This is a genomic window from Streptomyces sp. NPDC002055 (assembly GCF_040296705.1).
In the GTDB taxonomy this organism is placed as follows: domain Bacteria; phylum Actinomycetota; class Actinomycetes; order Streptomycetales; family Streptomycetaceae; genus Streptomyces.
In genome coordinates this window covers 56,133-97,806 of the sequence record NZ_JBEOXS010000028.1, presented here as the reverse complement: position 1 = coordinate 97,806, position 41,674 = coordinate 56,133, and the positions used below count along the sequence as shown (strand labels likewise).

Here is a 41,674-nt window from a genome sequence, read left to right as displayed (position 1 = left end):
GTCAAGGTCGCCGTCGAGGACGGCCAGGAGGTCCAGGAAGGCGACCTGGTCGTCGTCCTGGAGGCGATGAAGATGGAACAGCCCCTCAACGCCCACCGCACGGGCACCGTCAAGGGACTGACCGCCGAAGTCGGCGCCTCCATCTCCGCCGGCGCCGTCATCTGCGACATCAAGGACTGACGACCCGCACGCAGCACGTCAGCGGACCCCCGGCACCCGGTGCCGGGGGTCCGCTGCTGTCCGGGGGCGCACCGCGTTCCGGCCCCGCCCGGGGCGCACCGGAACGCGCCGGGCGCCGGGTGGCATGCTGGACTCCCCCGGACCGCGGCCGGGCGGCACCGAGGAGCACGGAGGACGGGCGATGGCGACCGAAGCGGCGCAGGACCCGGTGCGGCCGATGCGCGCCGACGCCCGGCGCAACTACGACCGGCTGCTGGCCGAGGCGCGCTCGGCCTTCACCGAACACGGCACGGACGCCTCGCTGGAGGACATCGCCCGGCGCGCGGGCGTGGGCATCGGCACCCTCTACCGCCACTTCCCCAACCGCTTCGCCCTGATGGGTGCCGTCTTTCAGGGTGAACTCGACGCACTGCTGGCCCGGTCACGGGAGTTGCTGGACGCGGACCAGCCCTGTGCGGCGCTGATCGACTGGCTGCGGGCCGTCATCGACCACGCGGGCACCTACCGGGGGCTGGCCCGGGCGCTGATGGGCGCCGCCCAGGACAAGGCCTCGGCGCTGGCGCGGTGCCGGGTGCCGATGCGCGAGGCGGGCAGCGCGCTGCTGGCCCGGGCCCAGCGAGCGGGCTCGGTGCGGGACGACGTCGACATCGCCGATCTGTTGCAGCTGACGAACGCGATCGCCCTGGCCGTCGAGGCGACCCCCGACGACCCGGACCTGGCGGACCGGCTGCTCGGCCTGACCTTCACCGGGCTGCGGCCGGCGCAGGATTGAGCCGTCGGCTCGCCTGCGGCCGGTCCGGCGGCCAGGCCCGGGCCCGGCCGCCGGCGCGGCGTCCTCGCCGGACCGGCGTCAGCGGCAACGCGGCATCAGCTTCGGACCGGTGTCAGCGTCGGACCGGCGTCAGCGGCGGCGCGGCGACAGGTCGGCGATGCGGCCGTTCGCCACCGCGGTCTGCTGGTCCGACAGGGCGCCGCCACCGCGCAGCTGGGGCCCGCCCGGCCCCGGCGGGTGGTTGCGCCGCTGGCCCGGCAGCGGCAGTTCCTCCTTCGGAGCGGAGGGCGCCATCCGGCGGGGCCTGCGGCCCGGCGGGCCGTTTCCCTCGGCCCCCGCTCCGGACGGCCCCGGCCCCGTACCGGCCACCGCGACCTGCACGCCCTGGTCGGCGAGGGCCTGCAGTTCGGTGGCGGCGCGGTCGTCGTGCAGCGGGGGCTCGTCCGTCACCAGCCGGGTGATGACATCCGTCGGCACCGTCTGGAACATGGTGTCGGTGCCCAGCTTGGTGTGGTCCGCGAGGACCACGACCTCGGCCGCGGCCTGGACGAGCGCCCGGTCGACGCTGGCCGACAGCATGTTGGAGGTGGACAGGCCGCGCTCGGCGGTCAGCCCGCTGCCGGAGAGGAAGGCCCGGGAGACCCGCAGCCCCTGGAGGGACTGCTCCGCCCCGCTGCCGACCAGCGCGTAGTTGGAGCCGCGGAGGGTGCCGCCGGTCATCACCACTTCGACCCGGTTGGCATGGGCCAACGCCTGCGCGACGAGCAGCGAGTTGGTGACGACGGTCAGCCCCGGGACGCGGGCGAGCCGGCGGGCCAGCTCCTGTGTCGTCGTACCGGCTCCGACGACGATCGCCTCGCCCTCCTCGACGAGACCGGCCGCGAGATCGGCGATGGCCGTCTTCTCCGCGGTCGCTAGATGGGATTTCTGCGGGAAGCCGGACTCCCTGGTGAGCCCTCCCGGCAGCACCGCACCGCCGTGCCGGCGGTCGAGGAGTCCTTCGGCCTCCAGCGCCCGTACGTCCCGCCGTACGGTCACTTCGGAGGTCTGGACGACGCGGGCGAGTTCCCGGAGCGACACCGCTCCGTTCGCTCGCACCATTTCGAGGATCAATTGGCGACGTTCTGCAGCGAACACGAAACTGACAGTAACCCCAGCGACCGTCTGCTTTCAGCAGTATGCGCCGAATTACCGAAGTTGTTCGCACAGGGGTGCCGCAAGTGGTATACGGGGCAACGCCCGCCGCAGACGGCACCCGTACGGCCTACACCTCGCGCGGAGCCTTCCGGGTGTGCAGCTGCCGTGCCACCTCGGCGATCGAGCCCGACAGGGACGGGTACACGGTGAAGGCCTTGGCGATCTGTTCGACGGTCAGGTTGTTGTCGACCGCGATCGAAATCGGATGGATGAGTTCGCTCGCCTTCGGGGCGACCACGACACCGCCGACCACGATGCCCGTGCCGGGGCGGCAGAAGATCTTCACGAAGCCGTCCCGGATGCCCTGCATCTTCGCCCGCGGGTTGCGCAGCAGCGGCAGCTTGACGACCCGGGCGTCGATCAGCCCGTTGTCCAGGTCCGCCTGGCTGTAGCCCACGGTGGCGATCTCGGGGTCGGTGAAGACGTTCGCCGAGACGGTCTTCAGGTCCAGCGGCGCGACCGCGTCGCCCAGGAAGTGGTACATCGCGATCCGGCCCTGCATCGCGGCGACCGAGGCCAGCGCGAACACACCCGTGCAGTCACCGGCCGCGTAGACGGCCGGAGCGGTCGTCCGCGACACCCGGTCGGTCCAGATGTGACCGGAGTCCTTCAGCCGGACCCCGGCCTCCTCCAGGCCCATGTCCGCGGTGTTGGGGATCGCGCCGACCGCCATCAGGCAGTGCGAGCCGGTGATGACCCGGCCGTCGGCGAGGGTGACCTCGACCCGGTCCCCCACCCGCTTGGCGGACTGGGCGCGGGAGCGGGCCATGACGTTCATCCCGCGGCGCCGGAAGACGTCCTCCAGCACGGCCGCGGCGTCCGGGTCCTCGCCCGGCAGCACCCGGTCGCGCGAGGAGACCAGCGTCACCTCGGAGCCCAGCGCCTGGTAGGCGCCCGCGAACTCGGCACCGGTGACACCGGAGCCGACCACGATCAGCTCCTCGGGGAGCTCGGTGAGGTCGTAGACCTGGGTCCAATTGAGGATGCGCTCGCCGTCGGGCTGCGCGTCCGGGATCTCCCGGGGGTGCCCGCCGGTCGCCACCAGGACCGCGTCCGCGACGAGTTCCTCGCTGGAGCCGTCCGCGGCGGTCACGGTGACCCGGCGCGAGCCGTCGGGGGCCTGGTGGGGCTGGAGCCGGCCGCGGCCGCGCATGACCCGGCCGCCGGCCCGGGTGACCGAGGCGGTGATGTCGTGGGACTGGGCGAGCGCGAGGCGCTTCACCCGGCGGTTGACCTTGCCCAGGTCGACGCCGACCACCCGGGCCGCCTGCTCGATGTGGGGCGTGTCGTCGGCGACGATGATCCCCAGCTCCTCGTAGGAGGAGTCGAAGGTCGTCATGACCTCGGCGGTGGCGATCAACGTCTTCGACGGCACGCAGTCGGTGAGCACCGACGCCCCGCCCAGACCGTCGGAGTCGACGACGGTCACCTCCGCGCCGAGCTGGGCGGCCACGAGCGCCGCCTCATAGCCGCCGGGTCCGCCACCGATGATCACGATCCGAGTCACGTGCTCCATTGTCCCGCACCGCCGCCCGCGCCTCTCTCCCGGGGGCCCGGGTGACTCCGAGGGGCCCTTGCACGGTGAGCGCCCGATGAGGTCGCGTGGTCCGGTGGCGTGCAACGCGGCGGGGTGCGGTGCCGGGCCGCGCGCCCCGGGCGGGCAGCGCAAGGGCCCCTGAAGCACTCCCGGGGATCTCCGGCACGTCTCCCGTACCCTCGACTCATGTCGCTCTACGCCGCGTACGCCGGCAACCTCGACGCGCGGCTGATGTCCCGCCGCGCTCCGCACTCGCCGCTGCGCGGTACGGGCTGGATCTCCGACTGGCGGCTCACCTTCGGAGGCGAGCAGATGGGCTGGGAGGGCGCGCTGGCCACGATCGTCGAGGCCCCGCGGTCCCAGGTCTTCGTCGCGCTGTACGACATCGCCCCCATGGACGAGGACTCCATGGACCGCTGGGAGGGCGTCGGGCTCGACATCTACCGGCGGATGCGGGTGCGGGTCCACACCCTCGACGGGGACGAGGCCGCCTGGGTCTACGTCCTCAACGGCTACGAGGGCGGACTGCCCTCGGCCCGCTACCTCGGCGAGATCGCCGACGCCGCCGAGTCGGCGGGCGCCCCGCACGACTATGTGATGGAGCTCCGCAAGCGCCCCTGCTGACCGCCGCGCGCCCCCCGTTCACCCCGATCGGGAGCGGCCGTCGCCCCCGTCGGGAGCAACGGTCCTCCCCCACCTGAGCAGCGGCGACGCGGCGGTGCCCGACCCGGCACACGACCGGTATCCGGACGGTATCCGGACGGCGTCTACGCGCGTAGGCGAAGACAGGCTACGCTCGTGCCGTGAACGCTTCTCTTCCTTCGGACCACCGCGGCGCGCCCGACGCCGACGCCGCCGCCGCCCGCCTGCGCGAGCTGACCGGTGCCGAGAGCCACGACGTCGCACTCGTCATGGGCTCCGGCTGGGTCCCCGCCGCCGACGCCCTCGGAGCGCCCGAGTTCGAGTTCCCGGTCACCGAGCTGCCCGGCTTCCCGCCGCCGGCCGTCGCGGGGCACGCCGGCACCGTCCGCTCGTACGCCATCGGCGACAAGCGCGCGCTGGTCTTCCTCGGCCGCACCCACTACTACGAGGGCCGCGGGGTCGCCGCCGTGGCGCACGGCGTGCGCACCGCCGTCGCCGCCGGCTGCAAGACCGTCGTGCTGACCAACGGCTGCGGCGGCCTGCGCCCCGGCATGCGCCCGGGCCAGCCGGTCCTCATCAGCGACCACATCAACCTCACGGCCACCTCCCCGATCGCCGGCGCCAACTTCGTCGACCTCACCGACCTGTACTCGCCGCGGCTGCGCGCGCTGTGCAAGGAGATCGACGACACCCTCGAAGAGGGCGTGTACGTCCAGCTCCCCGGCCCGCACTACGAGACCCCGGCCGAGATCAACATGATCCGGGTGATCGGCGGCGACCTGGTGGGCATGTCCACCGTCCTGGAGGCCATCGCCGCCCGCGAGGCCGGCGCCGAGGTCCTGGGCATCTCCCTGGTCACCAACCTCGCCGCGGGCATGACCGGCGAGCCGCTCAACCACGAAGAGGTGCTGCAGGCGGGCCGCGACTCGGCGGCGCGCATGGGCAGCCTGCTGGCCCAGGTCCTCGGCCGGATCTGAGAGATCCCGGCCCCGGCCGGGTACCCGTGACCGGGCACGACGAGGCGCTCACCCGGCGGGCCGCCCCACGGCGGCCCGCCGGCGCGCCCCGGACGGCCCGGCGGAGAAGGACCCCTCAACTCCCGAGCCCGGTCCGCCCGGGCCCGCCCCGGCACGCAAGCGGCCCGGTGACACCGCCGCCGCGCCGGGTATCCCTTCCGTGCCCGTGATCCACCGGTGCCGCCGCCTCCCGCGCAGCGGCGCCGCGGCGACCGGGCCCCGTACCGGACACAGGAGCATCACGTGGCACGCGACACAGCGGAACTCCTCCGCCAGGCCCGTACCTGGCTGGCCGAGGACCCCGACCCGGAGACCCGCACGGAGCTGAGCGCACTGCTCGACGCCATGGACCCGGCGGACGTCGAGAACGGCGCCGAGAGCCCGCAGCTCGCGGAGATCACCGAACGCTTCGCCGGGATGCTCCAGTTCGGCACCGCCGGACTGCGCGGCGAGCTCGGCGCGGGCCCGATGCGGATGAACCGCGCGGTCGTCATCCGGGCCGCAGCCGGCCTGGCGGCCCACCTGAAGAAGCAGGGGCAGACCGGCGGACCGGTCGTCATCGGCTACGACGCCCGCTACAAGAGCATCGACTTCGCCCGCGACACCGCCGCCGTGATGACCGGTGCCGGACTGCGCGCCGTGCTCCTGCCGGAGCCGCTGCCCACGCCCGTCCTCGCCTTCGCGGTCCGGCACCTCGGCGCGGTCGCCGGCGTCACCGTCACCGCCAGCCACAACCCGCCGCGGGACAACGGCTACAAGGTCTACCTGGGCGACGGCTCGCAGATCGTGCCGCCCGCCGACGCGGAGATCGCCGCCGAGATCGCCGCCCTCGGCGGCCTGGACGCGATCCCCCGCCCGGACTCCGGCTGGGAGACCCTCGGCGACGAGATCGTCCAGGCCTACCTCGCCCGGACCGACGCCGTCCTCTCCCCCGGCGGCCCGCGGGACGTCCGGGTCGTCTACACGCCGCTGCACGGGGTCGGCCGGTCCACCTTCGCCGCCGCCTTCGCCCGGGCCGGCTTCCCGGACCCGACCGTCGTCGCCGAACAGGCCGAGCCGGACCCGGCGTTCCCGACGGTCGCGTTCCCCAACCCGGAGGAGCCGGGGGCGATGGACCTCGCCTTCGCCACCGCCCGCGCCGCCCGGCCGGACATCGTCATCGCCAACGACCCGGACGCCGACCGCTGCGCCGTCGCCGTCCCCGACCCGGCGGCCGAGTCCGGCTGGCGGATGCTGCGCGGCGACGAGGTCGGCGCCCTGCTGGCCCGGCACCTCGCCGACACCGGCGCCCGGGGCACCTTCGCGACCACGATCGTGTCGTCCTCGCTGCTGGCCCGGATCGCCGACCGGGCCGGGGCCGAGGTCTCCTACGACGAGACGCTCACCGGCTTCAAGTGGCTGGCCCGGGCCGACGGCCTGCGCTACGCCTACGAGGAGGCGCTGGGCTACTGCGTCGACCCGGCCGGCGTCCGGGACAAGGACGGCATCACCGCCGCCCTGCTCGTCGCCGAGCTGGCGGCCGGCCTGGGGCAGCAGGGGCGGACGCTCACCGGCCTGCTGGACGACCTCGCCGTCGAGTACGGGCTGCACGCCACCGACCAGCTCTCGGTGCGGGTCGAGGACCTGACGCTGATCGCCGCGGCGATGACCCGGCTGCGCGAACAGCCGCCGGCCGCGCTCGCCGGGCTCACGGTGGACTCCGCCGAGGACCTGACCCGGGGCACCGACCGGCTGCCGCCGACCGACGGCCTGCGCTACCGGCTCGCCGGGGACGACGCGCGCGGTGTGGAGGCCGCGCGGGTCGTGGTCCGCCCGAGCGGCACCGAGCCCAAGCTCAAGTGCTACCTGGAGGTCGTGGTGCCGGTCGCCTCCGCCGCGGACCTCGACCGCGGCCGGGCGACGGCCTCGGCGGTGCTGGACGCGCTGAAGGCGGATCTGGCGGCCGCAGCGGGCATCTGACGCCCGCGCGCACCGCGCATCGACGTACGGGCCGCCGGGCCCGCGCGAGGGCCCTCGGGTGGGATCACCCGGGGGCCCTCCGCGTTTCCCCTCCGCTCCGCGACAACGGCTCGACGCCCGTCGGCGGATGACGGCCCGGCACCGGGGAGCGAGGAACGGACCGGCGCGAGCGTCAATGGAGGGACGGACCGGCGCCGGGGAGCGGGAAACGGACCGGCGCGAGCGTCAGTGGGTGACGGCGCGGCGTCAAGGAGCGAGCAACGGACCGGCACGGGCGTCCGTGGGTGACGGCGCGAGCACCGGCGGACGACAGCGCGGGCCTCAGCCGATGACGAACAGACCCGCCGTCAGGACCGCCCCGACCAGGCTCGGGACGATGACCTCTAGGGCCCAGCGCACCTGGGGCTCGCCCTGTGCCGACTCGTTGGCCGCGTTGCGCTCCGCCAACTCCCGCAGGTCGTCCACCGCCTGGTCGGACGGGGCGCGGCGGGCCGCGGTGTCGGAGACGTCGGCGGTGCCGGAGGTCCGGCCGTACGGGTCCTCGGAGGCGGCGCGGGCGGCCCGGCGCGCCGCGGTCTTGCGGGCCCGCAGCGACACGGGGATCGCCCACAGCTGGTAGGTACGGCCGCCCGCGAAGACCTCGCTGGAGTAGCCGGCCCGCACCCCCTCGACCGAGGCCCAGGGCAGCGTGATGGTCCGGAAGGGGTTGCGCACCCGGAGCCGGTCGGCGCCGGCGAACACCGCCGGGCGCAGGGTGAAGGCCACCACCAGCGGTACGACGAGCAGCAGCCCGGCCAGCGCCAGCCAGGGGGTGCGCCCCTCCCCGCGGATCACCGCGTCCCCGCCGAACCACAGGGCGAGCACGAGCAGCAGCACGCCGCCGACCAGCGCGGACGGCGAACGGTAGACGCGGTCGGCGAATCCCTGCTGCGACGCGGGCCGGGGTGCGGAGGAGTTGTCGGGGCTCGTCATGGGCCCGATTCTGCCCGATCGTCCGGATGCCGGACATTGCGTTCCGGCATCGAATACCGGCGTTCCCGGCGCCGTCACCCGCGCTCCGGGCCCGTTCCCGGGCCCCGGCGGCACGCACATCCACCGGGGTCCGCGGGGCCGTCCGGGGGAGCCCGTCCCGGCGGAAGAAGAGTTCGGGGGGTGACAGTTGCTACGCGCGTAGATATGCTCGGGTGGTGACCATGCCCACCACTGTTCCCGCATACGGCAGTGAAGCCGCGGAGCGCCTGGCGTCGATGGCGGACGTGACCGCCTCGGACGCCGCACTGCGCCGCTTCCTGCACGGCCTCCCGGGTGTCGACGCGGTCGGTCTGCAGGCCCGCGCCGCGATGCTCGGCACCCGCTCGATCAAGACCACGGCGAAGGCGTACGCCATCGACCTGGCGATCTCGATGATCGACCTGACGACGCTGGAAGGCGCGGACACCCCGGGCAAGGTCCGGGCGCTCTGCGCGAAGGGCGTCCACCCCGACCCGACGGACCGCTCCGTCCCGAAGGTCGCCGCCATCTGCGTCTACCCCGACATGGTGGCCACCGCCAAGGACGCGCTGGCCGGGTCCGGCATCCATGTCGCCTCCGTGGCCACGGCGTTCCCGGCGGGCCGGGCCGCGCTGCCGGTCAAGCTCGCCGACACCCGGGACGCGGTCGCCGCCGGTGCCGACGAGATCGACATGGTGATCGACCGGGGAGCCTTCCTCTCCGGCCGGTACCTGGACGTCTTCCAGGAGATCCAGCAGGTCAAGGAGGCCTGCGCGCGGCCGGACGGCACCGCCGCCCACCTCAAGGTGATCTTCGAGACCGGCGAGCTCCAGACGTACGACAACGTGCGGCGCGCCTCCTGGCTGGCGATGCTCGCCGGCGCGGACTTCATCAAGACCTCCACCGGCAAGGTCGCGGTGAACGCCACTCCCCCGGTCACCCTCCTCATGCTGGAGGCCGTCCGCGACTTCCGCGACGCCGTGGGTGTACAAGTGGGAGTGAAGCCCGCCGGCGGCATCCGCACGACCAAGGACGCGATCAAGTACCTGGTCATGGTCAACGAGACGCTGGGCGAGGAGTGGCTGACGGCGGACTGGTTCCGCTTCGGCGCCTCCAGCCTCCTCAACGACCTGCTGATGCAGCGCCAGAAGCTGAGCACCGGGCGTTACTCCGGTCCCGACTACGTGACGGTGGACTGATCCGACATGAGTTCAGCATTCGACTACGCACCCGCCCCCGAGTCCCGGGCGGTCGTGGACATCGCCCCCTCGTACGGGCTGTTCATCGACGGTGAGTTCACCGAGGCCTCGGACGGCAAGGTCTTCAAGACCGTCTCCCCGTCCTCCGAGGAGGTCCTCTCCGAGGTCGCCCAGGCGAGCGGCGAGGACGTCGACCGCGCCGTCCGGGCCGCCCGCACGGCGTTCGCGTCCTGGTCCGCCCTGCCGGGCGCCGAGCGCGCCAAGTACCTCTTCCGCATCGCCCGCATCGTCCAGGAGCGCTCGCGCGAGCTGGCGGTGCTGGAGTCGCTCGACAACGGCAAGCCGATTCGCGAGTCGCGGGACGCCGATCTGCCGCTGGTCGCCGCGCACTTCTTCTACTACGCGGGCTGGGCGGACAAGCTCTCGTACGCCGGCTACGGCGCCGACCCCAGGCCGCTGGGCGTGGCCGGGCAGGTCATCCCGTGGAACTTCCCGCTGCTCATGCTGGCGTGGAAGATCGCCCCCGCGCTGGCGGCGGGCAACACCGTCGTCCTCAAGCCGGCCGAGACCACCCCGCTGTCGGCCCTGTTCTTCGCGGACATCTGCCGCCAGGCCGGGCTGCCCAAGGGTGTCGTCAACATCGTCACCGGTGACGGCTCCACCGGCGCCGAGCTCGTCGCCCACGACGGCATCGACAAGGTCGCCTTCACCGGCTCCACCGAGGTCGGCAAGGCCATCGCCCGCACCGTGGCCGGCACCCGCAAGAAGGTCACCCTCGAACTGGGCGGCAAGGCGGCCAACATCGTCTTCGACGACGCCCCGATCGACCAGGCCGTCGAGGGCATCGTCAACGGCATCTTCTTCAACCAGGGCCACGTCTGCTGCGCGGGCTCCCGCCTCCTGGTCCAGGAGTCGGTCGCCGACGAGCTGCTGGACGCCCTCCGGCGCCGGATGAGCACCCTCCGGGTCGGCGACCCGCTGGACAAGAACACCGACATCGGCGCGATCAACTCGGCCGAGCAACTGGCCCGCATCCGCAGCCTCGCCGACGCGGGCGAGGCCGAGGGCGCCGAGCGCTGGGCCCCGGCCTGCGAACTGCCCTCCTCCGGCTACTGGTTCGCGCCGACCCTCTTCACCGGCGTGACCCAGGCGCACCGCATCGCCCGCGAGGAGATCTTCGGCCCGGTGCTGTCGGTGCTGACCTTCCGCACCCCGGCGGAGGCCGTGGAGAAGGCCAACAACACGCCGTACGGGCTGTCGGCGGGCATCTGGACGGAGAAGGGCTCGCGCATCCTGTGGATGGCCGACCAGCTCCGGGCCGGCATCGTCTGGGCCAACACGTTCAACAAGTTCGACCCGGCCTCCCCCTTCGGCGGCTACAAGGAGTCGGGCTACGGCCGCGAGGGCGGCCGCCACGGTCTGGAGGCCTACCTCAATGTCTGATCGCCTGGGTGTCCTGAAGACCTACAAGCTGTTCGTCGGGGGCAAGTTCCCCCGTTCCGAGAGCGGGCGGGTGTACGAGGTGACCGCAGCAACATCCTCCGGTGACGCGGCGGGCCGGGGCGCCTGGCTGGCGAACGCCCCGCTCTCCTCCCGCAAGGACGCCCGGGACGCGGTGGTGGCCGCCCGCAAGGCGTTCGGCGGCTGGTCGGGCGCGACCGCGTACAACCGCGGCCAGATCCTCTACCGGATCGCGGAGATGCTGGAGGGCCGGCGCGGCCAGTTCGCCGCCGAGGTCGCCGACGCGGAGGGCCTGAGCGCCGCCGAGGCCGCCGCGCAGGTGGACGCCGCGATCGACCGCTGGGTCTGGTACGCGGGCTGGTCCGACAAGGTCGCCCAGATCGCCGGTTCGGCGAACCCGGTGGCGGGGCCGTTCTTCAACCTCTCCACCCCGGAGCCGACCGGTGTGGTGGCCGTCCTGGCCCCGCAGGAGTCCTCGTTCCTCGGTCTGGTGTCGATGATCGCCCCGGCGATCGTCACCGGCAACACCGTGGTGGTGGCCGCCGCCGAGCGGGCCCCGCTGCCCGCGCTGTCCCTGGGCGAGGTGCTGGCCACCTCCGACCTGCCGGGCGGTGTGGTCAACGTGCTGTCCGGGCGGACCGCGGAGATCGCGGCCCCGCTCGCGGCGCACCAGGACGTCAACGCGATCGACCTCGCGGGCGCCGACGCCGCTCTGGCGAAGGACCTGGAGACGGCCGCGGCCGACAACCTCAAGCGGGTGCTGCGCCCGTCCGCCACGGACTGGACCGCCGACCCGGGCACGGACCGGCTCCTGGCCTTCCTGGAGACCAAGACGGTCTGGCACCCCATCGGAATCTGACCACCGCTCCACCCGCACGAGCCCCCACCGGCCCCGGCCGGTGGGGGCTCGTCGGGGTGCGGGGGCGGTCTCCTACCCGGTTGGGGGCACCGGCGCGGACGGGGCGGGGTTGGCGCCATTTGGACAGCTCAGGGCAGATAGGTCTTCTGCCACTCGATCGAGGTCATCGTCAGCGCGGCCTCGGCGAGCGCCTGGGCCGACGGCGTCTTCAGCTTCGAGAGGCTGCTGTCGATCCACGGCTGGACGTTGGAACACCCCTGCTCGCGGTACTCGACGGCCTGAATGAGGCATTCGAGCTTGTCGGCGTCGTGCGCGCAGATCACTTCGGGAGAGTCGCCGTTCTCGTACTCCTCCACGATGCGCTGCGCCCCGGCCTTCACCGCCGGGTGCGCGGCTGACACCTGGTCCGCGGTGACCTTCTCGTTGCCGGCGGCTTCGAGGTAGCGACGGCCGATGTGCGGAATGTCGCTGACGCGGGTCTCCTGAGTGTCGTGCCAGAGCCCGAGGAGGGCCGTCTTCGCCGGATCGGCACCCTCCATCATGGCGAGCACGGATCCGATGAGGGCGACCCTGAAGCTGTGCTCGGCGATCGTCTCGGGGTCCTTGACCCCGGCGATCCACCACCCGGACCGCTTGGCGCGCTTCAGCATCCCCATCTCCAGCAGGAAGCCCGCCGTGCCCTTCGCCTGCTCCTGCTCTGTGTCCGCCATGAGATGCGTCCTCCGGTGCGCTATGGGTGATTCTCGCGTAGAACGTAATGCACTGAACTGAGCTCCCGCCTTGATCGCGGTGAGATTCGGCGATCGCCGAGTAGCTGCTCGGTCCGCCCATTGAGCTGCTTCGTCAGGTCAGGGGCCGCGAGAGGCAGCCATCGGTGGGCAGTCAGCAAGGCCCAGAGGGAATGGACGTAGAGGTCCGCGTAGCCGGGTGCCTGGTGCAGGCCACTCACGAGGCCGTACAGCAGGCGAACGGGCTCCCAGTCCCGGGGCCGGTCCCGCATGAAGCCGTCGTTCGCCTGAGGCCCCCGGATCGCTCCCAACCAGTAGGCCCAGTAGTTCAGGTTCGCAGTCTCCGCCGCGTCGTCATCGACAATGGCACGGTCGATGAAGTCGAGAAGTGGCTGATTGTCTCCCAAGCGGACAAGGGCAGTTGCTGTCGAGCGCGCCGCCGCCCAGTGCGGCGTCCAGCCTCGGGTAGCGGCGAGGTCTCGGCGCGCGTGCAAGGCGTGCGCCATCCACGATGCGACCTCCGGGCTCTTGTCATAGGAGCAGAGGTAGAGAGCCTGACGGCGAAGGAGAGTCCCGTCGCCACCCACTCGAACGGCCTCTTCGGAGGCCTCTCTGAGCGTTGCGAAAAACCGGCCCCGTTCGGACGGCGGAAGTAGAGGAGCGCCAGCAACTGGACCGCGTATCGGCTTCGTTGGCCGGTCCGCGAGAGCCGGTGGTGTTGTGCCGTTGAGCGCCCAGTTGATCATGTGCGCCGTATCGCGCGTGTGCACCCAATCCGCGAGGGGATGCCGCCTCTCGGGGTCGGGCGCAAGGGTGGCACCGATGATCCTGTCCGCGTCCATTGCCGCATCGAGCAGGTTGAGAACGCTGGGGTCGGCTCCGTAAGCCAGCAGGCTTCGCCGCAAGTGGAGTAGGGCGCCGGCCTTGATGTTGGCGAGTGGCCTGCGGCCGGACTCCCATCCCTGCCACGTGGCAAGATCAACATTCATGGCTTCAGCCATGCTGACCTGCGTGCTCTGCGCATGCAGCACGCTTTCTCGGGCCATGCGCAGCACGAACCCAGCAATGGCGCCCGTTGCCGCACGCCCCTGCGAGGCACCTCTCCAGGCCATGCCGCCCCCTGTGACCTTCTGCTACCCAACTCGTACTCACGGTCAGTCCTACTCCATCCCGAACGACCGTAGGTTCAAGTTGCGTCATCGACCACTACCCGTTGTGACGGGCGAGGTTGACGTCGTAGCTGCCGACGGCCGTACTCGAGCTTTTGCCGTCAGCGGCTTGCCTGGAGGAGAGCTGCTGCCCTGAATCGCCGCCGGGGCAGCAGCTCAGCTCAACGCTCTTGGAGAGGTATCCCCGTGATCGTCACAGTCGCCAGAGCCACCGGGACAGGTGCACCGGGCTACAGCGAAACCTTCCCGTGTAAGCCGGAGTCGGCACAGCGTGCCCGCCTGCTCGTCTCCGTCGCCCTCAGCGCTTGGGGCATAAGGGAGCTGGACGGCGCCGGGACGCAGATCGTCGCGGAGCTTGTGAACAACTCGATCAGCCACACAGGCTCCCGTGCCATCCGCGTGGTGGTCTCCCGCAAGGACGCAACGGTGCGTATCGGTGTAGTCGACAGGAGCCGGGATGTGCCTGTGTTGGGCAAACCTGACGGCGAATCGGAGAACGGTCGTGGCCTGCTCCTGGTCGATGCCCTCAGCACGAACTGGGGCTACGACAGGAAGCGCTGGGGCAAGGTCGTCTGGGCAGAGCTGCTGAACCCCGAGGACCTCTCCGCGGAAGTGTGACCGCAAGCGTTCGGTGCGGCAGGCAATGCGACGCAACGTCTCCCTCATGCGCTTGGTTTCCCCCACTCGCGGTGCGGGCGCCGAGCCGAATGAGCTTCGCCCGAACGGCGCCTGGGATCACCCGGCACCGGACCGAGACTCGATCTCCGGTGCCGCGTCCGACGGCGCCACGCCATCAAACGTCAGGACATCACAGGAGGAGGAACACATGCCCACACACCGATTAGCCGTACGGAACTATCTCGGCGGTTCGGCACTGACACCGGACGACCTGACCATGGTCGCCCTCATGCGCGAGGACGACGATGCCGTGCCCCACCCAATGCCGACCCTGACCGTGCGGGAGTTGCCGGGCACCGTGGCAGCCCTGAAGACCCTCGGCGTGCGATCAGTAAAGATCTTTGCCGGCTCCCGGATCCGGGACGCCCGCGCCTCGCAAAACGCCTCACCCACGGGCCTGATGGCCCGGGCGATCAAGGCCGCGAAGACCGCTTGGCCCGACATTGCTGTGATCACGGAGACATGCGTGTGTTCACACAACGATTCCGGCGAATGCTGGCTGGCCGATGAGCGCGGCGTCATGGACCTGAAGGAGACCACAGAGGTCATGGCGACGCAGGCGGTGATGCAAGCCGAGGCCGGCGCCGACATCGTGGGACCGGCTGCCATGCTTCCTGGATCGGTGCGCGCTGTGCGCGAGGCCCTGGATGCCGCAGGGCACACGGACGTCGCCATCATGCCGCACCTGATCTTCGAATCATCCCTCTATGAGGGTTACCGCTCCACCATGGCAGCAGCACCCCGTTCCGGAGCACGGGCCTTCCAGATCAGCCCGCGACGACCGGGCCAGGCCGTACACGCTGCGCAAGCGATGGTCGACGAGGGCGCGGACATGATCCTCACCGAGCCCGCCCTCCACACGGTCGACACCCTCGTGCACCTCAAGGACAAGATCCCGGTACCGGTAATGCCCTTCTCCGTGAGCGGTGAGTACCTTCGCCTCACCGACTGCCGCGACGACGGACGGCGAGACGTGGGGGGCCTGATGGAGGCGTACACGGTCCTCAAGCGTGCGGGTGCCGACCGGGTGATCACCTACGGCGCTCTGGAGATCGCCCGCGCGCTCAGGGCTTCCTGATCCCGGCCAGGATGTTGTCCGCTCCCTGGGCCAAAAGGTCTGCAGCAACACAGGAGCCAAGCTTCTCGGGGGTGTCGAACGGGCCCTCCCCGGCCGCCGTGACCTGCTGCGCACCGTCGAGAGACGTCACGGCAGCGGAGAGCCGGAGAAGGCCATCCGGGCCAATCCGACCCCAGGCGCCGACAGGGACGGAGCAGCCTCCATGGAGCTCGGCCAGGAGGGCGCGCTCGGCACGCACGCAGGCGTCAACGCGTAGGTCTCCAGTCTGTGCAAGGAGCTCGGCGGCCGGGGAGTCGACGCGGACTTGAATGCCGAGCGCGCCTTGCCCGGGGGACGGAGGGAAGACGGCGGGGTCCAGTACCTCATGCACCTCGGGCGTCAGGCCGAGGCGGTTCAGTCCCGCCGCCGCGAGCACCACTGCATCAAGGGCGCCCTTGGTCGTCCGCGCGAGCCGCCCGGGAACGTTTCCTCGGATCGGCACAATGTCCAGGTCCGGACGCAGGGCGAGGAGCTGAGCGACGCGACGCGGGGCGCCGGTTCCAACCCGAGCCCCCCTCGGCAGGCCCCGCAGCGTCGATCCGCACAGCACGTCGCGCAGGTCTTCGCGCGGTCCGGGAGTCGTCAGCAGGAGCGTGCCTTCGTGCACGGAGGTGGGAAGGTCTTTGAGCGAGTGCACGATCACGTCGACCCGCCCGGTGACGAGCGCTGCCTCCTGGTTCGTGGAGAAGGCACTCCCACCGGCCGCCTTGGCGACCTCGGCGAGAGTCGGAGTCACGCGGTCCTGGTCGCCGCCCTCGAGCACGATCTCCCGCTTGAACGTCACCCCGGGGAACTGCTCGGCGATCGGCGCAAGCCATTCCGTGACCTGTGTCCGCGCCAATTTGCTGGCTCGGGAACCGATGCGCACCACATCGCCCATTCGGGTCAACTCCTCGCCTCAAACGGCTCGTTGACACCCGACCATACTTGCACCAGAAGCATGCACTTTCCGACAATTTGTCACTAAAGAGGGCCGCGGTGGAACCTCGACATATGGAGGACCACTCCTCAGTCGTACCCCTGGCGCCGCGCGAGCCGCCAATCACCGGCCCCGCCCCGGCTCCCCGAACGTGCGGTGTCTCCGCAGACACCCCTCGCAGCCACCCACGACCGGCCTGGGACCGCTCCGCAACCACGGGTTCCGGAGCCGCGCCCCGATGCGCGACAATGGTGACCCGTGACCTCCCCTCATCGTTCCGCCCGCGTCGTGCTGCTGACGGGGCCGTCGGGCTCCGGCAAGTCCTCCCTCGCGTCCCGCACGGGCTTCCCCGTGCTGCAACTGGACGACTTCTACCGGGAGGCCCACGAGGAAGCATTCCCCGGCGGCACGCGCGGTCCGATGCCGTTGCTTCCGGACGGCGCCATCGACTGGGACTCGCCGCAGTCCTGGGACGCCGACGCCGCGGTGGCCGCCATCACGGCGCTGAGCTGCGACGCTGCGACCGACATCCCGGTGTACGACATCGCCACCAGCTCCCGGGCGGGCACGGCCCGGCTCGACATCGGCGGGGCACCGGTGTTCATCGCGGAGGGTGTCTTCGCCGCCGACATCGCCGAACGGTGCCGGGAGCTGGGCGTCCTGGCGGACGCGCTGTGTCTGCGCGGCCGGCCGTTCACCACCTTCCGGCGGCGGCTGGTGCGGGATCTGCGGGAGGGCCGCAAATCGGCCGCGGTGCTGGTCCGACGGGGCTGGCGGCTGATGCGCGCGGAGCGGGAGATCGTCGCCCGGCAGACGGCGCTCGGCGCGCACCCCTGCGGCAAGGAGGAGGCGTTCGCCCGGATCGCCTCGGCCGCGGAACGCCGCACTCCCGCCCGCTCCGGCCACGGCCCCGCCCGTACGGTCAGCGCCTGACAGCCGCGCCCGACATCAGCGTCCGACCCGGAACGGTGCCCGGGCAGCCCCGCTCGGCGGGACGGACCGGCGGGACGGCCCGGAAGGTGGAACGGGACCGGCGGGACGGCCGGAAACGCGAAACGGGACGGGGAGGGCGGCGCCCGGAAAACGGAACGGGACCGAGCAGACCCCCCGGCCACTCGGTCCCGCCTTGTCGCACCGCCGCTCCCCCGAGCGGCGGCCCCCGTGATCCCCCCGTGTTTCCCCCGTACGGCCCGTCCGTCCCCCGATGGACGGGCCTCTGCCGCTCCCCCCGGGGCGGCAGCCCCCGTTTCCCCCCTGCCTTCAGGCGACCAGCTCGCCGAAGGACTCCTCCGCGTCACGGCCGAAGCTCAGGACTTCGTCCTCGCGCAGCCGGCGCAGGGAGCGCCAGATGCTGCTCTTGACCGTGCCGACGCTGATGTTCAGAATGTCCGCGATCTCCGGATCGGTGCGGCCCTCGTAGTAGCGGAGCACGAGCATCGTCCGCTGAGGCTCGGGCAGCCGGGCCAGGGCCTGCCACAGGACGGCCCGCAGCTCGGTGCCGCGCATCGCGTCCTGGTCGCCCGCGGTCTCCGGCAGTTCCTCGGTCGGGTACTCGTTGAGCTTGCGCCGGCGCCAGGCGCTGATGTGCAGGTTCGTCATCGTGCGGCGCAGGTAGCCGCCGACCGCGGCCTTGTCGCTGATCCGGTCCCAGGCCCGGTAGGTCGAGAACAGCGCGCTCTGCAGCAGGTCCTCGGCCTCGTAGCGGTCCCCGGTCAGGTGGTATGCCGTCGCGTACAGGGAGGCGCGGCGCTCCTGGACGTAGGCGGTGAACGCCGCTTCGGCCTTCACCGACTCCGCCCGGTCGCTCCGCTTCCCCGTTTCCTCCCTGTACGACGGCTTCGCGGCGGCGCCGCCGGCGACCGTGAACGCGTCGATCGCCACACGGTACGGCGGCCTGCCGCGTCCGGCGCCGCGAGCGCACCCCCGCCCGCTCACGGCACCGGACTTCTCGGGGCTCCGGGCGGCCGGAAGGTGGCCGACGCGGAGCGCGTCCCTGGACGTGTGGTGGTGGCCGACGGGCGTGGCCGTGCGAATCACTGCGCTGGTGGTCCCGGTGTGCAGTGTGTTCATCTCGCGCCCCCCGTCGGTGAAGCCTTGAGTCGGTCGGTTGTCCCCGGGCCGTTGTCCTGCCCGGTGCACAACAGACTGCCGGGCCAGTTTCATCGGGCTGTCCGTCGACTGTCACAGGCCTGTCACAGGCCCCGGACCGGCGCGGGGAGGGCGGATCCGGCCCGGCGGGGACCGGCGAGGTCGAACTACCGGTGCTCCTTGGGCCAGAATGACCGACGTGCCTTTCCTGTTGCTGATCGAGGACGACGACGCCATCCGCACGGCTCTCGAGCTGTCCCTGTCCCGCCAGGGCCACCGCGTGGTGGCCGCGGCCACGGGTGAGGACGGCCTGAAACTGCTGCGTGAGCAGCGGCCGGACCTGATCGTGCTGGACGTGATGCTGCCGGGGATCGACGGTTTCGAGGTGTGCCGGAGGATCCGGCGCACCGACCAACTGCCGATCATTCTGCTGACCGCGCGCAGCGACGACATCGACGTCGTGGTGGGCCTGGAGTCGGGCGCCGACGACTATGTGCTCAAACCGGTGCAGCCGCGGGTGCTCGACGCCCGGATCCGTGCCGTGCTGCGGCGCGGCGAGCGGGAGTCCAACGACGCGGCGACCTTCGGCTCCCTGGTGATCGACCGGTCGGCGATGACCGTGACGAAGGACGGGGAGGACCTCCAGCTGACCCCGACCGAGCTGCGGCTGCTGCTGGAGCTGAGCCGGCGGCCGGGGCAGGCGCTGTCGCGGCAGCAGCTGCTGCGGCTGGTGTGGGAGCACGACTACCTCGGTGACTCCCGCCTGGTGGACGCCTGTGTGCAGCGGCTGCGGGCGAAGGTGGAGGACGTGCCGTCCTCGCCGACGCTGATCCGTACGGTCCGGGGTGTCGGCTACCGACTGGACAGTCCGCAGTGACGGACCGTCCTCAGCCGCCCGGCCGGGTGCGCGGCTGGGCGGCGGGCAAGCTGCGCCTGACCAGTCTGCGGCTGCGGCTGGTCGTCGTGTTCGCCCTGGTCGCGCTGACCGCCGCGGTGTCCGCGTCCGGTATCGCCTACTGGCTGAACCGGGACGCGGTGCTCACCCGTACCCAGAACGCCGCGCTCAACGACTTCCGCAAGTCGCTGGAGGACAACGCCGGTTCGCTCCCGCTGCGCCCGCCGTGCGACCAGCTCCAGGACGCCGCGAACCGGATGGCGAGCACCACCCAGCACTACGAGGTGGTGCTGATCGACAAGGAGCGGGACGGCAGCGACTGCGCCGCGCCCTCGGACTCCGGCATATTCACCCTGGACGCGGTGCCCGCCGCGCTGCGCAAGGCGGTCAACAAGGAGCGTCCGGCGGACGAGGGGGACGGGCTGCCGTACCACCTGTACTGGCAGCGGCGGACGATCGGCGGGGACCCGTTCCTGGTCGGTGGCGCCAAGGTGATCGGTGACGGCCCGACCGGTTACATGCTGAAGTCGCTCGCCTCCGAGCGCGACGACCTGAACTCCCTGGCCTGGTCGCTGGGGATCGCCACGGCGCTGGCGCTGGTCGGCTCGGCGCTGCTGGCGCAGGCGGCCGCGACGACGGTGCTGCGGCCCGTGCAGCGGCTCGGCAAGGCGGCGCAGCAGTTGGGGGAGGGCAAGCTCGACACCCGGCTGCGGGTGTCCGGCACCGACGAACTCGCCGATCTCTCCCGGACGTTCAACCGGACCGCCGAGTCCCTGGAGGCCCGGGTCGCGGAGCTGAGCGCCCGGGAGGCGTCCAGCCGCCGGTTCGTCGCCGACATGTCGCACGAGCTGCGCACCCCGCTCACCGCGATCACGGCGATGACGGAGGTGCTGGAGGACGAGGCGGACAGCCTCGACCCGATGATCGAACCGGCCGTCCGCATGGTGGTGACCGAGACCCGCCGGCTGAGCGACCTGGTGGAGAACCTCATGGAGGTCACCCGGTTCGACGCGGGCACGGCGCGGCTGGTGCTGGACGACGTGGACGTGGCGGACATGGTCACCGCGTGCATCGACGCCCGCGCCTGGCTGGACGCGGTGGAACTGGACGCCGAGCGCGGCCTCGTGGCCCGGCTCGATCCGCGGCGGCTCGACGTGATCCTGGCGAACCTCATCGGGAACGCGCTGAAGCACGGCGGTTCGCCGGTGCGGGTCTCGGTCCGCACGGTCGCCGCCGGTACGCCGGAGGCGGAGCTGGTCGTCGAGGTCAGGGACCACGGTCCGGGCATCCCGGAGGACGTCCTGCCGCATGTCTTCGACCGCTTCTACAAGGCGAGCGCCTCCCGGCCGCGTTCCGAGGGCAGTGGACTGGGGCTGTCCATCGCGCTGGAGAACGCCCATGTCCACGGCGGTGAGATCGCCGCGGCCAACTCGGCCGACGGCGGTGCGGTGTTCACCCTGCGGCTGCCCATGGACACGTCCCGGCTGGGGCCGGACGAGGACGAACAGGACGAGCGTTGATGCGCCAGCACCCGCGGACCGGACTCGGCCGCCTTCTCCGCCTGCCCGGCCCCCTGCGCGCCGCGGCGCCCGGAGGGACGGAATCCGGGGGCGCACCGGGGCCGTTCGGGCTCCCGGGCCTCCGGGCGGGGCAGGTCCGTCCGGAGGGTCAGGGCCGTCGGGCGGGTCAGGGCCGCCGTTCGCCGCAGATCCGCCGGGCGGGGAGCGTGGCCGCGGCCGCGCTGATGCTGGGCACGGCGGGCTGCGGCATCCGCGGGACGTCCGTGCCGGTGGACGCCGGGGCGGCCCCCTCGCGGGCCTCCTGCCAGGTGGCCGGCGGCGACCGGACCGAACCCGCGGACTCGCCGTCGTCCGTACCGGTCAAGGCCTATCTGGTCTGCAGCATGCAGATCATGCCGGTGGACCGGACGGTGCAGCTCCCCGAGGGCCGGCTGGTGGCGGACCGGCTGCGGGTCGCCCGCGCCCTCGTCGACGAGCTCCAGGCCCAGCCCGACGCGGCCGAGGAGGAGGCCGGGTTCTCCACGGAGGTGCCGGGCGCCCTGGAGGTCACCGGCCCGCGCAAGGACGACCCGAAGGACGCGCTGCGGCTGAGCCGGCTCCCCGACGAGCTGCCGCCGTACGCGCTGGCCCAGTTGGTGTGCACGTTCGCCGAAACGCTGCGCAGCGGCGGTGTGGTGGCCGAGAAGGAGCCCTCGGTGATGCTCGGCGGCCCGTCGGACGACTCCCTGGAGCGCTACGCGTGCACCGAGGGCCTGCGGACCAGGCCGGAGGCCGCGCCCACCGACGGCACGCCGGTGGAGTGACCGCCGGCGGGTGCGGACTCTGCGCAACCGTCGGCGGGTGCGGACTCTCCGCGCAGGCCGGGCGTCCGGGGGCCGGAGTCGATGCCGGTGCCGGGGCGGGCCGGGGCCGGAGCTGGCCAGGGCCGGTGAGGGAGTGCGGGCGCGATGCCGGTGCCGGAGCGCGGCCGGCGGGACCGAGCGGTCGATGCGCACGGCGGTCGGCATCACCCGGCCGGGCGGCGCCGCCAGGTCCGGGGGCAGGCCAGGGCCGGGACTGACCAGGGCCGGTGAGGGAGCCCGGTCGCCGCGCCGGTGCCGGGGCGTGCCCGAGCCCGGTGGCGGGCCGGCCGCCGGAGTTCAACCGGCCGGTAACCAGCGAGTAACAGCTGGAAGACAGCCGGACGCGCCGGAACCGGCTTCCCCGGAAGCGGCGTCCTCCTGGGCGTGCAGCGTCATGGCTCCGGCGAGCGCCCTCCCTCCCCCTCCCGCGCGACAGGATTCGTCCTCCTGGCCGTGCATCTGTCGATGGTCGGCTGGTTCACCCTGCGTCCGCTGACGGTGCCGTGGGTGGCCGCGACCAATCTGCGGCCGCTGGCCACCATCCGGGCCCAACTGGCCCAGGGGCCCTGGGACGCGGCCCACTTCCTCGGCCCGTGGCTGCTGTTGCTGGCGCCGCTGGGCGTGCTGCTGCCGGTGGTCACCGGGCGGCTGGACGGTTCGCTGGTGGGCTCGTTGGCGCACACCGTGTTCACCGGCGCGATGGTGTCGCTGGGCATCGAGCTGCTGCAGACCGACGTCCCGGGGCGCACCCTCGATGTGGATTCCCTGCTGCTCAACACCGCTGGGGTCGCGATCACCCACCTGCTGCTGGTCCCACCGCTGCGGGCGTGGGCGCGACGGCAGAAGAGTGCCGTGCCGGAGAACGGTGCCGCGCCGGCCGTGCCCCGCCCCCGCGAGGAGGCGGCGCCGGCGGAATCGGCACGACGGCTGACCGAGGTCGGCAGCGCCCTGTGAGCGGGGCGCCGGGCCGACCGCCGGGAGGCGAGAGCCGACCGGTGACGAGGGCCGACACGTGACGATGGTCGCCGAGTGACGAAGACGGCGCCCCGCCCGTACGCGCTGTACGGGCGGGGCGCCGTCGTGCCGGGGTGGGCCCGGGAACCGCGGTCAGCCGATCGGCAGGCCGGCGCCGGAACCGGAGGAGTTGATGTTGCCGACGGGCAGGCCGCCGAGCAGACCGGTCTGCGACCCCTTGCCCGCCTTCTTCTTGCCCTGAACACCCTGGACGTCCCGGGTGTTCTGCTGCTTCCGGGCGAGGTTGCCGTCGAGCGGGAGCCGGGACAGGGTCTGGTTCATGCTCTGGTCGAGGGCGCCCTCACTGGCACGGACGGCCTGCTGGCCTCCCGGCACGTCCTTGACCGCGTTCTCCACGGGCAGCTGGGTCTGCACACCGTCGGCGGCGGCGGTCCCGGCCGCGGCGACGGCGAAAGCGGCACCGAGCACGGCGGCACCGAGGGTCTTGGCGGTTCCCTGCTTCATGGAATTACGTCCTCGTGGTGGGGAGTCGTGAGCGGCACCGGGACTCGGGCAGACCGAAGAACGCGAGCCGTGACCGCGGGACTCCGCAACGTAGCCACTCCGCAGGGCACCCGCAAACATGCGAGGGGACCGGCCGGGTCGCGTGTCCCGGCCGGTCCCCTCGCTTCCGCTCCGCCCTACCGGTCGGAGCCGGAGGTGCTGGTGGCAGCCGGTTCGATGGCGGTCTGCCGGAACAGCCACTCGGACTTCAGCTCCGCGTACCCGGGCTTGATCACGTCATTGATCATGGCGAGCCGTTCATCGAAAGGAATGAACGCCGACTTCATCGCATTGACGGTGAACCACTGCATGTCGTCGAGGGTGTAGTGGAAGGTCTCCACCAGCCGCTCGAACTCGATGCTCATGCTGGTGCCGCTCATCAGCCGGTTGTCCGTGTTGACGGTGGCGCGGAAGTGGAGCTTCCGGAGCAGCCCGATCGGGTGCTCGGCGTACGAGGAGGCGGCGCCCGTCTGGAGGTTGGAGGTCGGGCACAGCTCCAGCGGGATGCGCTTGTCCCGAACGTACGAGGCCAGGCGGCCGAGCTTGACCGTGCCGCCCTCGGTGACCTCGATGTCGTCGATGATCCGGACGCCGTGGCCGAGCCGGTCGGCGCCGCACCACTGGAGCGCCTGCCAGATGGACGGCAGACCGAACGCCTCACCCGCGTGGATGGTGAAGTGGTTGTTCTCGCGCTTCAGGTACTCGAAGGCGTCGAGGTGGCGGGTGGGCGGGTAGCCGGCCTCCGCACCCGCGATGTCGAAGCCGACGACGCCCTGGTCGCGGTAGGCGTTGGCGAGTTCGGCGATCTCCAGGGCGCGGGCGGCGTGGCGCATCGCGGTGAGCAGGGCGCCCACCCGGATGCGGTTGCCGTCCTCGCGCGCCCGGCGCTCGCCCTCGCGGAAGCCCTCGTTCACGGCCTCGACGACCTCTTCGAGGCTGAGCCCGCCTTCGAGGTGCTGCTCGGGCGCGTAGCGGATCTCGGCGTACACGACGCCGTCCGCGGCGAGGTCCTCGGCGCACTCGGCGGCCACCCGGACCAGCGCCTCGCGCGTCTGCATGACGGCGCAGGTGTGCGCGAAGGTCTCCAGGTAGCGCTCCAGGGAGCCGGAGTCCGCGGCTTCCCGGAACCAGACGCCGAGCTTGTCGGGCTCGGTCTCCGGCAGCCCGTCGTAGCCCGTCTCGCGGGCCAGCTCGATGATCGTGCCGGGACGCAGACCACCGTCGAGGTGATCGTGCAGCAGCACCTTGGGGGCCCGGCGGATCTGGTCCGGACTGGGGGTGTTGGTGGTCTCGCTCGTCATTTCCGCACTCTAACGCCTACGCGCGTAGAGCACCCCGAACGATACGGAACGGTGACCCGCGCGCAGGGTGGTGTGCACCGGCGCGTCTGCCATCGTTCTGCCATGGCTCAGCAAGCAGTGCCGGTGCGGGGTGCCCGGCTGGGGCGGGCGGCGGGAGCGACCGGGGCGGACGCGACGGTCCACGGGGTGGTGCTGCTGCTTCCGGGCGGGCAGCCGGTGAGCACCCGGCGGCAGTCGCCGGTGACCGCCGCGGCGGCCCGGCCGCTGGCCCGGCGGCTGGCCCGGGCGGGGCGCGCCGACGGGCTGGTCACCCATGTGGTGCGGTACCGCTACCGCGGGTGGAACGGCGCCGCGTCCCACCCGGTGGAGGACGCCCGCTGGGCGGTGGACGAGGCGGTGCGGCGGTACGGCGATGTGCCCGTCTGTCTGGCCGGCACCGACATGGGCGCCCGCGCCGCCCTGCACGCCGCGGACCACACGGCCGTCAACTCCGTGCTGGCCCTGGCCCCTTGGCTGCCGCAGCAGGCGCGGGAGAGCCCGGCGGCCTCCGAGCCGGTGCGGCAGCTCGCGGGCCGGCACGTCCTGCTGGTCCACGGCACCGACGACGCACGGACCGATCCGGAGCTGTCCTACCGGCTGGCGGAGCGGGCGAAGAAGGTCAACCGTGACGTGTGCCGGTTCGAGGTCCACACCGACGGCCACGGCCTGACCCAGTACCGCGCCGAAGTGCTGGCCCTGGCCACGGACTTCGTGCTGGGCGCGGTCCTCGCCCGCGGTTTCTCCCGCCCGGTCGCCGACGCGCTGGCCGCTCCCCCGCCGCTGGGGCTGCGCATGCCGCTGGCGGCAGGCTTCCGGGCGTCGCTGCGGCGGTGACAGCGCGTGGCGACGGCCTTCGGTGTCGCTGCGGCGGTGAACGGCGTGTGGCGGCGGTTCGGGGCGTCGCCGCGACGGTGGAGCCGCGGGGCGGCATCCGGGGCACAGGGGCCCGTTCTCCGGCGCCGGGAGCGGGTCCGCTCCCGCCCACCGGCCGCTCCCGGTGGGCGGCGGGCCGTGCCGCGCTCCCCCGGGCCCGGCCCCCCTAAAGGGCGGGCAGCGCTTCGGACCACGCCCCCGGACCGGTCACCGTGCTAGTCTCGGGCCGAGTTGCAGTTGTGGTTCCCATCGAATCCAGGTGTTCTGGTCGGGTCTTTCGTCGGCGGGTTCATTTTGTGTACCGGCTCCCGAGCCGGGCGAGGCAATCATCTCGGCGACACGGGAGCCGCACGGTGCGGTTCCCGAGACAACCCCCGGAAAGGGACTGGCTATGGCAACCGGCACTGTGAAGTGGTTCAACTCCGAAAAGGGCTTCGGCTTCATCGAGCAGGACGGCGGCGGCCCCGACGTCTTCGCCCACTACTCGAACATCGCCGCTCAGGGCTTCCGTGAGCTGCTTGAGGGCCAGAAGGTCAGCTTCGACCTCACCCAGGGCCAGAAGGGCCCGCAGGCGGAGAACATCACCGCCCTCTGACGCCCCGCGCGTATTGGGGCCCGCACCCTGAGGTGCGGGCCCCAGGCATTTCCGCACGACTCGCACACCGGCACACCGCCGCACGAGGGCTGCCCCCTTCCCGGCAGCACCGCCCAGCAGCACCGCCCGGCCGCACGGCCCGGCCTCCGCCGTCCGGAGCGCCGGAGGCCGCCGCACCACGGAATGAATGTTCACCGCAATATTCACCGGCCGGCACCGGCCGTTTTCCGGCCGATCCATTCTCCGCATTCCACCCGGTTCGTTCCTGCGTTTTCCCGCGCCCGCCGCTGTCCGGGAATTCCTCGATACGTGCCGTATCGAGGAGGTTCCTATGAACCGAAAGTTCCGCCCGAAGGACCGTTCCGGCCGCCCCGCGGCCGATCCCGCACGTGGTTCCGGCAACCGCTCCCGCGCCGGGCGCGGGGCCGGACGGGGGTCCGGACGCCCGTCCGGGCGCTCCGGTGCGGGGCGTCAGGACTTCGCGCCGCCGGCCACCGTCACCCCGGGGCTCCCGCCCGCCGAGTCGTTCGCCGACCTGGACTTCCCGGCCGGACTGCACACGGCGCTGACCGCCGAGGGCGTGACCGAGCCCTTCCCGATCCAGGCGGCCACCCTGCCGGACGCGCTGGCCGGCCGGGACGTCCTGGGCCGCGGCCGCACCGGCTCGGGCAAGACCCTGGCCTTCGGGCTGGCCGTGCTGGCCCGTACCGCCGGGCAGCGCGCCGAGCCGCGCCAGCCGCTGGCGCTCGTCCTGGCCCCGACCAGGGAGCTCGCCCAGCAGGTCACCGAGGCGCTCACCCCGTACGCGAAGGCGCTGCGGCTGCGGCTGGCCACCGTCGTCGGCGGTATGTCGATCGGCCGCCAGGCCGGGGCGCTGCGCGGCGGGTGCGAGGTCGTCGTGGCCACCCCCGGGCGCCTCAAGGATCTGGTGGAGCGCGGCGACTGCCGGCTGGACCGGGTGGCTATCACGGTGCTGGACGAGGCCGACCAGATGACCGACATGGGCTTCATGCCGCAGGTCACCCACTTGCTCGACCAGGTGCGCCCGGACGGTCAGCGACTGCTCTTCTCGGCGACGCTGGACCGCAACGTCGACAAGCTGGTGCGCAACTACCTGCGGGACCCGGTGGTGCACTCCTCCGACCCGCTGGCCGCGACGGTGACCACGATGGAGCACCACCTGCTGCAGGTGCACGGTACCGACAAGTTCGCCACGGCCAACGAGATCGCCGCCCGCGACGGCCGGGTGATCATGTTCATGGACACCAAGCACAGCGTGGACCGGCTGGTCCGCCAGCTGCTGAGCAGCGGCGTCCGCGCCGCCGCCCTGCACGGCGGCAAGTCCCAGCCGCAGCGGACCCGCACCCTGGCCCAGTTCAAGGACGGGCACGTCAACGTGCTGGTGGCCACCAATGTCGCGGCCCGCGGCATCCACGTCGACGACCTCGACCTGGTGGTCAACATCGACCCGCCCGCCGACCACAAGGACTACCTGCACCGGGGCGGCCGTACGGCGCGCGCCGGCGGGTCCGGCCGCGTCGTCACCCTGGTGCTTCCGGAACAGCGGCGCTCCGTGGACCAGTTGATGCGGGACGCGGGCATCACCGCGACGACCACCCGGGTCCGTTCCGGCGAGGCCGAGCTGAGCCGGATCACCGGCGCCCGGACCCCGTCCGGCGTCCCGGTGACCATCACCGCGCCGGCCCCGGAGCGCCCCGCCCGGACCTCGCCCGCACGGCGCAGCCGGCGGAGCCGTCCCTCCCGCGGGCGGGGGCGTGCGTCATCGGGCAGGGCCGCGTAGGACGCCGGGGAGGGCCGTGCAGGACGCCGGGCGCGACGCGTGCCCGGTGAACCTCGAAGGAGGATCCATGGCTTCGCTCCACGCACCGCTTCCGCCGGACGGGACGGGCCCGACGGCCCGTGACGCCATGGCCGGGCCGGGGCCGCGCGCCGGCACCGGCCCGACGTCCGGCACCACCCTGCCCCCTCCGCTCGGTGCCCGCGCCGGCCGCCTCCTCGTCCGCGACGAGGACGGCCGGCGCACCGGCCCGGTGACCGGGGTCCGGCTCACCGGCCCGGTGACCGGAGTCCGGCTCACCGGCCCGGTGACCAGGGGCCGGCGCACCGGCCCGGAGGCCGGAGTCCGGCGCACCGTCCGGCAGGGCGAGTCCTGGCACCGGGAGAAGTCCCGGGCGTGGGGCATAGTCCACCACCGGGGGCCGTTCACCGATGCCACGGGGGCACCGGTGGCCGGGGACCACGCCCTGGGCGCACCCGCGCCCGAGGCATCCCCCGTGATCGACGAACACGGTTACGCACGGGGCGTTCTCGCCCTCTCACGATGCTCCTTTCCCGGGCCCGTCCCTCCCTCTGACGCCTGTGAGGCACCATGCGCTTCGTCATCGCCCGTTTCCCGTTCGATCTGATCAAGAGCGAAGTAGAGCAGTCGATGGAAGGCATCGCCCCCGAACCGGTCACGGGCGCGGCCGTGACGATCGGCCGACGCACCTACCCCGTCAAGCAGGTCGGGGCAGTGATCACCAAGCAGGACCGCCGCGACTTCACCGCCGGTGAGATGGTCCGGGCCCTGACCAAGCTCGGCTTCACCTGCCACGCCGCACCGCCCGTCAACCCGGCGGACGGCCTCTTCGGCCCCTCCGGGCCTTCCGGGGCCTCCGGGACGTCCGGGTCCTTCGGGACGTCCTGGCCGAACGGCTGACGCGTCCGTCGCACCCCGCGCGGGGAGGAACTGCCGGTCCATCACCGGCAGTTCCTCCCCGCGCGTGCGTCTGCGGGCGAGGCACCTCGCCCCGCGCCGCCGTACGCGCCTCAGCGCGGGATCAGCTGCCCCCGCCGGGACAGGAGGAAGCGCTTGAAGGCCGTCACCGGCGGGGTGTCGTGGTGGCCGTCCAGCCAGGCGACGCCGATCTCCCGGACGGCCCGCGGCGCCGTGACGGTGAGCTCCGCTACGCCCGGCCGGGGCACCGCCGGGGGCGGGAGGAGCGCCACGCCGAGGCCCGCCGCGACCAGGCCGCGCAGGGTCTCCGCCTCCTCGCCCTCGAAGGCGACCCGCGGGGTGAAGCCGGCCTCCGCGCAGAGGGCGTCGGTGATCCGGCGCAGTCCGTACCCCGGTTCCAGGGTCACGAAGAACTCGTCCGCGGCCTCCGCGAGCCGGACCCGGCGGCGGCCGGCGAGTCGGTGGTCCTCGGGGACCACGAGCCGCAGCTTCTGCTCGTCCAGCCGGCGGGCGACCAGGTCGGGCGCGTCCGGGACCGGTGAGGTCAGACAGAGGTCCAGGTCACCGGCGCGGAGCCGGTCGATCATCGCCTCGCCGTAGTTCTGGACGAGCTGGAAGCGGATCCGCGGATGGTCCGCGCGGAAGGTGCGGATCAGGCCCGGGACGGTCTCCGAGCCGAGGGTGTGCAGGAAGCCGAAGGCGACCTTGCCGCCGCCCGGGTCGGCGTCCGCGCGCACCGACTCGGCGGCCCGCTCGATCTCGGCGAGGGCCCGCTCGACCGTTCCCAGGAAGGCGCGGCCCGCCGGGGTCAGCGAGAGGGTGCGGCCGTGCCGGGCGAACAGAGCGACGCCCAGGTCCTGTTCGAGCCGGACCATGGCCCGGCTGAGCGTCGACTGCGGTACGGCCAGCTGGTGTGCGGCCCGGGTCACATGCTCGTGCCGGGCTACGCCCGCGAACTGGGCGAGACGCGGCGCGAGCAGCGCGGGCCAGGAATCCGCGTCCAGTTCGGCGACCGCTTCGCCGCCCGCCGCGGTTGTTGCCTGGATGTCTTTTTCGTTGCTGTTCAGTGACGTACGCGGTCGTGAGCTGCGATCATGCACCATGGGAACGATTATGCCGAGTTCATGCATTGGACGCATGAAACCTGGGTCCTTAGGTTGGACGCATGCCTCCCGCTGATACCGGGGCGTCCACCCTCCACGTGGGCGCCTCCACCGCGTCATCCCGTACCACCGATCCCGAAGCGACCAAGCTGCGCCCGGGCGGCCCCGGCTACCGCCGGATGAGCTTCGCCCTCTTCGCCGCCGGGGTCGCGACCTTCGCCCTCCTCTACTCCACCCAGGCCCTGCTGCCCGCCATCTCCGCCGCCTTCGGCGTGACGCCGGGCGCCGCGAGCTGGAGCGTCTCCGCCCCCACGGCGGGCCTGGCCCTGGCCGTCCTCCCGCTCAGCGCACTCTCCGAGCGATACGGCCGCCGGGCTGTCATGACCACCTCGCTCATGGTCGCCGCGGTCATCTCGCTGGTGGTGCCGCTCGCTCCGGACCTGGGCACGCTGATCGCGCTGCGCACCGTGCAGGGCGTGGCCCTCGCCGGAGTCCCGGCGTCCGCCATGGCCTACCTCGCCGAGGAGGTCCGGGCGAAGGCCCTGGTGAGCGCGATCGGGCTGTTCGTGGCCGGCAACGCCATCGGCGGCATGTCCGGACGCATCGTGACCGGCTGGGTGGCCCAGGCCTGGGGCTGGCGCGCCGGACTGGCCGCCGTCGGCCTGCTGGCCGTGCTGTGCGTCGCCGTCTACCGGATGCTGCTGCCGAAGGCCCGGCACTTCACTCCCACCACGGTGAGCCCGCGGGCGCTGGCCCGTACGGTCGGCGGGCATCTATCGGACCCACTGCTGCGACGGCTGTACTGCATCGGCGGGCTGTTCATGACCGTCTTCGGCGCGGTCTACACGGTGATCGGCTACCGCCTGACGGAGGCGCCGTTCAGCCTGCCGCAGGGCGTCGTCGGGTCGATCTTCCTGGTCTACCTGGTCGGCACGGTCTCCTCGGCCGCGGCCGGACGGCTCGTCGCCCGGCTCGGCCGGCGCGGCGCGCTGTACGCGGCGGTGGGCACCACCGCGGCCGGTCTGCTGCTGAGCCTCGGCAGCTCGCTGGTGTCGGTGGTACTCGGCCTGGTCCTGATCACGGCCGGCTTCTTCGCGGGGCACGCCGTGGCGTCCTCCTCGGTCAGCCGCGCCGCGACGACGGGCCGCGCCCAGGCCTCCGCGCTGTACCAGACCGCGTACTACCTGGGCAGCAGCCTGGGCGGCGCGCTGGGCGCCGTCGCCTTCCACGCCGGCGGCTGGTCCGCCACGGTGGTGCTCGGCCTGGTGGCCGTCGCGACCGCCGCGGGCATCACGCTGTACGCCACGCGCAAGGCCCTGGCCGAACGCCGGGCCCGCGCCGCGCACCCGGCGGGCTTCGCCCGGGCGGCCGGCTGACCCACCGCGCGGCGCCGCCGGCATAGGCCGCGCTCGCTCCACTCACAGCGCCGGGCTCTGGGGAGCCCGGCGCTTTGCGTTGCCCGGTGCTTTGCGTTGCGGCGCGGGGGCTTCGCGTTGCCCGGCGCTTTGCGTTGCGGCGCGGGGGCTTCGCGTTGCCCGGTGCTTCGCGTTGCACGGTGCTTCGCGTTGCGGTGGGCTCCGGAAGGCCCGGCGTTCTGCGTTACGGCGCGGGGCTTCGGGGCGCCTGGGCTGCGCGCTGCTCTCCTGTGCGGTCCCGACTCCCAGACGCTACGGGCCCGTTGTCCGACCCCGGTGGAACCATCGGCCGCATGCACAGCTACGACGTGACGCTCCTCCACACCAACTGGCCAGAGAAGGCGCCGGACTACTTCGCTCCACTCCGCGACGACCCGCCGCACGGATTCGCCTACTCGGACCGGACCTGGGAGTGCTACCCGGGCATCACCGGGCGCCGTGCCGCCCGGAGCCAGTTCCATGCCATCGCCGAGGTGGCCGCGGAGGCCGCCCGGAGCGGCGTCCTACTCAATGACGCCGGGGTCGAGAAGACCGGCGAATGGCTCGGCCACGACGAGAACCAGCAGGTCGTCGCCCATCTGTTGCTCATGGCCGCGCACCGTGCCGCCTACTGCGGTCTCGAGGTGCGGGATCTGACCGACTTTCTGCACGCGGTTTCACCGGCGGTCGGGCGGGCCGAGCCGGACGGGGATTCGGCATAGGCACTCCGTGCACTGTGAGCGCCCGGGGTCGCACCGTCCTTCTGGGGGTGCGGCCCCGGAAATGCAAATTCGGAGGGTCCTACCAACGCGTCAGGTCGTAAACGGCCAAACAGTAATGATCCACCGCATCCGACGGGTTGTACTCCAGCTGACCGCCAGAGAGCAGCATGGGCAGGGCAGCGGCCAGACCGGTGATGCCGACAGTGACCGCTCCGTTCTCGTCCTGGAGGGCGGCATCGAGACCGACGACACCGGGCAAATCGTCTCCGTCCACGTACAGGCGTACGGACCGCTCGTCGAGGAGCAGGAAACCGCGCAGTCGCAGCTCCTGTTCGCCCTCGTCGGCAGCCGGGCACAACGCGGCCACCGCGGCATGGAGGGCATCGGTGACGTGGAAGTCCGGCCCTTGCTCCAAGAGCCGCGTTGCTTCCGCGGCGGGCACGACGGGGATGCCGTGTGCCTCATGAGGGAGTGCGGGTGTGGACGGTTGGGCGTGCGCCCGGTCCCGCACCATGCGTCGCAGCAGCGCGGACAGTTCTTCGGCCGGGACGTTGCCGCCATGCCGACCGACCAGAGGGAGGTCGTAGGCCAACGAGCCTGCGAGATCACTGCCGTTCCAGACGACCACCCGGCCCACCTCCGGCGCCTCGGGCGGTGGCAGCACCCCGCGTACCAGAGGACCCGCCGCACCGAGTGCCGGTGCCGTGAACCTCAACATCTCGTGGACCAGCGACGCTTGCAGGCCCGCGAGGCTGTCTTTGCTCCAGTGCTGCATTCCGCCACATCCTCGTGAGTCGGCCGCGCTCAGGTGCTGTCTCGTCCTACAGGGCGAGATCGAGACCGACGACGCCAGGGGCGCAAGTGTGGTCACATACCCACTTCCGGCGACTGTCCGTGTTCCAGGTAGGCGGTCAGGCCGTTCGTTCGGGCCTCGATGCCAGCGGCGATTCGGCGTGCCAGGCGGGGGATGGTGAGTTCCGGCACCTGTTCGGCGCGGTGGAAGTCGTAGCCACGGAGCTCATCCGCTTGCAGTGCGATCTGTTGGCGGTGGTCTGCGCCGAGGCGGCCGCCGTCGAAGAGGTAGAGGACCTTGTCTCCCTCTCCCGGGTTCGGCGCCCAGTCGATGACGAGGAGGCGGCCGATGTGGGGATTGATGCCCAGTTCCTCCTGGACTTCGCGAACACAGGCTTGTCGGGGCGACTCACCCTGTTCGACATATCCACCGGGAATGTCCCGATAGTCCTTGTACGACGGCTCGACGAGGAGGACTCGACCGGCTTCATCGAAGAAGAGAGCGCCGGCCGCCATGCGCGGGTGGGCCATCTTCGCTTCGTGCTCGTTCTCGCTCACGGATTCGACTCTAGCTGCCTGCGACGATGCGGAGCCTGCGGGCCAAGTCAGCCACGGGACGGGACGGCCGACCTCTGGTACCGCGCATCCAGCCAATGACCAGTTCTCGGCTCATGTAGTGGTGGCGGACCTGTTCGGGGGCGACCTGTTCGGCTGCCAGCAGGACGGCCAGGGCTTCGTCAGTTCGGTTCCAGGCACTCAGCGCCCTGGCGACTTCGAGGCTGTGGCGGGCACGCCGTTCCACTGGCAGACCGTTGGTGTTGACTCGTGGGCCGAGATCCGCAGCAACTTGGATATCGCCGAGTTCGCCGGCAGCGGCTACACGATGTATGGCCACGTTGGTCGGGCCGAAAGCTGTCCACAAGTGGTTGGCATCGGCGCTGAGTCGCTGCGCGGTCTCGTCCGCTTCTCGGAGGAAGGTCTGCGTAGTTGTCCGGTCCTCTGCTCGCGCGGCAGCCATCGCCCCAGTGAGAAAGAGCGTGCCGTACACCGAGAGGTACTCTTCGCTTGCGTTGCCCAGCTCCGGCTGCATGACGGCTGCCGCGTCGTTCACCAAATGGATCGCTGCCGTGAAGCGTCCGGTGGCCAGGAGGCAGTGCGTGACCGCGCGGAAGAGTGAACCCATGACCTCGATTCGGCCGCTGTGCTGCGCGGCTGCAAGACCGCGGTCAGCGGCGATCCATGCCAGCTCGGGCTCACCGATCTTGCCCAGCACCATGGCTGCGCCGTGGTAGGCCAGAGCGAGTAGCGCATAAGCCTCCTCCCCCTCATGCCCCGAGTAGGCGTGGGATGCAGCGAGGGCGTCTGCCAGGAGGAAGGGAAGACGTCGAGTGGCGAAGCCATAGCGGGACGCCTGGTAGGCGTCGAGGACCTCGCCCAAGCTTCCGCGAAGGTCCAGGAGGGCAGGCAGCTCGCCATTGGGTGCAGCCCCCAGCAGGGGTGTGAGCTGCTTGTAGTCCATGAGTGCTTCGCGCAACGCGGAAACCGTGTGGTGGCCGCTGTCAGCCGACCATTCCATGAGAGTCGGTTCGGCGAGCAGGTCCCCGAGGGAGACATCGAGGGCGTCGGCGAGTGAGGTGATCACCGAGAGGCGATCGAGATCGATCCGATTGTTCTCCGCTTTGCTCAGCCAGTCCGTGGTACGGCCGACAAGGCCAGCGAGTACCTCTTGGGAGAGGCCGCGCCGGCGCCGGTACCAGGCGACGCGCTCACCGATGGTCAGGTTCTCTGTCATACCTCGCATGTCCTGATCATCACCTCGTGGCCGAAGTGACCCCGGAAGGATTTTCCGGGGTGTCGCTGGGCGCCCTGGCTACTGTCGCAGCAGGCCGAGAACATCGCTGGAAGATGTGCACAACTCGTCCTGCATAAGCCGACTTTTGCTAGCGATGCTCGCCTGTCCCACCCGTCTTCTCCAGGCAGAGAGATCGGAGATGGCAAAGCCATGAAGCCCGCACCGCAAGCCCCCGAAGGGGGCCAGGCCGTATCGGGGGCGTCCCGTGACCGTCGAGGCCGCCACTGGCTGGAGTCGTTGCCGGACTGGCTCACGGTCCGCGCGCTGGCGATCGACACGGTCAAGGACGCCGCGGGAGGGACAGCCGTGCCGTAGCACTCCGAGACCCGCCCACCACGCCCGGGTACCGCCGGAGGGTGGCGGGACGGAGTGGACGACCCGATCGACGATCTCCGACCGGCGCACGACCATCCGGCCATGTGAAGCCTCAGCAGCTGTGGCAGCGGTTCAAGTGGACCACCGGGGAGCTGCTTCCGCTGCGAAAGGCTTGATGTTGAGGTGATCGCCATCGGCTCCATCACCGTGGCGGCGTCCAGGTCGAGATCCACGCGTGCGGGAAGTGCGTTCCGGCCCGGAGTAACTCCACTGGGTGCTCATCGAACGAAGGTCTCGGCCACTTGGCCGAAATCTCTCTTCGGACCTCAACTGAAAAGGCACAGAAAGGGGTGTTCCGCCGCAGGTAACCTCAGGCGGACGAGGCGCTGAGCGCCCGTCATATGGCTTGCCTGATAGCTGAAAGGGAAACCGATGGCCCAGGATCAGGAAAACACTGTGGAGCGCACGCTCGTCCTCCTCAAGCCCGATGCGATGGTCCGCGGGTACGCCGGGAAGATCGTCGCCCGGTTCGAGGACTCGGCGCTGAAGATCGTCGGCATCAAGATGAAGCGGATGGACGCCGACTTCACCCGGCGCCACTACTTCGACCTGGAGGAGCGGCTCGGCGCCGACGTCTACAACCTCACGTCCACGTTCATGCAGCAGAGCCCGGTCATCGCGCTCGTGCTGGAGGGCTTCGACGCCGTCGCGACCGTGCGGAAGATCGTCGGCAGCACATACCCGAACGAGGCACCCGCCGGCACGGTCCGCGGCGACTTCTCGCACTACAGCCGGGGCGCCAGCGCGGCCTCCGGCAAGGCCGTCGCGAACCTGGTGCACGCCTCCGGCAACAAGGCCGAGGCCGACCAGGAGGTGGAGCTGTGGTTCGACAAGGACGAGCTGCACGACTACCGCACCCTGGCGGAGATCTTCACGTACTGAGCCCCAACCGATGTCACCTATCGGCTATCGACGCGTTGAACACCACCAGGCACCAACGTAGGAGAGAAGACGTCATGACCATCCCGACCCGCGTCGCCTCCGTGGCCGAGCTGGAGAGCATCTTCCATCAGGAGCTGGCCACCGACCGATGGGCCGCGACGGAGACTGCCTGCGCGCTCGCCTTCCGAAGCCGTGATACCGGCGACTGGAAGAAGTGCCGCGAGTGGGTGGCGCAGTGCCTCCGGCTGCTGGAGGGCTTCCCGGACGAGACCGAGGAGCAGGTGGCCACCAAACGCGTGTCCGTCGGTGGGGTGCCGCTCCCGAACTACCTGCACGAGGGCGTCGTGCGTGACCGCTTTGGCGAGCTCGCCTGACGCTCATCCCCTCCGGGCGGTGCGGCACGCGCCTGCGTACCGCACCGCCCGGACGCTCGATCAATCACACACCGCATTGAACTGAGCCAAGCCCCGCTCGCCTGGCTCGGGCGGATCATCCATGCCCGATTTCCGTAAGGGAGCCATTGTGGCCATCGAGATCGAGATGCGCGCCCGCTTCGACAAGGACGCGCACGAGCAGCTCCTCGCCCGTCTGACACAGGAGGCTGAGGACCTCGGCTGTGACGACAAGAACATCTTCTTCTACGTACTGCCCGACCAGTTGCTCAAGGTCACGGACAACATCGCGGCCGGCTCCGCGAAGATCACGCTCAAAGCCAGCAAGATCGGCCAGGGTGCCGCCTTTCCGGAGACCGAATTCGCCATCGGCCGCAAGGACGTTCCGGCCGCTGTACAGATCCTCAACGCCCTCGGCTTCGAGGACACCATGCACCAAGCGTTCAACCAGCGCCACAACTTCCGCTTCCGCGGTGTCGAGATCGCTGTGAAGTGGAGCGACGCTTGGGGACACCACGCCGAGTTCGAGGTGCTGCTCGACGGCGAGGCGAGCGCCACCGCGCGGGATGGGGCCGTCGCCCGCATCGCCGCCGTGGCCGATGAGCTGGGCGTGCATCTCATGACCGAGGAGGAGCTCGGGGAATTCACGGCCGCCTTCGAGGCCGCCGAACGGGCCCGCAAGGGGCAGGCGGCCAAGGCCGCGACCGTCAGCTAGGCATCCGCTGTCGCAGACCACCGAGGGGGTGGGCCCAGATGAGCACGAACTCGCCGACCGACAGTCTGGTCGAGTTGGCTGCACGCAAGCAGCTTCCACACCACCAGTACACCGATCTCGCCACCGTGCGCTGGATCACGGCGAACCGGCCAGCCCTCTCGGACGGCCCGCCTCCCCGGCTGCGAGCGACCTCGCAGAGGCTCCTGTCCCGCTCGGCCATTCCTGTCGGGTGGCTGGCCACGGAGAAGTGCCTGGACTCCCTCCATGGGATCCGGCACGGGATGCGCACCGCCGCTCTGGCTGCGCTGCTCGCGGAGGCTGCCGGACTCAGCGATGACGACGCCACCACGTTGATCCTGGCCGCCACCGTCCACGACTGCCGGCGCCTCCACGACAAGGACGACCCGGGCCACGGGGCACGCGGCGCCATCTGGCTCGCGGACAACGCCGAAACCGTCTGGTCCCACTTCGGGCTCGTGGCGACGCCCAGCCGGATCGCAACCGCCGCCACGGCGGTCCGGCTCCACGACCTGCCGTATGGCGCCTTCTCCGAGGACGATCAAGCCGATCACGCCCGCGCCGAGATCATCTGCGACCTCCTCAGAGCAGCGGACGCTCTCGACCGCTACCGGCTGCCGAAGCTCAGCTGGTGGCCCGACCCAGCCCAGGTCCGCTCCGACGCGTTCAGCGGCTTGCGGACGACCGCATTCGAGCTCGTCGTCCGGTCCGAGACCGCGTGGTTGGCCGGTGCCGGCAGCGCGGAGGCAGTCCTCACAGGACTCTCGCAGCTGGAGCTGACCAGCTGATGGACTTCCATGACGCCTACCAGCAGTGGGCCGACGCCCACGCCTTCTTCGATACGACCTTCATCCCCAGCCCTACGTACGGCCAGGACCCGCTCTCCGATCAGGCCGCCGCCTGGGAGAACAGGCTCGTGGCCGAGACGCCCAACGGCCGGCTTCTGCGTGACAACGCCCTCTTCCGCGCCCTGGGCGGGGACGGCAAGCTGCACCTGCTGCACGTCACGCACGCTCTGGAACAGATTAGCGAGCACGGCTCGCTCTATCCCTCCGGGGGCTGCCTGGTCGGCAGCGTGTACTGCGCGCCCCTCACCCCGACCAAGCGCGGGTACCGCATGCACAACCTCGCCGAGTACGTGCTCACCAAGGAGGCGCCGGCCTGCGTGGCGAAGGCCGACACCCTCAAGCGCATGCCGACACCGCTGATCTTCGAGATCAACCTGCCACCCCAGGCGTACCGCGGGCTGGCCGGCGTGGATTACCTCCGCCTCGGCTCGATCCACCTGCAGATCTACAGCCGCCTGGAGTACCTGCTCTCCAAAGCGGAGCGGCACCAGCTACGCGAGACCATCGTCAGCAGGATCAAGAACTCCACGGCCTTCCTCGCCCTGGCATCTGCCGTCGCCTACCAGGGGACCGCCGTCCAATCCTCTACGTTCCTGCGGCTGCTGGACGAGACGATCCCCCGGCTCCCCATCCTCGGGTACGTGTACTTCGAGGCCCTGGCGGAGTACCTGATGCTGCACTCCACCACGCGGCAAACCCTGGAGCGGGCCGAGCTCGGCGAGTTCAACAACTGGCTGTACAAGGACATGCTCTTCGAGTCCTTCCCTCATATGGCCGGCAAGTTCGAACTGGCGAAGTTCCGGCCTTCACCCGACGAGTTGGGCGTGCTTCTCGCCCGGATCGACCCCGGCCTTGACGCGGCCCATGCCCGCGCCTACCTCACCGAGCGGATCAGCCACCTCGTCGCGGCCCGGCTGTTCACGCCCGGCCAGGCCCCAGAAGCCTGGCACCACACCCGATGGGAGTTCGACAGCCTCTCCAGCCAACTCGGCCCACTCCTAGGCCACCTGATCCACCGCGAGCTGCGGACCTTCGGCCGGTACCCGGACTTCTACTTCTACTTTGACCAGCACAAGGCGCTCCAGGCGTGGAACTACTGGAACCACATGGACATCATCGTGCCCTTCAACGGCACGATCCCCAAGGGGGAGATCGGCATCAACCCTGCGTACCCCGATCTCGACTACCGCGTCTGGCGAGCTGAACAGGACGACACCGGCCGGCTCCACCCCGCTGAGGAGCTCGAGCTGACCATCGCCCCGCGCCTGGTCGACATCAAGCACACGCTCATGCGCAACAACCAGTGGACCTCTCCAACCCCTACCACCGCCTGACGCGAAGGGACACAGAGCTGATGAATACCCACCGCATGGATGGCGGCTCCATCGACATCCTCAGCGAGCTGATTGCCGCCCTCCTCGCCGACCCTGCCACCACCCACGGCCTCGCGCGCACCCTCCGCGCCACGGCCAAGGAGCTCGAACTCAGCCGCTACCACCACGCCAGCAAGACAGCATTCACTTGCGACGGGCTAGTCGCGCCGAAGAAAGTCCAGGTCGGCGGTGGGGCACACCGCATCGAGGGCTTCTTCAACATCGACGCCGTACCGCCCGCCGACCTCCTCTGGGATGTCCGAGAGGGGATCCCACTTCAGGACAACTCGGCGGAGGTGCTGTTCTCCGAGCACTTCCTGGAACACATCGACTACCCCGTATCCGCCAAGCAGTACGCCCGCGAAGCCCACCGCATCCTCGCCTCCGACGGCCGTCTCATCACCGGCGTGCCGGACGCGGCATTCGTACTTGGCGAGTACCCGGCCGGCCCTGAGCAAGCCGAGGAGATGATCTCCCGCTGGTACGCCAAGCGAGACTGCCGCAAGGACATCAACACCTACCTGGACCTGATCAATTACGTCTTTCGTGATCAGGACGACGATCCCACGTACAACCCGCACTACTGGGCGTACGACTTCGAGAAGCTCAGTCAGCTCTTCACCGAGGTCGGCTTCACCACTGTCGAGCCTTGGGACTTCGACCCGTGCATGGCCAACCCGAAGCGGCAGTGGGCGAGCATCTACGTCGTCGCGACCAAGTAGCTGGCTGGCACACGCCTCGTGGACTTCTGCTTCGGAGGCTCTGCAGGATCGGGAGGCATCCTCGCCTCCACCGCCGGAGAAACACCGAACGGGACCGGCGAAGTTCCACCGGTCCCGTTCGCCCGAAGGCAATCAGCGCAGGTCAGGCCGTTACCCTATGCGCTCCAGTACCACCGGCGTCCGCTCGTACGCCGTGCCCGGGGCGTCGATCACGAGGGCGCCCGCGAGGGAGTCCAGGGCGTACTCGAAGCGTTCCGGGGTGTCGGTGTGCAGGGTCAGCAGCGGCTGGCCCGCCGTGACCTCCTCGCCCGGCTTGGCGTGGATCTCCACGCCCGCGCCGGCCTGCACCGGGTCCTCCTTGCGGGCCCGGCCGGCGCCGAGGCGCCAGGCGGCGACGCCGACGGCGTAGGCGTCGAGTTCGGTGAGGACGCCGGTGGACTCGGCGGTGAGCACGTGCTGCTCGCGGGCGATGGGCAGCGGCGCGTCCGGGTCGCCGCCCTGGGCCGCGATCATGCGGCGCCAGTGGTCCATGGCGGAGCCGTCCGCGAGGGCCTTCGCCGGGTCGGCGTCCTTCAGCCCCGCCGCGTCGAGCATCTCGCGGGCGAGGGCCACGGTGAGCTCGACGACGTCGGCCGGGCCGCCGCCGGCGAGCACCTCGACCGACTCGCGGACCTCCAGCGCGTTGCCCGCGGTCAGGCCGAGCGGGGTGGACATGTCGGTGAGCAGGGCCACGGTGTTCACCCCGTGGTCCGTGCCGAGGCCCACCATGGTGGTGGCGAGCTCCCGGGCGTCCTCGCGGTTCTTCATGAAGGCGCCGGAGCCGACCTTCACGTCCAGGACCAGCGAGCCGGTGCCCTCGGCGATCTTCTTGGACATGATGGACGAGGCGATCAGCGGGATCGCCTCGACGGTGCCGGTGACGTCGCGGAGCGCGTACAGCTTCTTGTCGGCCGGGGCGAGGCCGTCGCCGGCCGCGCAGATGACGGCGCCGACGTCGCCCAGCACCCGGAGCATCTCGTCGTTGGAGAGCAGCGCCCGCCAGCCGGGGATGGACTCCAGCTTGTCGAGGGTGCCGCCGGTGTGGCCGAGGCCGCGGCCGGAGAGCTGCGGCACGGCGCCGCCGCACGCGGCGACCAGCGGGGCGAGCGGCAGCGTGATCTTGTCGCCGACGCCGCCGGTCGAGTGCTTGTCGGCGGTGGGGCGGGCGAGGGAGGAGAAGTCCATCCGCTCGCCGCTGGCGATCATCGCGGCGGTCCAGCGGGCGATCTCGACGCGGTCCATGCCGTTGAGCAGGATCGCCATCGCGAGCGCGGACATCTGGTAGTCGGCGACCTCGCCGCGGGTGTAGGCGTCGATGACCCAGTCGATCTGGGCGTCGGTGAGCCGGCCTCCGTCACGCTTGGTGCGGATCACGGTGATGGCGTCCATCAGGAGTTCTTTCCTTGGCGGTCGGGGCCGTGTCGTTTGAGGTCTTCCGGGCCGAAGGCGTCGGGCAGCAGGTCGCGGAGCGGACGGATGCCGCTCTCGGTGTCGACGAGCATCGTGGCCCCGCCGTGCTCCCACAGCAGCTGGCGGCAGCGGCCGCAGGGCATGAGCACCGCGCCGTCCGGGCCGCAGCAGGTGAAGGCGGTGAGCCGGCCGCCGCCGGTGGCGAT

The 41,674-nt window shown here is 71.4% G+C and carries 44 protein-coding genes (1 of these 44 running past the window's edge); 29 read left to right on the top strand and 15 right to left on the bottom strand.

The genetic code is table 11. The annotated features are described in order from the left end of the window. Positions 1 to 180: acyl-CoA carboxylase biotin carboxyl carrier protein subunit (locus tag ABT112_RS19270; protein ID WP_351505485.1), on the top strand; the 180-nt coding region annotated here is incomplete at its 5' end. A gap of 181 nt (positions 181 to 361) precedes the next feature. Next, positions 362 to 952, top strand: a complete 591-nt coding sequence (locus ABT112_RS19265; protein ID WP_351511095.1) for a TetR/AcrR family transcriptional regulator — start codon at positions 362 to 364, stop codon at positions 950 to 952. Between the two features lie 129 nt (positions 953 to 1,081). Here ABT112_RS19265 and ABT112_RS19260 read toward each other — a convergent pair whose 3' ends face one another. Further along, positions 1,082 to 2,089 (bottom strand): DeoR/GlpR family DNA-binding transcription regulator, encoded by a 1,008-nt coding sequence (locus ABT112_RS19260; RefSeq protein ID WP_351511093.1) that lies wholly within the window; start codon positions 2,087 to 2,089, stop codon positions 1,082 to 1,084. A gap of 127 nt (positions 2,090 to 2,216) precedes the next feature. Next, positions 2,217 to 3,665 carry an NAD(P)H-quinone dehydrogenase gene (locus ABT112_RS19255; RefSeq protein ID WP_351511091.1) on the bottom strand — a complete coding sequence of 483 codons (1,449 nt, stop codon included), beginning with the start codon at positions 3,663 to 3,665 and terminating at the stop codon, positions 2,217 to 2,219. A 207-nt stretch (positions 3,666 to 3,872) separates the two neighbouring features. Between ABT112_RS19255 and ABT112_RS19250 the strand changes: the two genes are divergently transcribed. The 3 genes from ABT112_RS19250 to ABT112_RS19240 all read left to right on the top strand — a co-directional run bounded on the left by ABT112_RS19250 (position 3,873) and on the right by ABT112_RS19240 (position 7,303). After that, positions 3,873 to 4,310: a gamma-glutamylcyclotransferase family protein gene (locus tag ABT112_RS19250; protein ID WP_351511090.1), complete on the top strand. Its 438-nt coding sequence runs from the start codon at positions 3,873 to 3,875 to the stop codon at positions 4,308 to 4,310. A gap of 179 nt (positions 4,311 to 4,489) precedes the next feature. Beyond that, positions 4,490 to 5,305, top strand: coding sequence for a purine-nucleoside phosphorylase (locus tag ABT112_RS19245; RefSeq protein WP_351511088.1), 816 nt, complete (start codon positions 4,490 to 4,492; stop codon positions 5,303 to 5,305). A 282-nt stretch (positions 5,306 to 5,587) separates the two neighbouring features. Next, positions 5,588 to 7,303, top strand: a complete 1,716-nt coding sequence (locus ABT112_RS19240; RefSeq protein ID WP_351511086.1) for a phospho-sugar mutase — start codon at positions 5,588 to 5,590, stop codon at positions 7,301 to 7,303. A 321-nt stretch (positions 7,304 to 7,624) separates the two neighbouring features. Here ABT112_RS19240 and ABT112_RS19235 read toward each other — a convergent pair whose 3' ends face one another. Next, positions 7,625 to 8,275, bottom strand: coding sequence for a PH domain-containing protein (locus ABT112_RS19235; protein ID WP_351511084.1), 651 nt, complete (start codon positions 8,273 to 8,275; stop codon positions 7,625 to 7,627). Between the two features lie 221 nt (positions 8,276 to 8,496). Here ABT112_RS19235 and deoC point away from each other — a divergent pair, with 221 nt between their 5' ends. From deoC to ABT112_RS19220, 3 genes are read left to right on the top strand one after another with little or no spacing between them, the layout of a single operon-like run. Beyond that, complete coding sequence (deoC, locus tag ABT112_RS19230) at positions 8,497 to 9,492, top strand: deoxyribose-phosphate aldolase (RefSeq protein ID WP_351511082.1); 996 nt, start codon at positions 8,497 to 8,499, stop codon at positions 9,490 to 9,492. Between the two features lie 6 nt (positions 9,493 to 9,498). Next, positions 9,499 to 10,935: an aldehyde dehydrogenase family protein gene (locus tag ABT112_RS19225; RefSeq protein WP_351511081.1), complete on the top strand. Its 1,437-nt coding sequence runs from the start codon at positions 9,499 to 9,501 to the stop codon at positions 10,933 to 10,935. Then, entirely contained in the window at positions 10,928 to 11,812 is an 885-nt protein-coding gene (locus ABT112_RS19220; protein ID WP_351511079.1) for an aldehyde dehydrogenase family protein, read from the top strand. Before ABT112_RS19225 ends, ABT112_RS19220 begins: the two co-directional genes overlap by 8 nt. Positions 11,813 to 11,940: 128 nt before the next feature. Here the strand turns inward: ABT112_RS19220 and ABT112_RS19215 are convergent, their stop codons facing one another. Continuing rightward, positions 11,941 to 12,522, bottom strand: a complete 582-nt coding sequence (locus tag ABT112_RS19215) for an HD domain-containing protein (RefSeq protein WP_351511078.1) — start codon at positions 12,520 to 12,522, stop codon at positions 11,941 to 11,943. A 20-nt stretch (positions 12,523 to 12,542) separates the two neighbouring features. Further along, positions 12,543 to 13,586: an XRE family transcriptional regulator gene (locus ABT112_RS19210; RefSeq protein WP_351511113.1), complete on the bottom strand. Its 1,044-nt coding sequence runs from the start codon at positions 13,584 to 13,586 to the stop codon at positions 12,543 to 12,545. Between the two features lie 309 nt (positions 13,587 to 13,895). Here ABT112_RS19210 and ABT112_RS19205 point away from each other — a divergent pair, with 309 nt between their 5' ends. Together ABT112_RS19205 and ABT112_RS19200 are read left to right on the top strand one after the other, a co-directional pair. Next, positions 13,896 to 14,327 (top strand): ATP-binding protein, encoded by a 432-nt coding sequence (locus tag ABT112_RS19205; protein ID WP_351511076.1) that lies wholly within the window; start codon positions 13,896 to 13,898, stop codon positions 14,325 to 14,327. Positions 14,328 to 14,535: 208 nt separating this feature from the next. Next, the gene (locus ABT112_RS19200; RefSeq protein WP_351511075.1) at positions 14,536 to 15,465 is read left to right on the top strand and encodes a porphobilinogen synthase; all 930 of its coding nucleotides are present in this window, start codon (positions 14,536 to 14,538) and stop codon (positions 15,463 to 15,465) included. On the opposite strand, the gene hemC is transcribed toward ABT112_RS19200, so the two are convergent. Then, positions 15,452 to 16,384: a hydroxymethylbilane synthase gene (gene hemC, locus ABT112_RS19195; protein WP_351511073.1), complete on the bottom strand. Its 933-nt coding sequence runs from the start codon at positions 16,382 to 16,384 to the stop codon at positions 15,452 to 15,454. The genes ABT112_RS19200 and hemC overlap by 14 nt on opposite strands. 297 nt (positions 16,385 to 16,681) lie before the next feature. Here hemC and ABT112_RS19190 point away from each other — a divergent pair, with 297 nt between their 5' ends. Further along, entirely contained in the window at positions 16,682 to 17,356 is a 675-nt protein-coding gene (locus ABT112_RS19190) for a uridine kinase family protein (protein ID WP_351511071.1), read from the top strand. 327 nt (positions 17,357 to 17,683) lie between these two features. Here ABT112_RS19190 and ABT112_RS19185 read toward each other — a convergent pair whose 3' ends face one another. Next, positions 17,684 to 18,493 carry a SigE family RNA polymerase sigma factor gene (locus ABT112_RS19185; RefSeq protein WP_351511070.1) on the bottom strand — a complete coding sequence of 270 codons (810 nt, stop codon included), beginning with the start codon at positions 18,491 to 18,493 and terminating at the stop codon, positions 17,684 to 17,686. A 217-nt stretch (positions 18,494 to 18,710) separates the two neighbouring features. Between ABT112_RS19185 and afsQ1 the strand changes: the two genes are divergently transcribed. The 4 genes from afsQ1 to ABT112_RS19165 all read left to right on the top strand — a co-directional run bounded on the left by afsQ1 (position 18,711) and on the right by ABT112_RS19165 (position 22,722). After that, the gene (gene afsQ1, locus ABT112_RS19180; RefSeq protein WP_351511068.1) at positions 18,711 to 19,388 is read left to right on the top strand and encodes a two-component system response regulator AfsQ1; all 678 of its coding nucleotides are present in this window, start codon (positions 18,711 to 18,713) and stop codon (positions 19,386 to 19,388) included. Further along, positions 19,385 to 20,926 (top strand): ATP-binding protein, encoded by a 1,542-nt coding sequence (locus ABT112_RS19175; protein WP_351511066.1) that lies wholly within the window; start codon positions 19,385 to 19,387, stop codon positions 20,924 to 20,926. The genes afsQ1 and ABT112_RS19175 overlap by 4 nt, the downstream gene beginning before the upstream one ends. 206 nt (positions 20,927 to 21,132) lie before the next feature. Further along, on the top strand, positions 21,133 to 21,729 hold the full coding sequence (locus ABT112_RS19170; protein WP_351511064.1) for a hypothetical protein: 597 nt from the start codon (positions 21,133 to 21,135) through the stop codon (positions 21,727 to 21,729). A gap of 423 nt (positions 21,730 to 22,152) precedes the next feature. After that, positions 22,153 to 22,722, top strand: coding sequence for a VanZ family protein (locus ABT112_RS19165; RefSeq protein ID WP_502975390.1), 570 nt, complete (start codon positions 22,153 to 22,155; stop codon positions 22,720 to 22,722). A gap of 153 nt (positions 22,723 to 22,875) precedes the next feature. Here the strand turns inward: ABT112_RS19165 and ABT112_RS19160 are convergent, their stop codons facing one another. Both ABT112_RS19160 and ABT112_RS19155 read right to left on the bottom strand, forming a co-directional pair. Further along, a complete protein-coding gene (locus ABT112_RS19160) occupies positions 22,876 to 23,247 on the bottom strand; it encodes a hypothetical protein (protein ID WP_351511062.1) in 372 nt (123 codons plus the stop codon). A gap of 176 nt (positions 23,248 to 23,423) precedes the next feature. Continuing rightward, entirely contained in the window at positions 23,424 to 24,587 is a 1,164-nt protein-coding gene (locus ABT112_RS19155; protein WP_351511061.1) for an adenosine deaminase, read from the bottom strand. Between the two features lie 102 nt (positions 24,588 to 24,689). On the opposite strand from ABT112_RS19155, the gene ABT112_RS19150 reads away from it, so the two are divergent. The 5 genes from ABT112_RS19150 to ABT112_RS19130 all read left to right on the top strand — a co-directional run bounded on the left by ABT112_RS19150 (position 24,690) and on the right by ABT112_RS19130 (position 28,813). After that, positions 24,690 to 25,460, top strand: a complete 771-nt coding sequence (locus ABT112_RS19150) for an alpha/beta hydrolase family protein (protein ID WP_351511059.1) — start codon at positions 24,690 to 24,692, stop codon at positions 25,458 to 25,460. Positions 25,461 to 25,890: 430 nt separating this feature from the next. After that, positions 25,891 to 26,094, top strand: a complete 204-nt coding sequence (locus tag ABT112_RS19145) for a cold-shock protein (protein ID WP_351511057.1) — start codon at positions 25,891 to 25,893, stop codon at positions 26,092 to 26,094. 331 nt (positions 26,095 to 26,425) lie between these two features. Further along, entirely contained in the window at positions 26,426 to 27,895 is a 1,470-nt protein-coding gene (locus tag ABT112_RS19140) for a DEAD/DEAH box helicase (RefSeq protein ID WP_351511055.1), read from the top strand. A 67-nt stretch (positions 27,896 to 27,962) separates the two neighbouring features. Continuing rightward, positions 27,963 to 28,520: a hypothetical protein gene (locus tag ABT112_RS19135; protein WP_351511053.1), complete on the top strand. Its 558-nt coding sequence runs from the start codon at positions 27,963 to 27,965 to the stop codon at positions 28,518 to 28,520. Then, positions 28,484 to 28,813: an SCO5918 family protein gene (locus ABT112_RS19130; protein WP_351511051.1), complete on the top strand. Its 330-nt coding sequence runs from the start codon at positions 28,484 to 28,486 to the stop codon at positions 28,811 to 28,813. The genes ABT112_RS19135 and ABT112_RS19130 overlap by 37 nt, the downstream gene beginning before the upstream one ends. 110 nt (positions 28,814 to 28,923) lie before the next feature. Here the strand turns inward: ABT112_RS19130 and ABT112_RS19125 are convergent, their stop codons facing one another. Continuing rightward, positions 28,924 to 29,934, bottom strand: a complete 1,011-nt coding sequence (locus ABT112_RS19125; RefSeq protein ID WP_351511049.1) for a LysR family transcriptional regulator — start codon at positions 29,932 to 29,934, stop codon at positions 28,924 to 28,926. A gap of 62 nt (positions 29,935 to 29,996) precedes the next feature. Here ABT112_RS19125 and ABT112_RS19120 point away from each other — a divergent pair, with 62 nt between their 5' ends. Then, entirely contained in the window at positions 29,997 to 31,310 is a 1,314-nt protein-coding gene (locus ABT112_RS19120; protein WP_351511047.1) for an MFS transporter, read from the top strand. 332 nt (positions 31,311 to 31,642) lie between these two features. After that, positions 31,643 to 32,050: a hypothetical protein gene (locus ABT112_RS19115; protein ID WP_351511045.1), complete on the top strand. Its 408-nt coding sequence runs from the start codon at positions 31,643 to 31,645 to the stop codon at positions 32,048 to 32,050. Between the two features lie 79 nt (positions 32,051 to 32,129). Here the strand turns inward: ABT112_RS19115 and ABT112_RS19110 are convergent, their stop codons facing one another. From ABT112_RS19110 to ABT112_RS19100, 3 genes are all read right to left on the bottom strand, one after another. After that, on the bottom strand, positions 32,130 to 32,825 hold the full coding sequence (locus tag ABT112_RS19110) for a hypothetical protein (RefSeq protein ID WP_351511043.1): 696 nt from the start codon (positions 32,823 to 32,825) through the stop codon (positions 32,130 to 32,132). A gap of 92 nt (positions 32,826 to 32,917) precedes the next feature. After that, positions 32,918 to 33,400 carry an NUDIX domain-containing protein gene (locus ABT112_RS19105; RefSeq protein WP_351511041.1) on the bottom strand — a complete coding sequence of 161 codons (483 nt, stop codon included), beginning with the start codon at positions 33,398 to 33,400 and terminating at the stop codon, positions 32,918 to 32,920. 10 nt (positions 33,401 to 33,410) lie between these two features. Next, complete coding sequence (locus ABT112_RS19100) at positions 33,411 to 34,634, bottom strand: helix-turn-helix domain-containing protein (RefSeq protein WP_351511039.1); 1,224 nt, start codon at positions 34,632 to 34,634, stop codon at positions 33,411 to 33,413. 210 nt (positions 34,635 to 34,844) lie between these two features. Here ABT112_RS19100 and ABT112_RS19095 point away from each other — a divergent pair, with 210 nt between their 5' ends. From ABT112_RS19095 to ABT112_RS19065, 7 genes are all read left to right on the top strand, one after another. Continuing rightward, positions 34,845 to 35,009 carry a hypothetical protein gene (locus tag ABT112_RS19095; RefSeq protein ID WP_351511037.1) on the top strand — a complete coding sequence of 55 codons (165 nt, stop codon included), beginning with the start codon at positions 34,845 to 34,847 and terminating at the stop codon, positions 35,007 to 35,009. A gap of 432 nt (positions 35,010 to 35,441) precedes the next feature. After that, the gene (locus ABT112_RS19090; protein WP_351511035.1) at positions 35,442 to 35,951 is read left to right on the top strand and encodes a nucleoside-diphosphate kinase; all 510 of its coding nucleotides are present in this window, start codon (positions 35,442 to 35,444) and stop codon (positions 35,949 to 35,951) included. Between the two features lie 74 nt (positions 35,952 to 36,025). After that, positions 36,026 to 36,325, top strand: coding sequence for a hypothetical protein (locus ABT112_RS19085; protein ID WP_351511033.1), 300 nt, complete (start codon positions 36,026 to 36,028; stop codon positions 36,323 to 36,325). Between the two features lie 148 nt (positions 36,326 to 36,473). Then, complete coding sequence (locus ABT112_RS19080) at positions 36,474 to 37,058, top strand: hypothetical protein (RefSeq protein WP_351511031.1); 585 nt, start codon at positions 36,474 to 36,476, stop codon at positions 37,056 to 37,058. 38 nt (positions 37,059 to 37,096) lie between these two features. Beyond that, complete coding sequence (locus ABT112_RS19075) at positions 37,097 to 37,864, top strand: hypothetical protein (RefSeq protein WP_351511029.1); 768 nt, start codon at positions 37,097 to 37,099, stop codon at positions 37,862 to 37,864. Continuing rightward, a complete protein-coding gene (locus tag ABT112_RS19070) occupies positions 37,864 to 39,258 on the top strand; it encodes a hypothetical protein (RefSeq protein WP_351511027.1) in 1,395 nt (464 codons plus the stop codon). The genes ABT112_RS19075 and ABT112_RS19070 overlap by 1 nt, the downstream gene beginning before the upstream one ends. Before the next feature lie 20 nt (positions 39,259 to 39,278). Beyond that, positions 39,279 to 40,019, top strand: coding sequence for a class I SAM-dependent methyltransferase (locus ABT112_RS19065; RefSeq protein WP_351511025.1), 741 nt, complete (start codon positions 39,279 to 39,281; stop codon positions 40,017 to 40,019). Positions 40,020 to 40,169: 150 nt separating this feature from the next. Here ABT112_RS19065 and ABT112_RS19060 read toward each other — a convergent pair whose 3' ends face one another. Together ABT112_RS19060 and ABT112_RS19055 are read right to left on the bottom strand one after the other, a co-directional pair. Beyond that, positions 40,170 to 41,447: a thymidine phosphorylase gene (locus tag ABT112_RS19060; RefSeq protein WP_351511023.1), complete on the bottom strand. Its 1,278-nt coding sequence runs from the start codon at positions 41,445 to 41,447 to the stop codon at positions 40,170 to 40,172. Further along, a protein-coding gene (locus ABT112_RS19055; RefSeq protein WP_351511021.1) for a cytidine deaminase crosses the window boundary here: on the bottom strand, positions 41,447 to 41,674 show its 3' portion. 198 nt of this gene lie beyond the right edge of the window; the window shows 228 of its 426 coding nt (coding positions 199–426); its start codon lies off the right edge, out of view; the stop codon is at positions 41,447 to 41,449. Before ABT112_RS19055 ends, ABT112_RS19060 begins: the two co-directional genes overlap by 1 nt.

What these genes read in the sequence shown, in the direction of transcription:
- ABT112_RS19265 (WP_351511095.1), top strand. Translation starts at nt 362, where the DNA reads ATGGCGACCGAAGCGGCGCAGGACCCGGTGCGGCCGATGCGCGCCGAC.
- ABT112_RS19255 (WP_351511091.1), bottom strand. Translation starts at nt 3,665, where the DNA reads ATGGAGCACGTGACTCGGATCGTGATCATCGGTGGCGGACCCGGCGGC.
- ABT112_RS19250 (WP_351511090.1), top strand. Translation starts at nt 3,873, where the DNA reads ATGTCGCTCTACGCCGCGTACGCCGGCAACCTCGACGCGCGGCTGATG.
- ABT112_RS19235 (WP_351511084.1), bottom strand. Translation starts at nt 8,275, where the DNA reads ATGACGAGCCCCGACAACTCCTCCGCACCCCGGCCCGCGTCGCAGCAG.
- deoC (WP_351511082.1), top strand. Translation starts at nt 8,497, where the DNA reads ATGCCCACCACTGTTCCCGCATACGGCAGTGAAGCCGCGGAGCGCCTG.
- ABT112_RS19225 (WP_351511081.1), top strand. Translation starts at nt 9,499, where the DNA reads ATGAGTTCAGCATTCGACTACGCACCCGCCCCCGAGTCCCGGGCGGTC.
- ABT112_RS19220 (WP_351511079.1), top strand. Translation starts at nt 10,928, where the DNA reads ATGTCTGATCGCCTGGGTGTCCTGAAGACCTACAAGCTGTTCGTCGGG.
- ABT112_RS19215 (WP_351511078.1), bottom strand. Translation starts at nt 12,522, where the DNA reads ATGGCGGACACAGAGCAGGAGCAGGCGAAGGGCACGGCGGGCTTCCTG.
- ABT112_RS19210 (WP_351511113.1), bottom strand. Translation starts at nt 13,586, where the DNA reads ATGGCCCGAGAAAGCGTGCTGCATGCGCAGAGCACGCAGGTCAGCATG.
- ABT112_RS19200 (WP_351511075.1), top strand. Translation starts at nt 14,536, where the DNA reads ATGCCCACACACCGATTAGCCGTACGGAACTATCTCGGCGGTTCGGCA.
- hemC (WP_351511073.1), bottom strand. Translation starts at nt 16,384, where the DNA reads ATGGGCGATGTGGTGCGCATCGGTTCCCGAGCCAGCAAATTGGCGCGG.
- ABT112_RS19185 (WP_351511070.1), bottom strand. Translation starts at nt 18,493, where the DNA reads ATGAACACACTGCACACCGGGACCACCAGCGCAGTGATTCGCACGGCC.
- ABT112_RS19160 (WP_351511062.1), bottom strand. Translation starts at nt 23,247, where the DNA reads ATGAAGCAGGGAACCGCCAAGACCCTCGGTGCCGCCGTGCTCGGTGCC.
- ABT112_RS19155 (WP_351511061.1), bottom strand. Translation starts at nt 24,587, where the DNA reads ATGACGAGCGAGACCACCAACACCCCCAGTCCGGACCAGATCCGCCGG.
- ABT112_RS19150 (WP_351511059.1), top strand. Translation starts at nt 24,690, where the DNA reads ATGGCTCAGCAAGCAGTGCCGGTGCGGGGTGCCCGGCTGGGGCGGGCG.
- ABT112_RS19145 (WP_351511057.1), top strand. Translation starts at nt 25,891, where the DNA reads ATGGCAACCGGCACTGTGAAGTGGTTCAACTCCGAAAAGGGCTTCGGC.
- ABT112_RS19140 (WP_351511055.1), top strand. Translation starts at nt 26,426, where the DNA reads ATGAACCGAAAGTTCCGCCCGAAGGACCGTTCCGGCCGCCCCGCGGCC.
- ABT112_RS19135 (WP_351511053.1), top strand. Translation starts at nt 27,963, where the DNA reads ATGGCTTCGCTCCACGCACCGCTTCCGCCGGACGGGACGGGCCCGACG.
- ABT112_RS19130 (WP_351511051.1), top strand. Translation starts at nt 28,484, where the DNA reads ATGCGCTTCGTCATCGCCCGTTTCCCGTTCGATCTGATCAAGAGCGAA.
- ABT112_RS19125 (WP_351511049.1), bottom strand. Translation starts at nt 29,934, where the DNA reads ATGGTGCATGATCGCAGCTCACGACCGCGTACGTCACTGAACAGCAAC.
- ABT112_RS19120 (WP_351511047.1), top strand. Translation starts at nt 29,997, where the DNA reads ATGCCTCCCGCTGATACCGGGGCGTCCACCCTCCACGTGGGCGCCTCC.
- ABT112_RS19115 (WP_351511045.1), top strand. Translation starts at nt 31,643, where the DNA reads ATGCACAGCTACGACGTGACGCTCCTCCACACCAACTGGCCAGAGAAG.
- ABT112_RS19110 (WP_351511043.1), bottom strand. Translation starts at nt 32,825, where the DNA reads ATGCAGCACTGGAGCAAAGACAGCCTCGCGGGCCTGCAAGCGTCGCTG.
- ABT112_RS19100 (WP_351511039.1), bottom strand. Translation starts at nt 34,634, where the DNA reads ATGACAGAGAACCTGACCATCGGTGAGCGCGTCGCCTGGTACCGGCGC.
- ABT112_RS19095 (WP_351511037.1), top strand. Translation starts at nt 34,845, where the DNA reads ATGAAGCCCGCACCGCAAGCCCCCGAAGGGGGCCAGGCCGTATCGGGG.
- ABT112_RS19090 (WP_351511035.1), top strand. Translation starts at nt 35,442, where the DNA reads ATGGCCCAGGATCAGGAAAACACTGTGGAGCGCACGCTCGTCCTCCTC.
- ABT112_RS19085 (WP_351511033.1), top strand. Translation starts at nt 36,026, where the DNA reads ATGACCATCCCGACCCGCGTCGCCTCCGTGGCCGAGCTGGAGAGCATC.
- ABT112_RS19075 (WP_351511029.1), top strand. Translation starts at nt 37,097, where the DNA reads ATGAGCACGAACTCGCCGACCGACAGTCTGGTCGAGTTGGCTGCACGC.
- ABT112_RS19070 (WP_351511027.1), top strand. Translation starts at nt 37,864, where the DNA reads ATGGACTTCCATGACGCCTACCAGCAGTGGGCCGACGCCCACGCCTTC.
- ABT112_RS19065 (WP_351511025.1), top strand. Translation starts at nt 39,279, where the DNA reads ATGAATACCCACCGCATGGATGGCGGCTCCATCGACATCCTCAGCGAG.
- ABT112_RS19060 (WP_351511023.1), bottom strand. Translation starts at nt 41,447, where the DNA reads ATGGACGCCATCACCGTGATCCGCACCAAGCGTGACGGAGGCCGGCTC.